Origin of the sequence: Chryseobacterium sp. MDT2-18 (assembly GCF_030815285.1) — a bacterium.
GTDB classification, from domain to species: domain Bacteria; phylum Bacteroidota; class Bacteroidia; order Flavobacteriales; family Weeksellaceae; genus Kaistella; species Kaistella salivictor.
Genome location: NZ_JAUSWQ010000006.1, coordinates 115343 through 173013 on the forward strand (window position 1 = coordinate 115343; position 57671 = coordinate 173013).

Below are 57671 nucleotides of genomic sequence, written 5' to 3' on the forward strand. Positions count from 1 at the left end.
CCGGTGGGTAATCAAATCTTTGATGGTAACTTCCTGTGAAACATACGCATCATTCATTTGAAATTCGGGAATATATTTAGAAACTTTATCGTCAAAGTTTAATTTACCTTCATCTGCCAACATTGCCAGAGCGGTTGCGGTAAAACCTTTGGAGTTGGAAGCGATTCCGACCAGAGTTTCATCGGTCATTCGTTGATTCGTTGTTAAAGATCTTACACCAAAACCTTTTGAATAAATCACTTTCCCATCTTTAATAATCCCTACGGAAATTCCAGGAACATCGAAAGTTTTTAACGTATTCTGAATGAGTTCATCGAGTTTTTTTTCTTCGGTTTGAGCAAATGCAAAAAAGGAAATAAGAATGAGGAGAAATGATAATCTGGTCTTCATTAGTAATGGTTTTGGGATTAAATATTAAATGCTTTTACTTGATGTTCAGCAGGGTTGGTTACAAGCCATTTTTAATCTTAAATGGCACTCTATCTACTGTTGGTTCAAAGATAGAATTTTTTTCAGCAATATTTTATGGATTGTTCTTTTCTCTACTGAAGTTGGCAGATAATGACCGGACCCAACTTCGGAGGCAGTTCCGGGGCAGGAAAAATAACCCTCCTATTTTTTCACCACGGCCTTCATTAATCCACCGGCTACTTTATAATCACTGATGCCATTGATTTTCACATTTTCAAACACCAAATTGGACGCGTTTTTTCTTATCACTCCGTATTTGCTGTTAACAGTGATGTTTTTGAAATAAAGATCTTCAATGAATTTTTGATTAACCGTCTTTTTTATTGAAATCCTTTTTTTATTTATAGGCACATCAGACAACTTTTAATCCCTCATATTTGTTTTTTAGAAGGTCGGTTTCCGATGAAGTGAGGGTTTTGCCCTATTTTAAATTAAAAAAAGATTCAGCAGCATAAAATTATTGTTTTTTTTGATAGACGGGCTCAAAATATCATCGTTAATAAATGCAGTACCTGATAAATTCACCATAAAAGCAAAACCGCTTTCAGCGAAATTATTATCTTTGAACTCATGAATTTCCACGATCTCTTCCTGCAGCCTTATGAATCATACGACACCTTTCAAATTGTGCTCGAAGCGATCGCCACCATTTTCGGGGTTTTGAGTGTGTATTTTTCCATTAAAAAAAACATTTGGGTGTACCCTACGGGGATAATTTCTACCGCACTTTACGTTTACATTCTTTTCAATTTCGGACTGCTCGGCGATACGATGATTAATTTCTACTATACCGTAATGAGCGTTTACGGCTGGATTTTATGGGCAAAAAGTTCCGAAGACCACGTGCACGTTGCCGTTTCATGGGCGCATAAAAAAGAATGGATTTTTTCCGGAATTTTATTTTTCGTCAGTTTGATTTTGGTCACCACCGTATATTATTACAAACCGTACATTGACAATCATTTTTCAATGGAAAATGTACAGTTGGGATTATATCATCTGGACTGGGCAAACTGGCTGGACATTTTCACAACCGCGATTTTCCTGGTCGGAATGTGGTTAATGGCAAAACGCAAAATTGAAAACTGGATCTTCTGGATTGTCGGTGATCTTATTTGCATTCCGATGATGATTTACAAAGGTTTGGGAATCACTTCCATTCAATATTTGGTATTTACTGCCATGGCCGTTATCGGATACACCGAATGGAAAAAGCACCACCAGTCCAATCACAGCAACTGATTTTAACGATGACGTTCCCGGTTCAATGATAAAGTTTTGAGTATCTTTGATGTCCCAAAAACAGGAGGCTAAAAAAACTTTTAATTTTATGCAAAATACCATTGAATTTTATAAATATCAGGGAACAGGCAACGATTTCGTAATGATCGACAATCGCGATTTACAGTTTCCTAAAGAGAAAGAAATCATCGAAAAGCTCTGCGACCGCCGATTTGGCATCGGTGGCGACGGACTGATTTTGTTGGAAAATGATGAAAAAGCCGATTTCAAAATGGTCTATTATAATTCCGACGGAAACGAAAGCACGATGTGCGGAAATGGCGGAAGATGTCTTGTTGCTTTTGCTCATTTTCTGGATGTTTTTGAGGATTTCACCACCTTCAGCGCCATTGACGGTTTACATGAAGCCGAAATCAACAGCGGCATCATTAAACTTAAAATGATCGACGTGGATGCCATAAAAAATATCGACGGAAATTTCGAGTTGAATACGGGTTCTCCGCATTTTGTAACGTTTGTTGAAAAGTTAAAGAATTATAAAGTTTTCGAAAATGGTAACAAAATCAGAAATTCTGCGTCTTATTGTCAGGAAGGAATCAATGTGAACTTCGTGGAAGAAATTTCTGAGGACGAAATTTTCATAAGAACCTATGAAAGAGGTGTCGAAGACGAGACCTTCAGCTGCGGAACAGGAGCAACAGCGGCGGCACTTGTTTTTCTGCAGGGTAAAAACAAACCTTCCGTAAAAGTGAAAGTATTGGGTGGAAACCTGAAAGTTTATGCAGAGCAGGCTGGATCATCTTTCAAAAACATTTGGTTAGAAGGACCCGCAAAACAGGTTTTCAAAGGAAAAATAAATTTATAAAATAGATCATTTCAGATTTATGAAAAAAAGCAAGGGAATAATTTCCGTCATCATATTCATCATTTTCTTAATTGCTGGCTATTTCGGTATTCAGTATTATAAGAAATTTTACGGAAATAATGTAAGCAAAGAAGGCTATGTTTTGATTCCTCATTCGGCCAATTTCAACTCTATTTTAGATTCCATTGCCCCTTATTTGAAAAACAAAGAACAGTTTGCAGAAGTTGCCAAAACCAAAGGCATGAACCGTTTTTTCCAGGCCGGGCGGTACCGGATAAAATCCGGCGCCAATAACACTGATTTGGTCAATATGATTAAAGCCGGCAACCAAACCGAAAATACCTTCCGGATCGGAGATTTTTATACGGTCTATCAAATGGTCGGGAAAGTCGCAAAAAAGACAGAACTCGATTCTTTACGGTTTGCAGATGATTTAAATAAAATTGCGGTCCAAAAAGGATTTAATAATGCCGAAGATTTAAAAAAATATTTCTTCATCGACTCCTATAACTTTTTCTGGACGGTAACACCCGAAGAATTTTTTAAAAAATTCGAAAAAGATTACAACCGTTTTTGGACTGCCGAAAGAAAAGCGAAAGAACAGAAATCAGGATTAAGCCGTAATCAAATTTACGCATTGGCTTCTTTAGTGTATAAAGAAACCGGCGGCAAACCGGACGAAATGAAAACCGTGGCCGGTTTGTACCTGAACAGATACCACAAAGGCATGAAATTACAGAGCGATCCTACCGTAATTTACGCCGTAAGTAAAGCCAATAATTTTCAGGGCGAAACACTAAAAAGAGTTTTCTACAAACATTTGCGGGAACCCTCTCCTTATAACACTTATTTCTCGGCAGGAATCCCTCCTGGACCGATTTGTATGGTCGATAAAAATTCCGTGGATGCGGTTTTAAATGCCGGGCACAATGATTTTATTTATATGTGTGCAGATCCAGACCGGTTCGGCTTTCATAAATTTACAGCAAGCGCAGCCGAGCACGCCGTGAATGCGAAAAAATACCAGGACTGGCTGAATTCTAAAAACATTCAATAAAGTAAGGCTTTACCAAAATCCCAAATGAAAAGTCTGGGATTTCTTAAAATTAAAAAATAAAACAAACATTTAATTTAACTTTAGTTAAAAAAAGTAATCAGTATAGTTTAAACTAAAAATATGACGAACAAAATTGAGATTTCATCAATTATCAAAAAACGAACATTAGGACTGTCGTTCGTTTTGGGTGCAGCGAGTTTGGCGTTTGCACAGCAGAAAGTAAATGTAAGCGGAAAAATTGTTGACCAACAAAACAACGCCGTTCCTTACGCTTCGGTAACCTTCAGCAACAAAGCCAACAAACTTTTCAGTGACGCAGCGTTAACCGATGAAAAAGGAGCTTATCAACTTCAGCTGTCTCCCGGAAACTACGACATCAGCATCGAAGCAATTGACTTTAAAAAAAGCATGTTGAATAAGCAAATTTCTGCTGCCGGTAATCTTGGAAATTTCACCGTTATATCTGAAAGCTCTTCAACCAATGGGAAAACCCAGGATATTGAAGGAGTAACTATTACCGCAGCTTCTACGAAACCTTACCGGGTAGAACTCGACAAAAAAGTATATGACCCGTCTACAGACATCATCAGTAAAGGAGGAAACTTACAGGATGTTTTAACCAACGTTCCTTCCGTAAGCGTAGATACCGACGGTACCGTTTCTATGCGCGGAAACTCTAACGTAAAATTCCTTATCAACGGAAAACCATCTGCTTTACTTGGAATCGACAGCGGCGCGAATGCACTGCAATCTATTCCGGCAGATCAAATCGAAAGAATTGAAGTCATTACCAACCCTTCTTCAAAATTTGAAGCGAGCGGAACTGCAGGTATTTTAAATATCATTTTAAAGAAATCCAAAGGGATGGGCTTCAACGGAAGTGTGGTCGGAAGTTTAGGTTATTTACCAACGACCAGTTTAAATACCAACCTCAGCTGGAAAAAAGGCGACTGGACCTGGTTCCTTAATGGTGGCGGCGGTTACCGGAAAGGAGAAGGTAAAAGCGATAGCGACACCCGGTTCTTTGACCCTCTTACCCTGGCAACGACAAGATATTTTGAACAGAATTCCCGTAACAAAAGCGAAAGCAATAATTACAATGCGACTGCAGGTTTTAATGTTGATTTAACAGAAAAAACGTCATTCAATCTGTCGGGAATGATTCGTAATTTCTCTAGCAACAGCGATAATAAAGTTGATAACATCAATTATGATGCGGCAAGAGTTTTAAACAGCTATTCGCAAACCACAGCTCTGGGAAACAGTTCGAATCTTTCTTTGCAGGGAGATGTTGGCTTGGATCATAAATTTAATGACAAGGGACATAACATTTCTCTTTCCTTAAGTTTACAGAATAGTAATAATAAATCTACCGAAGATTCTAAAGAATATAATCAGTCGGTTTTTGAATACGGAACTTTAGGAAATAACAATACGGTTAATAAATCAGTAATCGGTAAAGTGGATTACGAATTGCCACTTGGTGAAAAATCAAAATTAGAAGCAGGTTATAGAATTGACAAAAATACGAATGATTACGATTTCCTGAACAGCGAAACCGATCTCAGTTTAAAATACGGGATTGTAGATGCGTATAGTGGCAACACGGTTTATGATGAAACAATCAATGCTGGTTATGCTCAGTTCAAAAGTAAATTTGATAAGTTAGGTTACCAGTTAGGTTTAAGAGCGGAAAATTCAAACATCAATATTGAATATCAAAGTTTAAGCGGAAATACGTCTAACAAAAAGAAAGATTATACCGGCTTTTTCCCGAGCGTATTTTTGAGTTACGATTTAGAAGGAGACCGCAATGATCAGTTGCTTTTAAATTACTCCAGAAGAATCAACAGACCGCGTTCCTGGTTTTTGATTCCTTACCCAACATCTTTGGCAAACCGCCAGAATTTATTCCGTGGTAATGAAGACTTAAATCCGTCATACGTAGACTCTTTTGAATTGGGTTATGCGGTTCAGAAGAAAAAATTCACCATCAATCCAACTTTGTATTACAGAAAGACAACGGATGATGTGAAATTTGTTTTGCTAAGTCAATCTATTGGTTCTGATGTTTTGGTGACAAGTCCTTATAATGTAGGCAATCAGGCGAACTATGGTTTAGATTTAAATTTAACTGCCGATCTTTTCCCTTGGTATAAAATTATGGCAAGTGCTGATCTTTACGGATACAAATCAGAAGGTTCCTATTTCGACCCATCGAGAATGCAGACTCCTCTTTCTTTTGATGGCTCAGGTTTTTCTACAAGAATCAGATTAACCAACAGTTTCAAAATCGACAAAACACTGAACATGCAGCTGCAAGGTTTCTACCGGGGTGGAGAAAAAACCGCTTCCAGCACAAGTAAAGACATGTATGTTTTAAATTTCGGTGCCAACAAAACCATCTGGAAAAACAATGGAACAATCGCGTTTAACATTCAGGATATCTTAGGAACCCGAGGTAGAAACACCACCAGTTTGGGTCCTGGATACGAAAGAGATTCTTATATGCGCTGGAGTCCGAGAACCTTCAATATCTCTTTGACTTACCGGTTCAAACAAGGTGAAAAAATTGACGCACCTAAAAAGAAAAAAGACATCAATGCCAACAGCCAGGGTGCTGATGACCAAGGTCCACCAATGTAAATTTTAACGGTACAACGTAAAAATGTACGGTGTAAAAAGCATAAAAAAAGAAAATCCTGAAATTAATTTTTCAGGATTTTTTTTGATCTGAACTTTTCTGATGGATGAAATTTTACAACAGAAAAATCCGGTAAATCAGTGAGCTTTTTATAATTCCCTACTCACAAGATAATTCTGCCATTCCCAAGTGGTTCTTAAAGCTTCTTCTAAAGAAGTATCAGCCTTCCAGCCGAGTTCTCTTTCAGCTTTATCAGCGTTGGCATAAGCAATCGTAATATCACCCGCTCTTCTTTCACAAATCTGATAAGGAACTTTCACATCGTTCGCTGTTTCAAAAGCTTCCACGACTTCTAAAACTGAAGATCCTTTTCCTGTACCTAAATTGTAAATATCGATTACGGTTTCTTCAGTTTCTGCCATTAATTTCTGCAAAGCTTTCACGTGCGCCTTTGCGAGATCGACCACATAAATATAATCCCGAACCGCCGTTCCGTCTTCTGTATCATAATCATTTCCCCAGATTGATAATTTCTCACGAATTCCCGACGCAGTTTGTGTGACATAAGGAACTAAATTATTGGGAATACCAATCGGCAATTCTCCTAACATTGCAGAGGGATGAGAACCGATCGGATTAAAATACCGAAGCAGAGAAACCTTTTTTTGGTAAGCCGTTGCGAAATCTTTCAGAATTTCCTCGCCCATTTGTTTGGTCTTTCCATAAGATGATTCCGGCATTTTGAGCGGCGTATTCTCGTCAATCGGCTGTTCGTCGGCCTGTCCGTAAACTGTACAGGAAGAACTGAAAATAAAGTTGGAAATATTTCTTTTTTTAAATTCCTGAAGGATATTTATTAAAGAAAACAGATTGTTTTCATAATAATCCAGCGGTTTTTCCTGGCTCTCTCCTACTGCTTTAAACGCAGCAAAATTAATACAGCCATCAATTTCGTAAGCATCGAAAACCTGAGAAAGCAATTCTTTTCTTTTAAGGTCGAACGGAAAGAAAACGGGTCTTTTTCCGGCAACCTTCTCAATATTATCGAGAATAAACTTTTCTGAATTCGACAAATCATCGACAATAATGACTTGAAAATTATTTTGTAAAAGTTCTACAACGGTGTGAGAACCTATGTAGCCTAGTCCGCCTGTTACGAGTATGGTCATGATGGATGATGGATGTTTGATGATGGGTGTAAGATTATCGATGAATATTTGAGCCGGATTTATTTCATAAACTCCAAAACCGCATCTGTAATATATTTCAACTGCTCTTCTTCCAGTTCGGTATGCATTGGCAAAGAAATCACTTGCTCGAGCAGTTGATCGGTATTCACAAAATCCGCATCATTACTTTCCTGAAAATAGGCTTTTTGTTTTCTTAAAGCTACCGGATAGTAAATCATTGCCGGAACTTCTCTTTCTGCTAAAAATTGCTGCAGTTCATTTCTTTTTCCGTTCAGAATTCTTAACGTATACTGGTGAAAAACGTGGGTAGAATTTTCTGCTCTTTTCGGTGTTAAAATATTTTCGTTTCCGGCAAAAGCTTCGTCATAATAATCAGCAGCCTTTCTGCGGGCCTCGTTATAATTATCCAGTAAAGTGAGTTTTTTTCTTAAAACCGTCGCCTGAATACTGTCCAAACGGGAATTCACACCCACTTCATCATGGTAATATCTTTCGTACATTCCATGATTCACGATTCCTCGGAGTTTGTGTGCGAGTTCATCATCATTGGTGAAAATCGCGCCGCCGTCGCCATAACAACCTAAGTTTTTGGAAGGAAAGAAAGAAGTTGTCCCCATAATTCCCATGGTTCCTGATTTCTTCACCGTTCCATCTGAAAAGGTAAACTCAGAACCGATCGCCTGTGCATTATCTTCTATTACAGCAAGATGGTGTTCTTTTGCAATCTTTAAAATCTCTTCCATATTGGAACACTGTCCAAACAAATGAACCGGAATAACCGCTTTCGTTTTGGATGTAATTGCTGCTTTCAATTTTTCAGAATCCATGGTGAAAGTATCGTAATCTACATCGACTAAAACCGCTTTTAACTTCAGCAGATGAATTACTTCCACGGTCGCCGCAAAAGTGAAATCCGCAGTAATCACCTCATCGCCTTCCTGTAAATTAAGCGCCATCAAAGCGATCTGCAAAGCATCAGTTCCGTTCGCACACGGAATCACGTGTTTTACATCAAGATAAGTTTCTAATTCGGACTGGAAAGATTTCACTTCAGGTCCATTAATAAATGCTGCGGTATTTAAAACATTGAGAATTGCATTATCTACATCTGATTTTATCTTATAATATTGACTTTGCAGGTCAACCATCTGAATCTTTTTCATAAAAAATATTTGCTCAAATTTACTAAAATTAAGTTTTTTAAAAAACTAAATCTCTTTAATGTTTTTTAATTTACTACAAAAACAGCTAATGTTCTGATTAATAAATACTTATTCAATAATTTGAGATAAATTTTTAATCTTTAACGTAAATAAAATGATCATGAAAACAACAAAATTGTTCCTTATATTGCTTTACTAAATGCATTCGGAACCGCCGATTTTTTGTACAAACTCTGGACACAACCACGCCAACAACCAAAACAAAAAGAAAATACAAAAAAAAAAGATGCACCTTCTGCTCCGTATAACCCTGGAAATGGAAGGAACTTATAACGGACATCAGGTTCTCACAGGATCAAGAGGCGGAAAATGCAACATTAATAAAAACGGAAACAAAACCGATATTAAATAAGACTATTAAAATATATTCAAAGAAAACGCTGAAAATATTCAGCATTTTTCTATTTTTGTTTCAATTTAACAATGAAACAAAATGAGAAAACTGATATCCTTTTTTATTCTTTTATTCTTTGTTTTTACGCACGCGCAGACGCAGCTTGTTTTTGTATTCTTTAAAGACAAACCGAATAAAGCGGCCTTTTATGCAAATCCGCTTACCGAATTAACTCAGAAATCGCTCGACAGAAGAACGAAATACGGAATCGCGCTGAATGACCAGGATGCTCCGATTGAGCCCACCTATATTCAGAATATTGCAAATCTGGGTTTTACGGTAAAAGACTATTCCAAATGGATGAACGGTGTGGCCGTGAATGCAACCGCCGCGCAGATTGCGGACCTGCAAACCGAACCGTATGTGCTTTCGGTAGAGCAATTTATCAAACATCCGAACGGCGGAAAAGCACAAACAAAAAAAGTTAATAAATTCGATGAGTTTAATAATTCTTTAGGAAAAACCACTTTTAACTATGGATTAGGCTTATCACAGATCAATCAGGTGAATCTCCGTCCGCTGCATATCGCAGGTTTTACGGGAACTGGAGTTACGATTGCAGTGATTGACACCGGATTCCCGACCGTAAATACGGGTTCCGTTTATGCCAGAATGAGAGATAACGGCCAGATTAAAGGTGGCTACAACTTCGTCAATAAAAGCAGTGACATTTATAATACTTCACTCAATAATCACGGTTCCTACTGTCTGGGAGTGATTGCGGGCTACGTTGAAAACAGTTTTGTAGGCACTGCACCGGATGCCGATTTCTATTTATATGCAACTGAAGATGCTAACAATGAAATTCCCGAAGAACAGCTTTACTGGACTGAAGCGGCAGAAGAAGCGGACCGGAAAGGAGTGGATTTAATTACCACATCACTGGGCTACTACGATTTCGATGATCCCCGTTATAATTTATTGTATTCGGATATGAACGGAACCACTTCATTCATCGCAAGAACAGCAAAAATCGCCACCGAGAAAGGAATTTTTGTTCTGGCCGCTGCCGGAAACGAAGCCCAGAAACCTTGGAAATACATCATCACTCCAGCAGATAATGAAAAAGTATTTACGATTGGAGCCGTGACTTCTACAGGAGGAAGTTCTTCTTTTTCTTCTTTTGGCCCGAATGCTTTAGGACAAATAAAACCGGACGCCAGCGCAAGAGGAACATCCACGTACATGGGCTATAATAATTCTGTCACCACAAGCAACGGAACTTCATTTGCCACCCCATTAGCTGCGGGCGGTGTTGCCTGCCTGATAGAAGCGTTGCCAAATAAAAAGGTCGATGAAATAAGCAATCTTCTCCGTCAAAATTCATCTCTTTATCCGGGCAGCGATGCTCAGAAAGGATATGGAATTTTGGACTTTGGAAAAACATGGAATAATGCAGCTTTAGCAGTGGTAGAAAACGGAAGAAAATCAAACCTGGAAATTTATCCAAATCCAGTTGCTAAATCTTTTACCATTAAAACTGAGGAAAAAATTATTTCAGTAGAGCTTTATGATACTTTAGGCAGAAAAATTCAGACATTGAAAAATGAGAAAACGAATACTGTCGAGCATTTAGCCAGCGGAGTGTACTTCCTGAAAGTACAGACAGAAACAAACGAATATATCAAGAAAATTATTAAGAAATAATACATAAAAAGACCTTCTGTTAAAAGGTTTTTTTATGTACAAGGATTCATTTCAACAAAAAATAATAAATAGCAGCCCAAATAACAATAAACAGTACACCCGGAAAATATACAGACTTCAATTGTTCTTTATCTTTTTTAATAAAAATGAGATAAAGCACATATACGATAAATACTACGGTCAGCAGGACTGGAAGAATCAGATAAGCCATCGTTTTTTGTTTTATGTTTTTGTACTTATATTTTTTTGTAATAAAAGGTTACAATAATATAAAGATAATAAAAATCTCTGTTACGAAAAAAATTAAATATTTCCCAAATCTTGAATTTGAATATCGATCCGCTGCTGGAATATTTTATTTTCTGTACCTGTTCTCACTTCTTTTAAATTAATTTTACACGTTCTTAATAAAGCATTAAAATTTAATGAATTTATTTTTTTGAGATTTAAGAATATATTACTTCTTATCATTTGGCTGCTAACCGACCGTCTTTTCCTTACGCCGAATTCCTGCTGGCATTGATATTCCCAAAAAGCGACCGCATCACGAGTTTTTCATAAGCATCCCGGTTGCCTTCTTCTTTCTGAATTTTAATTAAAGCATATTGCTGAATGCTCAAAAGCGGAAGTACAATTTTTTCCCGGATTTTTACCGACATTTGAGAAAGCGGCTCTTCTTCCATTAATTCCTGAAAACCGGTCAGTTCGAGCATCAAAGATTTTGACAGGTTATATTCATCAAAAAGAATGGTCCAGAATTCCCCGAACTTTTCGTTTTTCCTCATGTAAGAGGTTAAGGGGAAATAAGATTTATTCATGCTCATCATCGAATTCAAAACCAATGTTTTAAAGAAATCAGAACCTTTATACAAACTCTTGACTTCATCAAACCGGCCTTGATTTTTTAATTCCTGCATCGCAAATCCAAACCCGAAAAATCCGGGAACATTTTGTTTCAGCTGACTCCAGGAACCCACAAAAGGAATCGCCCGAAGATCTTCAAATTTCAGTTCACCACCCGCTCCTCTTTTCGTAGGGCGGCTTCCAATATTCGTTCTGCCATAATATTCCAGCGTACTCATTTCCTGCAGATAAGAAACAAACCGTGGATGCGCTTTTAAATCCGAATATTTTTTATAACTGATTTCTGCCAGTTCTTCGAGAAGCGTTCTCTCTTTTTCCGATAAATCTTTTTTGGCATTTTTAAAGACATCGTTTTCTATACCGGCGGTTAACAACTGTTCAAAATTATATTTCGCCTGATCTTTATTTCCGAAAACACTGGTGATTGTCTGTCCCTGAACGGTTAACTCAATCTGATGATTAGCAATTGTTTTCCCCTGAGAGGCGTAAAAGTCGTGGGTTTTTCCACCACCTCTCGCGGGCGGGCCGCCTCTGCCGTCGAAGAAAATTACTTTAATCCCGTACCGGTCAGAAATTTTGGTGAGCTGTTCTTTGGTTTCATAAATCTCCCAGTTGGCTTTCAGATAACCGCCGTCTTTGGTTCCATCAGAAAAACCAAGCATGATGGTTTGTGCATTTCCACGTCTTTCCAGATGTTTTTTATACACCGGAAGTTCATATAACTGTTTCATCACCTGTTCACCGGCATCCAAACCTTCCATGGTCTCAAAAAGCGGCACTATATCCATATTGATTTCCTCTTCCCGGTAACCGCAAAACCGGAATAAGGCAAAAACATTCAGCACATCCTTGATATGATCAGAATTAGAAATGATGTACCGATTCATTCCTCTCTGTCCGTTTTTTTTCTGAATGTCTTTAATGTGATACACATTTTGCAAAGTGTCTTTGGTGATACCTTCGAAATCATTGGGATCCAAACTAACGTTTGTATTCAAAATCCAGTCGAGTTTTTCTTCAACAGAAATTTCGTCAAGATTTAATCCGGATTTTTTTTCAATAATTTCGTCGATTACCTGTTGATGAACGCGGCTGTCCTGCCGGATATCCAGTGTTGCAAAATGCGTCCCGAAAATATTCACGCGGTCTTTGAAATCTTCCAACAGATTATAGAAAAGTCCGTTATGCTGTTCGATCAGAATTTTTTCAGCTTCTTCGATTTTCGATAAAATATCTCCGGCAGAAATCGCTGCTTCTTCTTTAAAAATAGCATCATACAAATCATCACTTAATCCATCTAAAACTTCGGAAACTCCTCGGAAACTCAATCTCCTTCTCACTTTTTTCAGATGCGCGTAATAGGATTTCAAAATAGAAAGCCGAAGTTCCCGGGCAACCTGTTTCGTGATTTCTGCGGTAACGAAAGGATTTCCATCGCGATCGCCGCCGGGCCAAAATCCCATCTGAATCACATCCTGATCAGGTGTAAAATTACTGGTGCTGAAGGTGCTTTTTAATTTTTTATACAATTCGCCGATCGTGTCATAATACACATAACGCAGATAAAAAATAATACTCAAAGCTTCATCTAAAGGACTTGGTTTTTGTTGATTAAGAAAAGGTGTTTTCCCTAATTGCTGCAGAAGCATATCAATAGCAGTCACCGAATCATTGGTAATTGCAGTCCGCAAATCATGTAAAATCCGCTGAACAGCATTGGGATAAAACTGGGTCGGATGTGCTGTGAATACTACTTTTATCGCAAAATCTTTGAGCTTTTTCCGCGTCGCTTCCAACTGATGCTCCTGCAACGCCCGCTCATGAAGCTGAAGAACCGTTCCTGCATCCCGGTCAGAGTGAAGTTCCGGAAATGCTGCATCCTCAATACTGTCGTACAGGACGACTTGTCTTTCAATATATTGAATGATTTTAAAAAGCAGTTCGGTTTTCTGTTCTTCAGTTTTCAGTTCGGTGTGTTTGCTGAAAAACTCTTCCACTATTTCTTCCGGACTTTTTCCGGCTTCATATCCCGCTTTACTTTCCTCATAAAGAAAAGGCAGCAGCATACCGATATTAGACATTTTATCGTACGGCAAACTCATAAAGAGGGAGTTATAAATTTGGAATTTATTCTCGACCAACTGATGGAATTTCTCCTTTTTTTCTTCGTGTAGCATCTAACAAATTTAGTGCATTATAATTTCTTAGTAAAAACTTTTACCCTCAAAATAATTATCATTTTCACAATAAATTTGTATCTTCATTAGATGAAACTTCTACAAATAATCCTAATTTTCATTTTTACATTTTCTTTTGCACAAAAGGGATTCAAAATTCTTCACCAAAAAAAAACGGTGATCCCTTTTAAACTGATTAATAATTTAATTTTCATTCCAATCAATATTAATGGGGTAGATTTAACCTTTCTGCTGGATTCCGGAGTAAATGAAACGATCCTCTTTAGTTTAGATAAAAAAGAAGTCAACTTTAAGGATGTTGAAAAAATAAAATTTTCCGGTTTAGGGGAAAGTATGGATATTGAAGGTTTGAAATCGGAAAACAACACAGTCAGTATCGGGAAAGATTACAAAGATGCTAAACATACCGTTTTTATTATTTTAGATGAAGGCATTAATTTCTCATCGCATGTAGGCATCCCGGTCAATGGAATCATCGGTTATCAGTTTTTTAAAGACCATCCGGTTGAAATTAATTTTACTTCAAAAAAAATTACCGTTTTCAACGATGAAAACAGCTTGATTAAACGCCAGAAAAGATTTACCGAATTCCCGATCACCATCGAAAATAATAAACCATATATTATGGTCGATGTTGAAATGACCGACAAGAAAGTCCAGTCAAAAATGCTGATCGATTTGGGAAACAGCGATGCAATCTGGCTTTTCCCCAAACTCATCGAAAACTTCGAATACAACCGTCCCAATATTGATGATTATCTGGGGCGTGGTTTCAATGGTGATATTTTCGGGAAAAGAAGCCGTATCCACAATTTATATTTGGGGAAATTCAATTTTGCAGAACCGCTTACCGCGATGCCTGATGAATATTCGATTCAAAATTTAAAATTAGTTCCCGGTCGGAAAGGCTCGGTTGGCAATGATATCTTAAGACGTTTTACGGTGATTTTCGATTATCAGGGTCAAAGGATTTTGCTTAAAAGAAATAAAAATTACAATGATCCTTTTTTATTCAACAGCAGTGGTCTGGATATTCAGCAGAACGGTATGACCTGGGAAAAAGATCTTGTAGAAGTTGAAACAAAAAAAAATATAAAAGCTGCCGACGGCATAGAAGTTATAGATCAAACACAGAAATTTCAGTATAATTTTGTTCTGAAACCAAAATTTTCTGTAGCCGGATGCCGTAAAGATTCACCCTGTTTCGTGGCAGGAATCCGTAAAAATGATCAACTCATCAGCATCGACAAAAAGCCCGTGAACAATATGACTATGGAGAAAATTAATAATTATTTTAAAGAAGGAAACGGTAAAAAAATCGATCTGAAAATAGAAAGAGGCAATCAGGTTCTCAACTTTACCATTACTTTAGAAGACCCAATCCCTTATCAAAAATGAAAATTGAAGAAACTGTCCTCGACCAAATCCGCTCCAGACCGAGATTTAAAATAATCACCGAAATCTCCAGGGAAGAATACACGGCTTATTTGAAACGCTTTCTGCAGGAACATGCTGACGAATTTCAAGGAAACGTAAATAAAGAAATTTCTATAATCACCGTTCGAACTGAACAAAATAACTACTGGAATCCTTGTCTGTCCCTTCGCACAGAAACCGATCCTGATGAAAACAAAACGGTGATCCGCGGTGTTTTCGGGCCGACTTCTGCCGTGTGGACTTTTTTTATGTTTCTCAACTTTATTTTCGGAATCATGTGGATGGTTTCCATCACCATCTGGCTGGTAGAAAAACAGATTAAAAGTCATGATTTCCCGTGGGCCTTCAGTTTTTCAATAGCGATGGTGGTTTGCCTGGGTTTAACTTTTGCGGCAGCGCGAATCGGAAAATGGCAGGGTAAAAAGCAAATGCAAAAACTTCGGGAATTCGCAGAAGAATCAATCCGAAGTTTTGAAAAAAATTAAGCAGCGACTTTTTCTCCGGCTTTTGCAGCGGTTATTCCGCCACGAACCTCATCGGTTCTCTTTTGCTCCTCCAAAATTTTCGAAAGATTGGGTTTTATAATTTCAGTCAAATCTTCTACCGAAATATCATCAGCTTTGGGATCCTGAATTAAATTTTTCCATGGTTTTTTCTTGCCCCATTTGTAATCCCCAAAAACAATGACGGGAGTTCCGTTTGCTCTTACCGTTGCTCCGCCTTTGTTCAAAATCCACTGATCTGCCCAATTGTACAAAAACTTCGCATCGTTCCTCAACAATCTCAAACAGGAATGCGAGGCCGGATAGCCGGGCAGATCGTATTGATGCCAGCCAATTCCTAAAGTATTGTGAATATTAAAGTTATACGGTAATTTCCATTCGCTGGAAACAGTAGAAATTGACAGTTCTTTTTTCCAGTTCGCAAATGTTAATCCCCGTTTGGTCTGGGCGGCTTTTGAACCCATACTTGTAGGTCCCCATTTTAGAAGATTTCCGTTTTCATAAACGGCAAAAGCCTGAATCGGGTAAGAAAAGAAAACTATTTTATGAACGTCTTTCAGAATTTCCAATTGATGCGGAAATGGCGAATAAGCCATCAAAGTAGAATCTATTTTATCGGGAACAGCAAGCGTATCAGCACGCCATTTATTTTTTAAATCAAGACGGTTTAAAGCTAAAATCACATATTGATCTTCTTTTGAAAACTCTTTATTAAAAGCCGCCATCGCTGAATCTTTTTTCTTTGCAGGAAAAATAAAGGCACGGTAAGCAACGGTATTCTTTTGAATAGAATCCTGAATTAAAGAATCCTTTTTTGCTTTTGCAGCGGAATCCAGTTTTTTCAGTTCGATTTCCCGGGAAGCAGTTTCCTGTCCCTTTTCACATTGTAAAGCAAATGAAATAACCGAGGTCAAAAGAATCAGATTGAAAAGTTTTTTTTGAGAAAGTCTAAGCATAGTTTATTTTAAATAAACATTTACTTTGCAATAACAGTACCACTAACAAAGGAAATGAGACTCTTTTTCAAAAAAAATATAATTTACAGTTGAAATCATTTTTCAGTATTTAATTGAAATCATTAATCAATTAAAATGCATATCCTTTTTTAATCAGCATGCAAAATCTTAATGGAAAGTCCCCAGATTTTAAAGTTCTTCCGGATTTCGGATATTCCTTACATTAATGATCTACTTTCAGATAATTGGGCTGTAATTCCTTTTTTTTGGAAGGCAAATTCATCAACACGATCGCAAAAAGTATTAAAAGAATCCCCATCCATTGGATTAAAATAACTTTTTCACCCAATAATACAAATGCCATCGTAACGGAAACCGGCAGCTCCAGAGACGAAACAATACTTCCCAATCCTAAACCTGTTTTTGGAAACCCGAGATTAAACAAAGTCGGCGGAATAATCGTTCCGAACAAAGCCAGAATGAAACCGTAAGTATAGAATATCGAAAAATCAAAAGCCCTGATATGGTCTGTATTATCTATAAAATTCAAATAAAATGTTTTCAACACCTCAAAATGCAGAGGACCGATCTGTGCAAAAAAGAGAAACAGAAATACAATGACAGCGCCTCCGGAAAGCATAATCATACTTTTCCTCAACACCGGAATATGGGTTGCTATTTTATTGGAAGTGAACATCGTCATGCTGAATGACGCTGCCGCCATCAGTCCCCAAAAAACACCGTGCAAATCCAATTTAACGTCCAGATTAATCATATTGGTTGCGAAGAATGTTCCGATCAGAACGATTACAGTTGCGACCACCTTTTTGGCATTAGGAAATTTTTTCGATATTACACTTTCTATAACAACGCTGAACCAGACCGACTGCATCAACAATACGATTGCGATAGATACATTGATATACTGAACGCAGATATAGTAAAATAGACTGGTGCAGCCTAAAGATGTTCCTGCCAGCATCAACATTTTAATCTCTTTGGGCGTTGGCTGGGCAAGTGGTTTTTTTGAAGTTTTTTTCTGTATCAGATTTAAAATAAATAAACCTGTCAATCCCAGAACGAATTGTGCCGTGGTAACTTCGGAGGTCGTATATCCGTCTTGATAAGACAATTTAACAAACGTGGCCAACATGCCGAAAATACTTGCTCCCAGCGCAACATACAAAACCCCTTTTAACATATTTTTCTTTTCCATAATTTTTTTCAGCCTGCAAACTTACGGTTTTATAAATTTGTGAGCCAATTATGTCGAAAATTAAAAAGTCATCAGTGGAAAAAACTCCTTGATTTTTGAAAAAAGCACATTGATTTTCGGAATAAATTTAAGAATATCAGCTTTAGTTGATGATTAATGGCGAACTATGATCGAAGCTGAAAAATTCAGTTACTTTTCATAAAGCTCCAGGTATTTCTCGGCAGATTTTTCCCAGGAGAAATCAAAATTCATATTCGATTGCACCAACTGTTTCATCAAACCCTCTTTATGAAAAATATGCAAAGCGCGATGGATTGCATGAACAGCGGCATTTGCACTTGCTTCACCGAAATTGAGTCCGCTTCCGCCTGTTGAGATATCTTCTACTGTATCCCGTAAACCACCGGTATATCTGACGATCGGAACGGTTCCGTACCGCATGGCGTACATTTGGTTGAGTCCGCAGGGTTCCACTCTGGAAGGCATTAATAAAAAATCGGAAGAAGCATAAATTTTATGGGATAAATATTCTTTGTACCCAAGATCCAGAGCGAAATTTGAAAAAGAATGAGACAATTCCGACAATTGATTTTCGATATTTTTATCACCTGAACCTAAAATAATGATATTCAAAGCGCCGTAGGTTTCCCGGATACTTTTCCAGACGATTTCCGGTAAAAAATCGGCTCCTTTTTCGCCCGCAAATCTACCGATGAAACTGAACAGCGGCAAATTGGGATTCAGACCATATTCTTCGCAAATCTCTTTTTTATTTTTCCACTTACCGGAGTCAGCATCTTTTTTTCCATAATTAAAAGCGAGGAACGGATCGACTTTAGGATCCCATATTTCGGTATCTATGCCGTTGATAATACCGTTTGCTTTTGCATATTCCTGTCTGACTAAAGTTTCCAGACCGCGGAAATTTTCAAACAGTTCATCCATATAACCGCCAGAAACAGCATTGAAAGAATGGCAACATTTTATCATCGCAGCCAATGGATTGATGTAGCCGTCCCAATCCAGCAAACCCCATTTCGCGCCATCAAACCAGGGAAAATAATTAATCATTTCCCAACTCATCTGCCCTTGATATTCGCCGTTATGAATGGTACCGATTGTTTTTACGCCCTTTAGAAAACTAAACTCGGGACAATTTTCTACCATAAAAGGAACCAGACCGGTATGATAATCATGGCAGTGCAAAACGTCGGGGCGAATCTCCATGGCGGTCAGCCAATGCAGTACTCCATGTTGAAAAGCCAGAAACTGCTGACTTTCATCCCAGTATCCGTAAGGATTATCCCGGTCCAAAAGACCCGGAATTTTCACCAAATACAAATCAAAACCTAAAACTTTGGAACGTTCTTTCATGACCTGAACTTGAAAACTTTGCCGGTGCTGATGAATCCAACCGTCAAAAACCAGCTCGAAACTGTGGTCGTGAACGAACGGTTTATTGTACCAGGGCATAATTACGCTGGCTTCCACCCCATCGATTTTATTGAGATATTTAGGCAATGCTCCTACCACATCGGCAAGTCCGCCAACTTTGGCGACAGGATAACATTCGATAGAAAGGTTAAATATTCTCATTTTACGTTCATGTATTCTATTTGGCATCTACTATTTCTCAGTTTTTTACACTCTTCTCCTTTTCAACCACAGCTGTCTGTAATTTTTTCTGTTTTAAAATAACGCCGGCAAGCGGTGGTAATTTTAAGACAATTGCATTGGGCCTGTACATCCATTCATCGTCTTCTTCATCCTCCACTTCTGCCTTCACACCACTTCCCGCAAATTGCGTGTCATCCGAATTCAGAATCACTTCCCAACTCGTCCCCTCATCAATACCGATTTTATAATCAAGAACTCTTGGTGTTAAATTTAAAACCACCATTAAAACATCGTCCTCTTTTTTTCCTTTCCTTAAATAAATGTAAATGGAATTATCGGCATCATTCGCGTCCACCCAATCCATTCCCTGGGGTGAAAAATTATTTTCGTACAGGGCGGTTTCATTTCTGTATAAATGATTCAATCTTTTTACAAATTCCTGCATTCCTTTGTGAAAAGGAAATTGGAGCAAATGCCAATCGAGACTTTGGGTAAAATTCCACTCGCGGGTTTGCGCGAATTCATTACCCATAAACAGCAGTTTTGCGCCGGGATGGGTAAACATATAAAGATATAAAGCACGAAGATTGGCGAATTTCTGCCATTCATCGCCCGGCATCTTATAAATTAAACTGGCTTTCCCATGGACGACTTCGTCATGAGAAAGCGGCATCATATAATTTTCATTATAAACGTAAACAGAGCCAAACGTCAATTTATTATGGTGGTATTTTCTATCAATTGGATCTACTTTAAAATATTTCAAAGTATCGTGCATCCAGCCCATCATCCACTTCATACCAAAACCGATACCGCCGTCGTGTACTGGTTTTGTGAGCATGGGAAAGTCTGAACTTTCTTCGGCTATCGTTATCACATCCGGAAATTCTTTATAGACTGCTTTATTGAAATCCTGTAAGAATTTCCTGGCTTCCAGATTCACATTTCCACCATCAATATTCGGTTCCCATTCGCCTTCATTTCTGGAATAATCCAGGTGCAGCATTGAGGTTACGGCATCTACCCGAAGTCCGTCGGCATGATAACGGTCGAGCCAAAATATAGCATTACTGATTAAAAACGATTTCACTTCCGGTCTTCCATAATTGAAAATATAGGATTTCCAGTCAGGATGAAAACCTTTTCGGGGATCTTCATGTTCATATAAAAAAGTACCGTCGAAGAAATGCAGTCCATTGGCGTCACCCGGAAAATGAGAAGGAACCCAGTCTAAAATAACGCCGATTTCGTTTCGGTGCAATTCATTAATTAGAAACATTAAATCCTGCGGCGAACCAAAACGGGAGGTGGCAGCAAAAAATCCTGTCACCTGATAGCCCCAGCTTGGATCATACGGATATTCCATAATGGGCATGAATTCTACGTGCGTAAACTCCATTTCCTTCATATAAGGAACAAGCCGTTCTGCAATTTCTCTATAACTGAAGAAACGGTGTGGATCATCTGTGCCGCGCATCCAGGATCCCAGATGCATTTCGTAAACCGACATTGGCGCTTTGATGGAATTCTTGTTTGAACGGTCCTTCATCCAATTTTTATCCGTCCATTCAAACCAGGTGGTTGAAACGAGTGAACCAGCCTGTAGGTTCTGTTCCCAACTTAAAGCAAAAGGATCTCCTTTTTCGAGTAAAACTCCTTTATTGGTTCGGATTCCGTATTTGTAAACATCTCCCCATTTTAAGCCTGCGATAAATCCTTCCCAAATTCCGGATTCGTCCCATCTTGGCAGTAATTTGTGGGCTTCAGAATGCCATCCGTTAAAATCACCAATAACAGAAACCTCTTTAGCAAATGGTGCCCAAATGGCGAAATAAACGCCTTCGACCCCATCAATTTTAATAGAATGAGCGCCAAATTTTTCATACAACTTATAATGATTTCCTTCTTTAAAAAGATAAATATCATGGTCGCTAAACAAAGAATGAGGAATTATATTTCGCATGATTTCGGGGTTTTCAGGTTTGTTTTTTTAGAATAAAATACGGAATCGCATTTGTCCATCAAATATATTTAAAATAAAGATAAAATACCGAACATCTCCTTTAAAAAAAAGAATATTTGATGAATGCTTAACACTTATAATCATTAAGTTAAGAATAAAACCGAACAAAGATCATTTCTGCAAAATCGGCTTTTGAATAAATGCCGCCCTTTAACATTTGAAAATACCGTGAAACATCATTCTGTTTATTTGAAAAACGATCAATAATCACGACGGAAAACATCATTAACTTTTTATTCTCGGGTATTTCAGTCTGTGATTGATCGGTTATTTCAATACCCCAAATAATGGAAAAGATTGGTCAACTCATTTTAAGCCCCATAATACTGCTTCATCAATAAAAATTTTCTTATTTTTAGGCCAAATTTTAAAAATGAATAGAAAGAATATATTGCTGGCAGCAATACTTTTGCCGGCAGTGATGGCATTTGCCCAGCAGTACGGCGGAATGTGGATTCCTACAGAACTCAACGAAAAGGAAATGAAAGATTTGGGAATGAAAATTTCTGCGAAACAGATTTTCGATCCTTCAAAACCGAGTATTAAAGATGCGGTCGTACAATTTAACGGAGGTTGTACCGCAGAAATAATTTCACCACAAGGTTTACTGCTGACCAATCACCACTGTGGTTACGGTCAAATTCAGAAACACTCATCAGTGGAACATGATTATTTGAGTGATGGCTTCTGGGCAAAAGACATGAATGGAGAATTACCAAATCCGGGCGTGACCGTAGATTTTATCGCAGATATTAAAGAAGTGACGGGGTCTGTTTTGGCGGGAACACAAAATTTAGATTCTAAAGCGGCGGAAGCGCTGATTGCCAAAAATCTTGAAACGGTTAAAGCCGGTTTTAAATTAGAACCTTGGCAGAAAGTAATCATTAAACCCGTTTATTACGGTAATAAATATTACGCCTACATTATTGAAACTTACAAAGATATCCGTTTGGTTGGTGCACCGCCAAGTTCAATCGGTAAATTCGGATCTGATACCGACAACTGGGTTTGGCCAAGACATACCGGCGATTTTTCGATGTTCCGGATTTATGCTGACAAAAACAATAAACCAGCGGAATATTCAAAAGACAATATCCCTTACAAACCGAAATATTTCTTACCGGTTTCCATTAAAGACAAACAGGAAAATGATTTCACATTTGTTTTTGGATTCCCCGGCAGAACAACCGAGTATTTACCTGCCATCGCTGTAGAAAAGGTAATGACAGAAACCGATCCTGCCATGATCGCCGTAAGAGAAGTCGCGTTGAAAACCTTAAACGAAAAAATGCGTACCGATGCGGAAACAAGAATTAAATATGCGTCAAAATACGCTGGTGTAGCCAATTACTGGAAAAAATGGATCGGCGAAGTTGAAGGTTTGAAAAAATCTGACGCCGTTGGAAAAAAGAAAAAATACGAGCAGACTTTAATTGCAAAAAATCCGCAAATTAAACCGACGATTGATCAGCTGAACAATTTGTACAACGAGCAGTCTCCTTACTCGCTAAACCGTTCTTATTATTCAGAAGTGACCAGAAATGCCGAAACTTTGTCACTGGCCAATCAGTACATCAATTTTATGCAAAGTTATGAAGCTGGAAAAATGACCGACCAGACACTGACAGGTTTCAAAAACAGACTTGCTTCATTTTACAAAGATTATGATGCTGAACTGGATGCTAAAGTAACAGCACAGCTGCTCGCTTTGTATGCAGAAAAAACACCTGCCAAATTTTTGCCTGCAAATTTCGCTCAGTTTAAAGAGGTTAATAAAAATTCAGCAACCATTGAAAACTGGTCTAAAAATTCAGTGATTACCGGACGCGGAACTTTCAACAGCGCAACGGCGTCAGCGAATATCGACAAGGTATTTGCCAATCCGGCGGAGTTGATTAAAAACCTTAAAAACGATCCCATTATTCAGCTGGCTTCTTCAATGAAAGATAGCTACATGAAAACTACTGAAGGGAAATATGCAGAACTTCAGGATCAGATCGATGTGCTTCAAAAGAAATTCATGGCGCAGCAAATGGAAACCGATAAAGACCGTAAATTCTTCCCGGATGCAAACTCTACGCTTCGTGTCGCTTATGGCCAGGTGAAAGGTTCTAACCCCAGAGACGCGGTTTACTACGGTTACCAAACGCATCTGGAAGGGGTGATGGAAAAATATGTTCCCGGTGATTATGAATTCGATGTTCCTAAAAAACTGGTCAACATTTACAATACGAAAGATTACGGAATCTACAAAGACAAAACCGGCGATGTTCCCGTAAACTTTACCGCAACCAATCACACAACCGGCGGTAACTCCGGAAGTCCTGCTTTGGATGCACACGGAAATTTAATCGGACTGAATTTCGACAGACAGTGGGAAGGAACGATGAGTGACATCAATTTCGATCCCCGTTTCAGTAGAAATATCATGGTGGACACCAAATATATTCTTTTCATTGTTGATAAATATGCCGATGCAAAATGGCTGTTGAATGAAATGAAAATTGTGAAATAAATATTTTTTAAATATTACATTTGTAAGAACGTGCCTTTTTGGTGCGTTCTTTCGTTTAAATATACCCGGTAACTGTTTTAGATATTGCAAAGCCTAGGTATATATTTCATGCAACCATTCTCACCAACTTTAAAATAATCCAAAAAAAATTCCGGAAATTCCGGAATCTTTGCTTTCACAGCTATTAGTTTAGTTTTATAATTTGTAAGGTTTTTAAAGATAATTAATAGGATTCTCTTCGACTGCTTGCTGTGCAACTTCCGTAACCGATAAAACCTATTTACCCGAACTGCCGCGGATCTTCTTACCCGATAATGGACCGCCCAATGCGGCGCTGATATAGCAGATATCAAATGCTCCGGCACTTAAGGGGAAAATACTCCAAACCATTGAAAGTATACCAAGTGGGCGATCGCGAAACTGGTATCCTACCAGCAGAAATGCGGTGCCTGCTGCCAAACGGAATATGCGACCTGCCGGACTGTTGACGGATTTTGAGAAACCCGATCTGTTGAAAGATTCATGCAAACTCATAAAATTTTTTTTTAAAAATTTTCATCATTGTACTGACTTTTTCTGTTGAACAACGGACAATGAAATGTTGCGCTGTAATTTCTACATTGTTACGTCGAATTTTATCGTTCTGTGGATCACGAAAAAATTCGTTTATAGGTATTGCATTGCAAATGTGAACCTATTTATTTTACTATAAAAGAGTCAAATCACCCTATTTAATTGATCTCAATTTCATTTGTAAATATTTTTTTGATTTTATTATTAAACATAAAAAAAAGTGAAACCGAAATTTCACTTTTTTTTAACCATATCTTCAAAAATTAATATCCAAATATTTCTTCTAAAGAAACTTCCTGGAATATGCCCATTTTATTTATGGCATCCATGTCAAGATTTTCTTTTTTACCGATAATCGCGGTATTGTATTTCATTGGTTTCATCTGCGAATCATAGAAACCCGTAAGATCTGCCAAAGACAATTTTTCGATTTCTTTGTAAATATCCTTTCTTAAATCGTAGTCAACTCCTAATTTTTTAAGACTTAACTGATTGAAATAAATATTGGTTCTGTTGATTCTGCCGGAAGCAATTTGTTTCAACGCTGCATTTTTAGCATTTTCAAACTGTGCCGGGATTTGCGGAAGATTTTCCATCAATTCATCCATCGCAGTAACTGCCTGCGGAAGTTTATTCGCCTGAGTTCCGATATAAGTCGTCACGTAATCAGGACGGTTGAGCTCGCCGCTTGACGCATAAGAAACATAAGCAGAATACGCTAAACTCTTGCTCTCACGGATTTCCTGGAAAACGATTGAAGATAATCCCCGTCCAAAATACTCATTGAAAACACTGATTTTCCCAAGGTTCGCTAAATTAACATTTGGTCCTTTTGCCACTTTACTCATTTCAGTTTGTACCATATCGTAATTGGTAAAATATACATTGCCGTTGGTTGCAGGTTCAGGATAGTCGTTTTTTGCAGGAACTTTCAAGGTTTCCTTTTCTACGAAAGGTTTTGCATATTTTTTGAAAGCATTGAAATTCTGTCCGTAAAAGAAAATCTCGTAAGGCATTTTCAGCAAATTCTGAATTTTATTCGTCATATCAACCGAATTGATCGCCTCTAACTGTGATTTGGAAAGCACATCTGAAAAGCGCGAAACCTTGCCATACTTAGCGTAATTAGACAGAGCGGCCATAATTCTTGCTTTGTCTTTTTTGGCAACTTCCCGGCCTTCCAAAATGGTTTTCACATTTTCTTCGTATACCTTCTGATCGGGTTTTGCATTCTGCATCCAGTTTTTCAACAGCTCGATTGCTTTTGGCATATTTTCTTCTAAACCGCTTAACGAGATTCTCAACTGGTCCTGTGAAGTTCTGAAATCATTAGAAATACCCAACTTAAAGAATTCCTTTTTAAGGTCTTCTGCAGATAATTTATTGGTTCCTAAATATTGCAATACCTGAGTTGCCAGACCTAATTCTTTGTCATGGTCGCTTCCGAAAGGGAAAACAAAATGAGCCTGGGCAATATCATTGTATTTATTATGTACGAAACTCACTTTTTTATCACCGATTTTATCCGTTTTGATCACTTTTGCGTAATCGATAAATTCAGGTTTAATTTCAGAAGATTTTTCTGCTAAAATTCCCTTTAAAAACGGAGACTGCGCATCCCTGTTTAGTTTAATCGGAGTAATTCCCGGATTTTCTACGCGGACTAATTTATCATTGACGCCTTTTTCTTTTTTAATGATGACATAATTATCTTTAAAGAAATCGTTGGCAAATTTCACCACGTCGGCTTTCGTAATCTTTTCGTATTCATTGATCTCATTCAGTTCCTGCTCCCAGGTTCTGTCGTTGATGTAACTTCCGTACAATGAAGTAGCCAATCCGTCAGCGGTTTCATACGTTTTCATGCGCTGGATTTTCATATCATTAATGATGGCCGGAATCAACCAGTCCTGGAATTCTCCTTTTTTCACCAGTTCAATTTGATCCAACATTAATTTTTTCGCTTCATCAAAAGTCTGGTCATTTTTCGGAACGATAATTAATGAAAAACTTCCGTAATTTTTAAACGCAGACTCGTAAGCCATTGCTCTCAGCGCTTTCTGTTTTTGATTAATGTTTAAATCAATCAAACCGGAATCTCCCGAGTTCGTCAGAATATTTCCGACGATGTCTGCAAGTCTCGCATTTTGAGTTCCATAAGAATCAGATCTCCAGGAGAGTTGTAACCTCGGTGTAGAAGGACTTTTTACCGTTCTTTCTACAATTTTGGTCATTGGCTCTTCGGTGATCGTTTGTTTTTTCGGTAATTCTTTGTATTCAAAACTTCCGAAATACTGATCTACCAGTTTAATGGTTTTGTCGTAATCTAAATCTCCCACCAAAACCATGGCGTAATTATTCGGCACATAATATTCATCAAAATATTTGTGAATCGCCAGCATGGATGGATTTTTCAAATGCTCTGATTTTCCGATCGTCGTTTGCTGACCATTTGGATGAGTTGGGAAAAGGGCATCCATTAATTCATAATTCACCAAACGTCCGTCGTTATCCTGAGCACGGTTGTATTCTTCATAAACCGCTTCCAGCTCAGTATGGAATAATCTCAAAGTTAATTCAGAGAATCTTTCCTTCTCCACTTTCAACCATTTTTCGAGTTCGTTGTTTGGAATATTATTTTTATAAACGGTTTCATCCAACCACGTATGAGCATTGGTTCCCGACGCTCCCAGTGAAGAAATCGCTTTGTCATATTCGTTGGCGATTGCAAATTTACTTGCCTCCTGTGAAACTTCATCTATTTTTTTATAGAGTGCTTTCTTTTTTTCCGGATCCTGTTCTGCTTTATGCTGTTCATACAGTTTAGAAATTTCCTCTAAAAGCGGTTTTTCTTTTGCCCAGTCTGCACTTGCAAGATTAGAGGTTCCTTTGAACATCATGTGTTCCAGATAATGCGCTAATCCCGTATTATCAGCCGGATCATTATTACTTCCTGTTCTTACGGGAATATAGGTTTGGATTTTCGGTGCGTCATCGTTTTTCGCAAGGAATACTTTTAATCCATTTTTTAAAGTATAAACTCTTACCCCTGTTTTATCATTAATAACGGTTTCATATTGGTAACCGCTTTTGTCTGTTGTTTTCGTAGTTTCAAATTTCTGTGCGTTGCTCATTGTGAGTGCTCCAATAATTGTTATTGTTGTTAATATTTTCTTCATAGTTTAATTATCCGATGGTTATAATCCTTAGTTTTATTTAAAAAATTACATTGGTTGATGAGGCTTCAGCATATTTGCAGGATCCAGAATTTCATTTAATCTTTCTTCAGATAAAATCCGGCGCTCCAATACCAAATCATAAACGCTTCTGCCTGTTTCCAACGCTTCTTTGGCAATTTCTGTAGAATTTTTATAACCGATATAAGGATTTAAAGCGGTTACAATACCGATACTGTTTCTCACCATATTCAAACAGGCCTCTTTGTTGGCCGTAATGCCTACGATACATTTTTCTCTTAAAGTATCCATTGCATTTCCTAAGAAAATCATGCTTTCCATAATTGAATGTGAAAGAACGGGTTCCATTACATTTAATTGCAATTGTCCTGCTTCTGCCGCAAAAGTTACCGTTAAATCATTTCCGATGACTTTAAAACAAACCTGATTGACCACTTCCGGAATTACAGGATTTACTTTTCCCGGCATGATTGAAGATCCAGGCTGCATTGGCGGAAGATTGATTTCAAAAAAGCCCGCTCTTGGACCTGAAGAAAGCAAACGCAAATCATTACAGATTTTAGACAGCTTCACCGCTAATCTTTTTAAGGCCGAAGAATAAATGACATAAGCACCCGTGTCTGGAGTTGCTTCTACCAAATTGGGTGCAGAAATAACAGAAAACCCAGTCAATTGAGCGAGGTTTTTAGCACATAAATTCGCATAACCAACGGGAGCATTTAATCCAGTTCCGATGGCGGTTGCCCCCATATTCACCTCCACAAAAAGGTTGGCATTCGCGTTTAATTTAGAAATATCTTCTTCCAGAGTTGCCGCATAAGCTTCGAACTCCTGACCCATACTCATAGGAACGGCATCCTGCAGCTGTGTTCTTCCCATTTTGATAACGGGTGCGAACTCTTTTCCCTTCTCACGAAATGCTTCAACTATTTTCCTGAGTTTTTCTACCAACTCCAAATTCATCGACAGCAAAGCCATTTTTAATGAAGTTGGATAAGCATCATTCGTCGATTGCGAAAGGTTGATATGATCGTTGGGCGAACAATACTGATAATCTCCTTTTTCTTTTCCTAATTTCTCTAAAACCCTGTTTGCAATAACTTCATTAGCGTTCATATTCACAGAAGTTCCTGCTCCACCCTGAATCATATCGATCGGGAATTGCTCATGCAGATTTCCGTCGATAAGCTCCTCACAGGTTTCGGCAATCATTTTATAAAGATTCTCATCAAGCAATCCCAATTCATAATTGGTTTTTGCAGCTGCTTTTTTCACTACAGCCAACGCTTTTATAAATTGCGGATAAGAAGAAAGAGTTTGTCCTGAAATTTTAAAATTATCAATAGCACGTTGGGTTTGAACTCCATAATATGCATTTTGGGGCACTTGTAAAGTCCCTAATAAATCGCTTTCATTTCTGAAATGTTCCATAAAATAATTTGTTGAAGAGTTAAGATTATTTACTGTATTTATTAAATTGATTTAAAGTTAAGTCTAAAAAAAGAGGCGATAATGTATCGCCCGGTTTGAGAATTGTAAAGATATTTATTTATTTGGATACTTCAAGTTTAATGCCTGCAAAATTGCCCAAGTTTCCGCATCCATCATCCCCGAGTAATTTTCCGGCCGGAAATGATACTGAAAAGTTTCGATCGTTTTCTTCGTCGCATCATCATATAATCCATTCGGATTAATATCATAGCCAAAATCACGCAAGGCAGTTTGAATTTTAAACAGAAATGATGGAACGGTCATCTGCAAGTTATAATCTTCCAAAACAGCGGTCATATAGAAATTGTCTTTCACACTTTCGTCATACCACATCCCAACCTGGTAGTCAGTGTATAACTTCTTCCACGGAAATTTTGGCCCTGGATCTTGCTTTCTGGTTGGTGCAATATCAGAATGTCCTAAAACATTGGTCGGCGGAATCATATACCGGTTCGCAAGGTCTTTTACCAATGCAGCCACTTTCTTGACCTGTGCTTCAGAATATTCAGGGAAAACTTTCATTCCACCGGCATCGGTTTTATAACCTGCATTTACGATCTCAATCCCAATAGAAGTATCATTGAGCATTTTGTCTTTTCGCCAGGCACTGATTCCGGCGTGATAAGCCCTTTTATTTTCATCAACCAACTGATAAATTTCATTATCTCCTAAATCATTGACCAAATAATGGGAGCTCACCGATTGCTGAGTCAGCACATTTACCGACTTATCATCATCCAAAGCCGTATAATGTAAAATAATATACCGCTGTCGGAAATTTTGCCCTACTGCCGGAAAGAAAGTTTTCACTACTTTATATCCAGCAGGATTCGCAGAAACAATCGATCCATAACTGGCCGTATTGTCATTTTTAGTAATATCACCGATGTTTTCTTTAAAAAACTCGACTCCACCTTCATGTCGAATTCTCGGTTTATGAAGGGGAACTTCAGGTTTCACAAGTGAAACTTGGGGCAATGTAGGTTTTACAACTGCAGTGTGTGATTTTTTTTGCGTTCCGCAAGAAATAATCAGAAGACCTAAGGATATGACAGATAATGAATTACGCATTCGTTTTTTAATATTTTAAATTTAGAGTCAAAAATACGAATATTTTTTAGGAATTTCTTTTGGTTTATAACGAAAACTCTTTTATATTTGCACTCGCAATTACAGAACAGAAGCTCTTACAAATATTGCAATGGAGAGTTGCCTGAGTGGCCGAAAGGACTTGTTTGCTAAACAAGCGTATGGGAAACTGTACCAAGGGTTCGAATCCCTTACTCTCCGCAACTTCCACAAAAAATTATTCGGGGCGTAGCGTAGTCCGGTCATCGCGCCTGGTTTGGGACCAGGAGGTCGCAGGTTCGAATCCTGCCGCCCCGACTTTATAAAAAAATTCTCTTTACCCAATGAGATTTTTTTTAAAATGGAAATGTTTTAATAATTTTCTCAAAATTATAAATGGGTGCGTAGCTCAGCTGGATAGAGCATCTGCCTTCTAAGCAGACGGTCACAGGTTCGAATCCTGTCGCGCTCACTGAAAAAGATCGAGAATTTTCTCTATCTTTTTTTTGTTTAATTGGAGAGGAGAGTTGCCTGAGTGGCCGAAAGGACTTGTTTGCTAAACAAGCGTATGGGAAACTGTACCAAGGGTTCGAATCCCTTACTCTCCGCAGCAATCGCAAAAATCACTCGGGGCGTAGCGTAGTCCGGTCATCGCGCCTGGTTTGGGACCAGGAGGTCGCAGGTTCGAATCCTGCCGCCCCGACTTTATAAGGAAGCTCTTTCGAGAGTTTTCTTTTTTTTTAAAAAAGCTTTATCTTCTCAACGATGAGTTTGAAAAATTCTAATATTTGGGTGCGTAGCTCAGCTGGATAGAGCATCTGCCTTCTAAGCAGACGGTCACAGGTTCGAATCCTGTCGCGCTCACTAAAAAGACTGAGAATATTTCTCGGTCTTTTTTTGTTTAAATGATTCTTCCTAATTAGATTACACTCCTATTCAATTTCCTAAATTTGCACTTCATTAAATAAAATTTATGTCTTTACAAATCATCAACCTGACCAAAAAATTTGGCGATCAAACCGCTTTAAATAATATCAATATTGAAATCGACAGTAATGAGATTATTGGTCTTCTCGGGCCGAATGGTGCGGGAAAATCTACGTTGATGAAATCGATTGTCGGGGCGCTGAAAATTGATGAAGGACAAATGATCTTTAAAGGAAAAGATATTCGTGAAAATGAGATTGAAGCAAAGAAAAATATGGGATTTCTACCGGAAAACAATCCTCTTTACAGCGAAATGTATGTGAAAGAATATTTAAATTTCGTAGCTAATCTTCATCAAATCCCAAAAGAAAGAATTGACGAAGTGATCGAACTGGTGGGCATCACCCCTGAAAAATCGAAAAAAATTTCGCAGCTTTCAAAAGGATATCAACAAAGAGTTGGTCTTGCCCAAGCTATATTGCATTCGCCTGATTTGCTGATTTTAGATGAACCGACAAACGGTCTGGATCCGAACCAGATCATCGAAATTAGAAATGTGATTAAAGAAATTGGGAAAGAAAAAACAGTAATTCTGTCCACTCACATTATGCAGGAAGTAGAAGCACTGTGTTCCCGGGTAATTTTGATTCATCAGGGAAATATTATCCAGGATTGCAACATCGAAGAATTTAAAGGCAAATACGGCAGTTTGGAAGAAGCTTTTGCAAGCTACACTCATTAAATAAAAAAGCCCTGAATTCAACATTCAGGGCTTTTCAATAGATTTGATTTCTTAAATTTTTTCGATATTATCGGTCAAAGCGTCGATAAAGTTTTTCAAAGGTTTCTCGACCATCATTTTGATAAACGGATTAAATTTACCTTCAAAAAGCAACTGGACTTCAGTTTGATTTTCATTAACCGGATTCATCACCCCTTTTAATGAAAAATCCAGACTCGAGCTTGCCGATTTCAAAACCACTTGATTTTCTGTCACTTCATCAATTACCAAAGCAATTTCAGGCATTCCTTTTAAACTGAATTTAAAACCTTGGTCACGAACTTCAAAACTCTGTAAAGAATCCGGCATCAGATCTCTGTACCCTTCTGGAGTGTTTAACATAGAAACCAACTCAGCTCCCGATTTATTTACGATAATTTTGCGTCCTTCTAAATTCATTTTTATATTTTTGTATTAAATAAAGCGTTGCAAATGTATAAAGTTTTTGTGAATGAAAAAAAATTATCTATTAGTAAATATCCGCAAGATGTAGAAAAGAAACTTCGGTATGAAGGATTTTCGACTTTAGAAATTGCAATCGATCTTTTGGAAAACACTTCCTGTCCGGAACTTAACATTTACGGTGATGATCTTGAAGATATTTGGGAAGATTTCACCAAGATGTTTAAAGTAATTGAGGCCGCAGGCGGGGTTGTAAGTAATCAAAAAGAAGAAATTCTGTTTATCCGCCGTTTAGGGAAATGGGATTTAGCAAAAGGGAAAATAGAAAAAGGAGAATCTCTGGAACAGGCAGCATTGCGGGAAATAGAGGAAGAAACCGGACTTAAGGAGCTTATTTTAGAAGATTATTTAAACACGACTTTTCACATTTACACTGAAAGAAATGGCAAGAAAATACTGAAAACAACTTACTGGTTCAGTGTCAGTTATATCGGAACTTCGGATCCTGTACCACAAACAGAGGAAGGAATTTCTGAAGTTTCCTGGAAAAACGAAAAACAAATTATTGCAGAAGTTTTTCCAATGACCTTTGAAAACATCAAATTAATCCTCAATGATTTTTGGAATAAAGACTAACCGATGAATTCTAAAATTTGTTCTAAAGCAATCCCGCGGGAAGCTTTTAACAAAATATTTTTTGATTCAATGGTATTACTTTGTAAATAATCCGAAAGTTCTTTCGCATTCTGATAGGATTTCGAAAAATGATTTACATTTTTAAATTCATTTCCCACCGTAATAATTTCATCAAAATCAAGAGACCCGGCAAGGTCGAGAATCGCCTGGTGTTCTGTTTCGGATTCTTCACCCAACTCTAACATATCACCGATGATAATGGTTTTGGTACCATTAAAATTATTAAAGTTTTTTAAAGACTCGCTCATCGAGCTGGGATTGGCATTATACGTATCGAGTACAAAGGTTTTCCCGTTCTTTTCTACAACCTGCGACCGCATATTGGTGGGCAAATAGTTTTCAATGGCATTTTTAATCTGATCAAAATGTAAATCAAAATGTAAACCCAAACTTGCCGCCGCACAAAGATTGGTAAAATTATAATTTCCCGTAAGCTTCGATATCGCCTGATTTCCCCCATAAATCAATCCTACTGAATTGTCTTTTGAAACCTGTTGAAATTGATAATCAGAAGTTTCTGCACCAAAAGTAATTTTTGGCTGGTACCCTTCTGTTTTTTCAAGTTGAATAGGATCATTTTCATTAACCAGAATAGTTTGCGACTGATTTTCCAAATAATCATATAATTCAGATTTGCCTTTAATAACTCCTTCGAAACCACCGAAACCCTCAAGATGTGCTTTGCCGAAATTGGTAATATAGCCATAGTTAGGCTGCGCAAGATCACAAAGCAGCTCTATTTCTTTCTGGTGATTCGCACCCATTTCAATCACCGCGATCTCATGTTCTGGTTTTATCGAAAGTAAGGTCAGCGGAACACCGATATGATTATTAAGGTTTCCAAAAGTATACTGCACGTTATATTTCTGCGAAAGCACCGCATGAATGATTTCTTTGGTCGTTGTTTTACCATTACTCCCGGTGAGGCCGATAACGGGAATTTCGAGTTGGTTTCTATGATGTTTTGCAAGATCCTGCAGAAATTTGAGAGTTGACGGAACATAGAAAATATTTCTCTTTTCATTTTCAAATTCTTTCTGTTCCACAATAACCGCCATCGCACCTTTGTCAATGGCGTTTTCAGCTAATTTTGCGGCATTAAATGTGGAGCCCGAAAAGGCAAAGAAAACATCGTTTTGTTCAATATTTCTGGTATCGATTGTTACTTTCGCGCATTTTAAAAAAACAGGATAAAAGGAAATTGCATTCATAGGTCAAAAATAAAAAATCCTTCTGCATAAACAGAAGGATTTTTAAATATTTATTAAATTTTATCTTTTGGTTCTTCCTTTTCCGTTTGACTTCGCATCCTGTGCAACACGGAATCCGACCCAACCGTAAGCTTTTCCTTCATCACGGAATCTTCTTTGTCCCGGATCAAGCCAGTAAGCTCCATCTAACCACGAACCTCCTTTAATTACTCTAACTTCATTAGATAATGCGGTTGTTCTGGAAGTTTTGTCTTTTTGAAGAACTATTCTACCTCTGCCGTCTACAATAAATCTTTTTTGCTTAGAATTGTACATGTTATAGCCCAGAGTCGAACTGTCTTCTGCTTTCCCATAACCTGCATCCAGAGACGACTGAAAATCACCGTCACGGAAGTTTCTGTTATCTGCAACAACCTCTCGTTCATACTGACCTGGCAATCCTCTATAAACCAATCGGCCATCAGCTAACGTATCATATTTCACTGCGTCAACTTTTTTGAAAGTCCCATCTGCATTTTTTACGATTTCTTTTGCTATGTTTCCTCTGTAATAATTAAAGTCGCTTGCTTCTTCATCAATGATTGGCCTGTAAACATCAGCAGTCCATTCAGACACGTTACCATACATTCCAAAGATTCCCAAATTATTTGAAGGATATCTTTTTACGTCTGCAGTAGTCGGTGAACCGTCATTTTTCCAACCTGCAACTCCGGAATAATCACCTCTTCCCTGTTTAAAGTTTTCAAGATACATTCCCCGGTTTTTACCTTTTTTACCTTTCAGTTGTTCGATTTCCGGTTTTTTACTGGTGTAGAGATTATATTCTCTTTCTTTTTGCATTCCAAGGGCCGCAAATTCCCATTCTACCTCAGTTGGCAAGCGGAACTTTTCTACAACACCGGAAGTTGCATTACGGTTTGCTGCAATGATTCTTGCATTTTGGGTCTTAATCCCACTTTTTTGCTGCAAACGCTGCTTGTTGATATATGCATCCATTTCTGGATCATTCCCTTTGAATTTATCTAAATTAAAGGCACTTGCTCCTTGATTGTTTGAATCGTTGGTATATAAATCTTTAGAAATTACACCCTGTTCCATCAAAGCTTTTTCATTTGCACGATCGGTTAACCAATCACAGTATCTGGAAGCCTGCAGCCAGGAAACACCTACTACAGGATAGTAATCATATTCTGGCGAACGGAAATAGGTTTCTGCAAAATCGTTTCGGGACAGCTTGTTGTTCCAAACCAAAGTATCTGGAAGTGCTCCTGTATAAATCTCTTTAAAACTAGGGTCAGAAGGAGGGAAAACATATTTCAGCCACGTTACATATTCTCTGTATTCGTAATTCGTAATCTCTGTTTCGCCGACAAAGAAAGAACTCACCTGCATTCTTTTTGGGGTATTATTCCAATCATGCATCACGTCATCTTTCACCAATCCCATGGTAAATGTTCCGCCTTCCACGTACACCATTCCTGGCCAGCCTTTCTGTTTCTGTTGTTTTCCGGTAAAGAACCAACCTTTTTGGTCGTTGGGTTTCCAACCAGTTTTACTTGTAAAACGTTTTGTACCACCACCTTTCTTGCTGTTGCCACCACTGCCGCAACTCATCAGGATAAGTGTTGCACTTAACGCCATTATTGTAAACAACTTTAGTCTATTCATAGTAAATTTAGAATTTATCAAGGTACAAAGAAAAAATAAATTATTTAATAAATCAAATTAAAGATTGATTTTTTGCAGAACGTTAACAATTTAATTTTATTGTATCATATTATTATTTAATAATTTTCGTTTAATTTGTAAATGGCAAATTAACCAGCAGATGAAGCGCAATTTAACACTCTTTTTAGTATTTTTATTCAGTTCTTTTTCTTTTTCGCAAACCACTAAAATAAATTGGGAAGGAAGCACCGTGATTGATTACGGAAGTAGCAAAGTTACTGTTCCTTTCTTTAAGAACGAAAGTTTTGTATATGAAGATGGCGGGGTTTATATCAGGATAGTAGAAAAATACGGTGGTACCGGCAGAAAAGTCACCAATTTGGTTTGGGAAAAAATATCAGCAAAGGATCTTTTCGACATCAATGATTATAATCTTCCAGCCGAAGATCAATATGAAGTGAGTGATTATACGAATCCTTACACACAGGAAAAAAGCAATAATATTCGGGTTGCCGCCTTAAAATTTGAAAAAGGAACCATTTACCGGCTCAGTTCTTTTACGGTAATCAATGATGAAAGGAAAATGCTGGGTAAAAATCTGGCAAGTAAAATCGGAACTGCTGAAAATCCATTGAGACAGGGAAACTTTTATAAAATTAAAGTTGACAAATCAGGCGTTTTTAAAATCACTGCAAAATTCCTGCGGGAAAACGGAATAAATCCCGCCAACATCAATCCTAAAAATTTTAGAATTTATGGAAATGGTGGCTTGATGTTGCCTGAACATAATCAGGATTACCGTTTCGATGCTCTGCAGGAAAATGCAATACAGGTTTTCGGTGAAGATGACGGGGTTTGGAATGAAGATGATTATGCTCTTTTCTACGCTCAAGGTCCTAATGGTTATAATCTGCACAAAAGCGGGAATGGCAACGGCAACAGAAGAATAGAAACGCGGACGGATAAATCCAGTAACTTTATCAACATCTACGAAGACTTCGCTTACTATTTCATCAATTTCGATAACGGACCCGGCAAAAGAATTCAAGCAAGTGATGTCCCGACTAATTCAAATATCATTTCCCGCTATGATGAATACCAATACATCAATGAAGAGAAATTCAATTTAATGAAAATTGGCAGAATCTGGACCGGCGATGCTTTTAATACTAATAAGACTGTCACTTTTACAACAAAATCGCCGATTCAGCCGGCTGATGTTATTGCATACCGCTCAAGATATATTGCTTACTTATCGCAAGGCAATACAATCACGGTGAACATTAACAATGCAAATCCGGCCAGTACTTCGGTTTCGCCAAATGATAAAAGAGAATATCTACCGATAGTTTATAACGGGACGGTTACTAATTTACAGGGCAATCAACTTTCCTTCAATTATGCACCGAACTCTGCCAGTAATCCTAATGGTAAATTTTATTTTGATTATGCTGAAGTTCAGTATAAAGAAGATTTAAAGTTCAATAATGACCAGATGAATTTTAGAAGTTATGGCATTGTGGAGCAAAGCGGTAATACGTACACTTTTAATATGTCCGATGCCTCTGCGGCGGATCAGGTTTGGCAAGTTTCTGACATCACCAATGTGACCAGAAAAGTGAATAAATCAGGCGACTCCTCTAATTTCAGTTTTGGTTATATCGCAAATAGCAACACCTTCGTGAATGAGTTTGTCGCTTTTAAAAACAATGCAGCATTTTCTCCTGCGTTTGTCGGAAAAATCGATAATCAGGATTTAGCTGGTTTACAAAACATCGATTATTTGATGATTACGGTTCCCGAGATGATGGGACAGGCACAGCGTCTCGCCAATTTTTACCAGGGAAAATATAATGTCGCGGTCGTCGACGTTAATAAAATCTATAATGAATTCAGCAGTGGGAGCAGAGACATCACCGCAATCAGAGACTTTACAACCCGACTGAATACGCCGTCCGGAAAATTGAAATATCTTTTCATTTTAGGAGACACTTCATATGATTTCAAAGGAAAAACGCATCCCGGTTCTTCAGTGGTCCCAAGCTATCAAAGTGAAGAAAGTGGCAATTACTCTGATTCATTTGTAACCGACGATTATTTTGTAATGACCAGTCCACAAAGCATTGGAGCAGTAAGTGTTTCTGCAACATTACCGAACTTGCCGGTGGGCAGATTGCCGGCTGCCAATATTTCTGAAGCCAAACTTTTAATCGATAAAGCTTTAGCTTATAACAATGCAAATCCCGGTCAGTCGACTCCGTTTGGCGAATGGCGCATGAAACTGGATTTCGTAGTAGATGATGATGCTGATAACCAATTCCCTTTCCACAATACCATGAACGCCTCTCTGGCCAATGTATTCGAAACAGGAACATTGAGAAAAGAATACAATATCCGAAAACTTTATTTAGATGCCTTCCCTGCACAGACATCGGCTGGCGGCCAAAGATACCCGCAGGTCAACCAGGCGATCTCCAATGATGTCGGTAACAGTCTTTACCTGTTCTATTTCGGTCATGGTGGGATTAATGGTTGGGCGCAGGAAAGAGTTTTAACAATCGATCAGATTCAGAATTTTAATAATTTCAATAATGTTTATTCGCGTTTCCCTTTGGTTTCTACGATTACGTGTGAATTTACCCTTTGGGATGATCCGGGAACTTTTTCTGCCGGCGAGCAGGTCATCAAATCAAAAACCGGAGGAGCATCAACCATGGTTACTTCCAGCCGTGCGATTGGAGTTGGTTATGGCGAAGATTTCACGACTATTTTCACCAAACATATTTTTGATTTGGAAAATGACGATTTTTTAAATCTAGGTGATGCCCTATTAAAAGCAAAAATTCAAAAAGGTCCATCGAATGACCATTTGAAAGTCAACTTTCTGGGAGATCCGGCGACTAAATTAAGCCGCCCAAAACGATTAATAACCATCGATGAAATCGACTCTCCGGTTCCGGGGCAGTTTCGTGCATTGGATTTTGTGAAAATAAAAGGCCATATTACAAAAGCTGACGGAAGCATAGATGAAAGCTTTAATGGAAGAGTGGCGGTAAATATTTTTGATAAACGGCTGACCAAAAAAACACTCAATAATGATGGAATGCCGAAAATGAATCCGGTATTAACGTACACTGAAGAAGGCAGCCCAATTGTGAAATCCTCGGGAGTGGCAACCAGTGGTGTTTTCTCTGTTGAATTCTATGTTCCAAAAGATATTAATTATGAATCCGGCCAAGGAAGAATTTTAGTTTACGCTGACAACAAAGTGTTCGATGTTTTTAATAATCAAACACACACCATTGGAGGAATTAATCCAGAAGGAATCAATGATACAGAAGCTCCAAAAGTAAAATTATACATGAACAACACCAATTTTGCAGATGGGGGCATCACTGATCAGAATCCCCTACTCCTTGCCTGTGTAACCGATGATAAAGGAATCAACTCCACCGGTTCCGGTATTGGGCACGATGTCACCGTAGTTCTCGACGGTAAAATTATCGACACCGTAGTTCTGAATGATTTCTATTTTTCAGGAGATGGAAATGGATGTACCAATCCTTCCCTATTAGATTATCAGAAAGGAAACGTAACTTACCCCTTCAGAAATTTAACACCTGGCGAGCATCAGTTAACATTTAAAGTTTGGGACATTAACAATAATTCAACGACTGCTACGTTAAACTTTATAGTTAAGGACGAAAGCAATCAAAATTTAATCGTTAAAAAATTGTTAAATTGGCCAAATCCTTTTACCAACAAAACCTACGTTCAGTTTGAACACAATTGCGATGATGTGTTAGACGTAAATGTTCAGATTTATACCATTACCGGTAAATTGGTAAGAACCCTCAGCACCACGGTGACGGCAGAACCTTTCCTTCAGGGATTCAGAACACCGAGAACAGCGATCGAATGGGACGGAAATGATGATTTCGGAGATGCAGTTGGTAAAGGAACTTATATATTTAAAATTTTCGCACGCAGCCAAAATCAGGACAAATGCAAAGGAAGTGCAACTGCGGTCGAAAAAATGGTTTTATTAAAATAATTAAAAAAAATTTATAACGACAAAAATTGACTTTATGACATTGACTAAAAAACTATTTTTAGGATTAGGATTTGGGATGAGTATTGCGGCCTATTCGCAGACTCAAACTGTCTTAACCGGTGCACCGTTCCTAAGAATATCGCCCGATGCAAGAGCAGGAGGAATGGGTGATCAGGGGGTTGCAACAACTACCGACGCTTTTTCCCAATTCTGGAATGCAGCGAAATATCCGTTCAGCAAAACAACTTCTGCTGTTGGGATCAACTATACGCCCTACATGAGCAAATTAACCAATGATGTTTTCTTGCTTTATGGCGCTTATCATCAGTTTTTGGGAGATGAAGAACGAGCTACCCTTTCCGCAAGTATTTACTATTTTAATATGGGTGAGGTAGAGCTCACCAAATTGGCGGTAGGCGGACAAGGTTTTGAGAAAGGAGGATTTGCAAAACCCAACGAATTTTCAATTGATGTTGCTTACGCTCTAAAACTTTCAGATTACTATTCAATGGCGGTTACGGGTCGATTTATCCGTTCTGATTTATCGGGAGGATTCAACTCTGACAACACTTTAAAACCAGCAAACTCTTTTGCAGTTGATGTTTCAGGATATTTTCAATCGGAAAAACACAGCAGCATCAACGATTTTGAAGGTCGCGTAAAAGGAGGTTTTGCCGTTCAAAATTTAGGTCCGAGATTAGACTATACCGGTGATGAAGAATCCAGATCTTATCTTCCGACCATGGCGAGAGTAGGTGCAGGTTATGATTTATTTCTGGATGATTTAAACAGAGTTGGACTTAATTTTGAAGCATCAAAACTTTTGGTGCCGGGTCCTGATCAAACCGGTAATGTTCCGAATGTTGGGGTAATCGATGGAATCGGAAAATCTTTCAGCAATCCAAAAAGCATGATGTTCAGCGGCGCGGTTGAATATGAATATGACAATGCATTTGCCGTGCGGGGTGGTTATTTCCACGAAAGCGTAGAACAGGGTGGCAGACAATATGCAACAGTAGGCGTTGGTTTGAAATACCAGTCTTTCGGATTAGATATGTCTTATTTAATCAATACCTCAAAAACAAATTCAGCTTTAGATAATACGCTTCGGTTCGGATTAACCTGGAATATCGGTGAAGAATCTTCGAATGCTCAGGATTATTAATAAAACTTAATTCACAAATAAAAAGTCTCAAAGTATTTTGAGGCTTTTTTTTGACCTTAAAAGTTTAAATTTGTAAAATGAACTATGCAACCGAATTAAAAAAATTTGCAACCAGCCAGGCGATTTCCTCAGCGGTTCGTATTTCGTTGGCCATTGTTTTGCCCAGTGTAATTCTGGCTCATTTTGGTTTGCTCAAGGAATTTTTCCTCTTTCCTCTTGCCACCAGTTTTGTAGGACTTACAGATCAGCCCGGACCTTTTATCCGGAGAAGAAATGCTTTAATTCTGGCGATTGCTTCTTTTTTCCTGGTCTCCATCGTGGCCAGTGTTATCAAAAATTTCCCGATTCTAATTTATCCGGAAATTATTATTTTCAGCATTTTCTTTACCATGATCGGCGTTTTTGGCCAGCGACTGGCTGCGGTGGGTTCTTTGTCTTTAGTGGTTTTGGCCATTTTTATAGACGGCCATTTAACCGGAGGTCATATTATTAAAAGTTCCCTGATTTTTCTCGCCGGTTCTATCTGCTACTTTATTATTTTTCTGATTGTTTCCAAAATGCAGCCTTACAAGCTGGCAGGACAGATGATTGGTGAAAATTATCTGGAACTTGCAAAATACCTTTCCCTGAAATCAAAATTTTATTTAAAGGATCCTAATTTTGACAGTCTCTATTCTCAGATTATTACCAAGCAGATTTCAATCAAAAATCTTCAGGAAGAAACCCGGGAAACCGTTTTTAAAACCCGGAAAATCGTCAACGAATCCACAACTACCAGCCGGTTGTTGATGCTGATGTTCCTTAATTCCATTGATCTGCACGAAAAACTGATGACTTCTGAAAGTGATTACCGCAAGGTTCAGGAAAACTTCGGTGCAACAGAATTTTTAAACGCTCTGGGAAATTATCTGCAGATGCTTTCAGAAGAAATGAGCAATATCGGGATTGCACTGCAAAGCGGCTCCAAAGCAAAACCTATCCGCAATATCGACGAATCACTGGAAAACATATATAACGATTATTTTGATTTACGAAACAGCAAATTAACGCCCGAAACGCTGGAAGATTTTATGACGCTTCGTTTAATCCTGAATAGAATCACAGTGATCTCAGATGAAATAAAAACGATTTACAAAGTTTTCAGCCAAAATCTAAAAATGGCAAAAAGTCTTTCTACAGGTCTTGATGTAGAAAAATTTGTGACCGCAGAGGAGAAACTTAACAGCAAAATATTTCTTGCCAATTTTTCTTTGCAGTCAACGCACTTCCGCCATGCCATTCGGATTACAGTTGCTTTAGTGGTAGGTTACTTTATTTCTCAGCTCAAGTTTTTAGGAATCGGTCATTCTTACTGGATCTTTATCACCATTGTAGCGATTTTGAAACCCGCTTATGCCACGACCAAACACCGGAATCTTTTACGGTTATACGGAACGGTGGCCGGGGCTTTGGTGGCTTACGCAATTCTGTATTTCATTCCTTTTCAGAATGTGCTCTTTGTCCTTTTCATATCTGCTATGGTGCTGTGTTTTGCTTTTCTGAAAACCAATTATTCAGTGGCCGTCTTTTTCATGACCATCTATATTTTTCTTGCCTTTAATATTTTAAATCCGGGAAACTTAAACACGATTTTTAAAGACCGGATTCTGGATACCGTCATTGCGGGCGCCGTGGCTTTTGTGGTGTCCTATTTTGTTTTACCGGTTTGGGAACATACCCAAAATCTGGATCTCATGAAGAAATCTGCCGAGAGCAATTTCAAATATTTCTCTGCCGCAATGGCTTTTTTTAAAGATGAAAATATTGGAATTGAAGATTACAAACTCAAAAGAAAAGCCGCTGTCATCGATCTGGCCAATCTTTCTGATAATTTTCAAAGGATGATTTCCGATCCGAAAAACCAACAGAAAAAATTAGAACATCTGCATCAGTTTGTCATTACTTCCCATTTAATTACGGCGTATATCGCTTCCTTTTCTCAATATTCAGAAACCGACAAACATTATCCGGAAATCGATTTTAACGGTTGGGATCTAAAGATTTCAGCAGAATTAGTGAGAACGAAATTAATTTTAAATCAAAAAAACCTTCATCAAAATATTTTGCAGGAAAGCAAACTCGAGCCGGAAGATTCTGTAGAAACGCTGCTCGAAAAGCGGAAAAAAGAGCTGCAGGAAAACGAATTCTTTGACCGCCGCGATCCGGGCAGAATCACCCATTTAACGGAACTGAAAAATTTAAAGGAAATTCTGGAATTGATTTATGATGTAGCAAGAGAGCAACGAAAAGTCGTCGAAAATTTAGAACCGGAGCTTCAGTCCACGATCGTGAAACAGTAATTTTCGAAAAACTCGACGCGCGCTCTGTACAGATCCGAAACGTGCTCATCGTGCACCCGGCACCTGATATTAAAAGGAAAATCCAAGCTGAAAGGTTTTACTTCATAATGTTTTTTCAACGACCAATAGTTCGAATGATGAATTTTGTACAGACTTTCCTTCAGCGACCAAATAACGGTGAGATAGGCAACTTCTTTATCTTTTTCGATAAAACCGCTTTCCTCATCCTGCAAAAATTTGTGCTGAATCCTGGTAATTTTCTGATTAAAAGGTTCTACATCAATTCCAACTTTATTTTTCGAAATCGCCAGAGCGGCAAAGGGAAAAGAATGCGTTACCGAGATTTCATAATCATTCGGCGACAAATATGGTTGTCTGCCTTCGTACAGAATTTTATGATTAGGCAAAACTGATTTTAAGATTTTCCTCACCAAAAGGGTTTCCTTCAATTTAGTAGGATGATAGTCTTTTATTTTATCAAAATTCTCTTCTTCTAAAAGAAACTCTACATCCAAATCCTCTTCTTCACCATACTTCCAAAGAAGAATGGTGGCCTGATCATCTGAAAAATCCCGGTAAAGTGGCATTGAAAATTTATTAGACGGTAAAATTACACAATTCTTTAAATACGTACTTGCAAAATTTTTTGCATCTGCCAGCACATTTTGTTATCCATATTTCGTTTGAGCAATAGATTAAAAGCATAACCGGTATTTTGTAATTGAACTAAATTTAAAGAAAGACATTTCGTATCTTTGCATCAAATTTATTTTATCAGATGGATACTACAACCCAATACATTCCTTATAAAGTTAAGGATATCTCACTAGCCGATTACGGGAGAAAAGAAATTAATTTAGCCGAAGCAGAAATGCCGGGATTAATGGCGATTCGTGAAGAATACGGCCCGTCTCAACCATTGAAAGGGGCAAGAATCGCAGGTTGCCTTCACATGACGATTCAAACTGCTGTTTTAATTGAAACTTTAGTAGCTTTGGGCGCAGATGTTACCTGGTCGTCCTGTAATATTTTCTCTACCCAAGACCACGCTGCTGCTGCAATTGCCGCTGCCGGAATCCCGGTTTACGCCTGGAAAGGAATGACTGAGGAAGAATTCGAATGGTGTATCGAGCAGACTGTATTTTTCGGTGAAGACAGAAAACCATTAAACCTTATTTTAGATGACGGTGGCGATTTAACCAACCTGGTTTTCGATAAATATCCTGAATTAACAGCGGAAATCAAAGGACTTTCTGAAGAAACGACTACAGGAGTTCACAGATTATACGAAAGAATGCAGAACGGAACTTTGGTAATGCCTGCAATCAACGTGAATGATTCGGTAACAAAATCAAAATTCGACAATAAATACGGTTGTAGAGAATCTGCAGTTGATGCCGTAAGAAGAGCAACTGATGTAATGTTGGCGGGTAAAAGAGTGGTAGTTTGTGGCTACGGTGATGTTGGTAAAGGAACTGCGGCTTCTTTCAAAGGTGCCGGCTCTATCGTAACGGTAACCGAAGTTGATCCAATCTGTGCTTTACAGGCGGCAATGGAAGGTTTCGAAGTTAAAAAACTGAGTTCTGTCGTTGAAAATGCAGATATCATTATTACCACTACCGGTAACTTTAACATTGTTAAAGGAGAGGATTTCAAAAGAATGAAAGACAAAACCATCGTTTGTAATATCGGTCACTTCGATAATGAAATCGATATGGCTTGGCTGAACAAAAACTACGGCGACACCAAATATGAAGTTAAACCGCAGGTTGATGTGTACAATATCGACGGAAAAGAAATCATCATTTTGGCAGAAGGCCGTTTGGTAAATCTTGGCTGTGCAACAGGACACCCAAGCTTTGTAATGAGCAACTCATTTACAAACCAGACTTTGGCTCAAATTGAATTGTGGACCAACTCTTCCGCTTATGGAAATGAAGTTTATACTTTGCCAAAACATCTGGATGAAAAAGTAGCAGCTTTGCACCTTGCAAAATTAGGCGTAGAACTGGAAACTTTAACCGAAGCTCAGGCAAAATATATCGGTGTTGATGTAAAAGGTCCATTCAAACCGGAATATTACAGATACTAAGATTACGAATATTTAAAATATTTTATATTAAAAGGAACTCTCTGAAAATTTCAGAGAGTTCCTTTATTTTTCGCAGACTCTGCAACCTGTCGGCAAATGATTGACGAAAGCATTTAATTAAAAAAATAATCTTTATTCGTAATTAAGATATTTTTATTCTGGACCTTTGATAAGCACCTTAAAAAAGTGAGAAAAAAACAGCATATTTGCAAATGAAATCTTTGTCTCGTTCACGGCGAGATTAAAAATATTTACTATAATTAAAGCAGGATATTCATATTTAAAATAAAAAGCTATGAAAAGACATGAAGCCTTAGTACAACTCAGTCGTGACCATCATTTCGGACTTTTGCTCTGCTGGAAATTAAAGGAGGGTTTAAAGAAAGAAATCGCCGTTGACCGAATGTCAAAATATATCGATTTATTTTATCTTCAAAATCTAAAACCTCATTTTGCGGAAGAAGAGGAAACCATATTTAAAGTTTTAGGCGAGGAGCATCCTTTAATTAAAGAAGCGATTTCTCAGCACAGAATCATGCGCAAGATGATTGAAGATGGTTTAAAAAACCCAGAACAAATCGAAAATTTCCGTGCTTTACTTGAACTTCACATCCGAACAGAGGAACGGCAGATTTTCCCGGAAATAGAAAAACAGGCAACCGAAGAACAATTGCAGGCCATCTTAAAACTGGATCATCCTGAATTAAAAGAGCCGGAATATGATGACATCTTTTGGAAGTAAAAGTTTCCTAAACCAATAACTTTCAGTTACTATGTATTACTAAAAACAAAGACAACCAGTTCTGTTGAACTGGTTGTCTTTATTTTAAACTTATATTTTGATGATTGATTATCTATCATCAACATTCGTGAATTCGTGGCTGTATAAAAGTTAAATCCGTTCGATATCAGCACCAATCGCTTTCAATCTTCCGTCGATATTTTCGTAACCACGGTCGATCTGTTCAATATTATGAATAACCGAAGTACCTTCAGCCGAAAGCGCCGCAATTAACAGGGCATTCCCTGCTCTGATATCAGGTGAAACCATGGTAGTACCTCTTAACGGATATTCGTGATTTAAACCGACAACTGTTGCTCTGTGCGGATCACACAGAATAATCTGCGCTCCCATATCTATTAATTTATCCACGAAGAACAAACGGGATTCAAACATTTTCTGGTGAACGAGCACTGTACCTTTTGCCTGGGTAGCCACCACCAAAATGATAGAAAGTAAATCCGGCGTAAATCCAGGCCACGGCGCATCTGAAACCGTCAGAATAGAGCCGTCAATGAATTTCTGAATTTTGTAATTTTCCTGAGCCGGAATGAAAATATCATCGTCTCTCTTTTCTAAATCAATTCCTAATTTCTTGAACGTATTTGGAATCACTCCAAGCTCTTTCCAGTTTACATTTTTAATGGTAATTTCAGATTTCGTCATTGCAGCCAGACCGATCCACGAACCGATTTCCACCATATCGGGCAACATCGTATGTTCTGTTCCGTGCAGATGAGCCACGCCTTCGATGGTCAATAAATTGGAACCGATACCCGAAATATCAGCGCCCATTCTGTTCAGCATTTTACACAATTGCTGCAGGTAAGGTTCGCAAGCGGCGTTGTATATTCTGGTTTTTCCTTTGGCTAAAACGGCAGCCATTACAATATTGGCAGTTCCCGTTACCGAAGCTTCTTCCAGCAAAATAAATTTACCGTGAAGTTCTTTCGCCTTTAACGTATAAAAAGATTCTTTTTCGTCATAATGAAAATCCGCACCCAACTCTACCAATCCCTGGAAATGTGTATCCAATCGTCGTCTGCCGATTTTATCACCACCCGGAGTCGGCATATAAGCTTCGCCAAATCTTGCCAGCATCGGACCGAGCAGCATTACCGATCCACGAAGTTTTGCACCGTCTTGCTTGAAATCCTGCGATTTCACATAATCAAAATTGACCGCATCTGCCTGAAATGTATAATCGCCGTGTCCGTTTTTAGTTATTTTCACGCCGAAATCCTGCAAAATCTCAATCAACCGGTTCACATCATGGATGTCGGGGATATTTTTTACGCGCACTTCTTCATCCGTCAGCAATACTGCACACAAAATTTGAAGCGCCTCATTTTTAGCACCTTGCGGCGTAATTTCGCCATGCAGTTTTTTTCCTCCTCTAATTTGAAAACTTCCGCTCATTCTTATTTCCGGTTTTTATTGTTTTGAATATTTTTTCTGTTATTTTGGTTCTTTGGATTATTTCGCGGATACGATTTATTGGTTCGGTTCGTTGCGTAATAAATTTTACTTTTTTCTAGTGAATCCAAAACGGTTAAATCCAAACGGTTTTTCGAAAGGTCTTTTAAATGACGGAAAATCACCTCATCCTGTACGTGTTCTTTGTTATAAACATTATACGATTTTTTCATATTGTTGGCAATCACCTGAATCAAAGCGTCTTTTTCGTCGCCTGCTTCTAACTCAATTGCTTTATCGATCAACTGCAAAATACTTTTCCCGTAAAATTTAAAATCACCCTGAAGTTTCGGGTATTCCATTCTTTTAGGTTTCACCTTCATTTCTTCCTGGGTTAGGATATGATAAGGTGAATCTACGTCTAAATCATATTTTGCTAAAATGAAAAGATGATCCCACAATTTATGTTTATAATTTTCTTCATCACGGAGCTGAGGATTTCTCTGACCCATAAAATCTACAATCGCCACCGCCATTTCATTACGTTCGTCTCTGTTTTCAATCTCCTTGCAACGTTCTACCAGTTGCTGTATAATTCGGCCGTATTCCGGCATTTGGAGATGCGTTTTGCTTGTATTGTATTCCATAGGTGCAAATATAAGAATTTGTTGAGGTTAATGGTTTTAGTTTGCTGTAATTTTTTGGGCGTGCCCCTTCATTGCCGTTGCTGAGCGCTGTTAGGGCTTGTAGCCCTAACAACGCTTTCCCCTCCATTTGGGTCGGTCTTCGGCTCCAATCTTTTTTTTAGAAAGAATTTGTTCAAAAAGAAGACTTAGAAAAAAAAGGATTTCCACCTGCGTCCTCACGCAGACCCGTTCATGACTTCAATTCCCGAATTAAAATCGGGATTTAGAATTTTTTTTTTAAAAGATTAAAGCAATTTTATAATTATCAAAATAAGTTTCGGTTATAACCTTTGGGAAATATTAATGGATAAACGGGCTAAAGCGCGTTCCTGTTGATACCGAAACTGATATTTCAAAAAAGTATCACCCTTTCTTTTTTTAACTTTCAGAGAAAGGATATAATGTGCAAAAAGGAATCTCCCGTCTGTCATCTCTTATCTTCTGCGAAGCACTATATCATCTACTCCACAAACTTTTTCCGCTCTTCTGCAGTAGGAATTTCGCAGGCTCCAGAATTGAGTTTTTTCCTGTTTGCCGCTACGCTGTTGTAAAAGAAATCAGTCAGCGAAGTTGGCAAAAACCGCAAATAAGATAATAGTTGATACGATCCTCCGATGAGTTCACAAACCTTGAAAACAGCCTGTGATTTCTGTAAATAATATTTTTCAGGTTTCCAAAGGTAAAGAGTGCTGAGGTTTTTTACTTCCAAATTCCTTTCGCTTAAAAACTGCTGACCAAAATTCGATTGCAAAGCAGCAAACAGAAAATTATTCTTCGAATCTTTTTTTAAGATCCAGTGCACCCAGAAATTACAGAAGCCGCATTCCCCATCATAGAGAACGTAATATTTGGAAGGATCAATTTTTGTCATTATTTAACTTTAAAATCAGATTTTTCAACTGAAGTCGGTAAATCATTTAAAATACGCGTGTCGTTCTCCATAAATTTGAAATAATCGATCACTTGCTTTTTATCCGCCGCATTTAATTTAGCTTCGGGATGAAGGATTACATAAGAATCCAGCGGCATTTCATTTTCCTCCATCATTTCAACAGCTTCTTTCAATTTCTTGATCTGCCGTTTCGTCTCGTAAGTTGCAAAAGTCGAGAAGTTCAGCTCTTTTCTGCCTTCTTTAATATGGCTTTCCAGAAACCAACCAAATGGCTGCGTATTCGCATACCACGGATATTTTGTTTCATTGCTGTGACAGTCGTAACAGGCATTTCGAATTAAATTAGCCGTTTTCTCCGGGGTGTTTTTAATTTTTAAGAAATCCATTTGCGGTGTGGCAACGGGATTATTCTTATCAATCGGAAAAAACTGTATCAGTATAAAAGCCACGATGATAATTATCAGTACTTTTTTCATTTTAAAAATTTTGTTGTGTGAATTTATAACTTTAATTTTAAATGAGAAAAAACTTTCAACGTTATAGATTTTATAAATCGAAAATCATTTTTTGATTGATGAGAAATTTGTACTTTTGCATCAGAAATTTTAAAACAACAATATTATGTCATTAGTAGGAAAAAAATTCCCAAACATCTCCATCGATGCAATGTCTGAAATGGGTGATGATTTAAAAATCAACATTTTTGAAGAAGCAACCAAGAACGAACAAAAGGTTCTTTTATTCTGGTACCCAAAAGATTTCACTTTTGTTTGCCCGACAGAACTTCACGCTTTTCAGGAGGCTTTAGGTGAATTTGAAAAAAGAAATACCAAAGTAATCGGTGCTTCCTGTGACACCAATGAAGTACACTTTGCCTGGTTAAACACCCCAAAAGACAACGGTGGAATCGAAGGAGTTACTTACCCGATCCTGGCAGATACGCACAGACAGTTAGCAAACCTTTTAGGAATTGTAGATCAGGATTTTGATTATGATGAAGAAGGAAACGAATCTTTCACAGGATCAAATGTAACGTATAGAGCTACTTATTTGGTAGACGAAACTGGAAAAATCTTCCATGAAGCGGTGAACGATATGCCGTTAGGAAGAAACGTGAAAGAATTTTTAAGATTAATCGACGCTTACACTCACGTACAAAAACACGGTGAAGTTTGTCCTGCAAACTGGGAAGAAGGAAAAGATGCAATGAAAGCAAACAGAACTTCTACCGCAGAATATTTAGCGTCTCACAAAAACTAAAAAAAAAGAATTATGTATACAGAATTAGCAGATGACACTTTGCAGCAAATCGTAGCAGACAACGATAAAGTTGTGGTGCAATACGGCGCGACATGGTGTGGAAACTGCCGGATTATGAAACCTAAATTCAAAAAATTGGCGGCAGAAAATGAAGACATTCCTTTTCTATACGTCGATGCAGAAAAATTACCTGAAAGCAGAAAATTAGCAAAAGTAGATAATTTACCAACGTTTGCTATTTTCAGTAAAGGAGAGCTGGTGAATCAGGTTCAATCGAATCAGGCAGAAAGTCTTATTAATCTTTTTAAAGAACTTAATTAATGAAATTACCTGTAATCAGACAGTTTTACCAAACGCAGTCTGTAGAAAATCTAGAGAAAACTTTAGAAGTCATCGAAGCATTTACGGAATTCAGAGGAACAACTGAAGAAGATCTTAACGTTGCCGGAGAATTGATTACCAATATCTGCGGCGCACTCGAAGTTCATGCAAATGTTGCGACCGGAATGGCGGAAAGAGACGCGCTGAACTCTTTTGCTCAAAAGGTTTTAGGATCGATCGACAAGTAGTTTTCAAGTAAAAATGAAAGAAAAAAGGTGGGAAATTATTTTCCCACCTTTTTATTTTAATCGTCTTTACGGTCTTTGCGATTTTTGTTGTATTTCTTATTGTGGTCTTTGCCCTTTTTGTAATCCTTATAATTCCGATCTCTGTAGTCGTCATCACGAGATTTTTCCCACTGATTATTTCTTTTTTTCTGTTGCCCTTTCGCGTAATCAGTTGCTTTACCACCGTAGATTTTTTTCGCCTGTCCTGGTGGAAGGTTTTTTCGGTTTTGATTAGGATAATACACGGTTTGGTTTCCGTTTCTTCCTAAAACACCGGGTTGTCCGTACACGTCTCCTGTTCGGATTACCGTTCCGTTTTGATACACATTTCCGTTTCGGTCGCGATAGACTTCACCGCGGCGGTAAACCTGTCCGTCTCCGGCTCTGTAAACCGTACCATTATTTACTCCATCATTGGGGTAACTGTTTCCGTACGGATTCTGGGTCGCACCGCAAGAAGTAAGCGTAACCGCCAAACCTGCTCCTAATAGTATTTTGAATAGATTTTTCATTATTGAAATTTTAAAGATTTAACTTTAGACCTTTCAATGATGATGCCAACTCATAAATAAGTTCGATTTTTTACTTTATTAAAATGGAAACTTCTATAACCTACTGATTATCTCTATGAAAACGACATCAAATTTGTCCTGTTAATTCGTTTTTATGACTTCAAATTTTCACTAAAAAAACTTTCGAAATTTTAATCAATATCTATTTTAAATTTAAACTTTCCGCCACTTTCAAAGCACATTTTTCCCCATCAATTGCAGCAGAAATAATTCCACCCGCATAACCTGCTCCTTCGCCACACGGATACAAACCTTTGATCTGAAGATGTTCCAAAGAAAAGGAATCTCTCGGAATCCGAACCGGAGACGAAGTTCTGCTTTCCGGTGCGTGCAAAATCGCTTCATTCGTCATGTATCCTTTCATGGATTTTCCAAATTCTACAAATCCCTGCCGCATAATCTGACTTAAAAATCCCGGGAAAACTTCTCCCATTTCAATCGATGTCGTTCCGGGAACATAAGAGGTTTTGGGAATATTTTGCGAAATTTTATTTTGGGTAAAATCGACCATTCTCTGCGCAGGAACTTTTTGAGTTTCGCCCGCCAAATGCCAGGCTTTCTGCTCGATTGCTTTCTGAAACTCCATCCCTGCTAAAGGTCCGAATTTTTGATAAGGTTTGAAATCCTCTAATTTCAACTCGACCACAATTCCTGAATTTGCGGTGGGCTGATCTCTTTTGGAAGGCGACCAACCATTCGTAACCACTTCGCCAGGACTCGTCGCACACGGCGCAATGACACCGCCCGGACACATACAAAATGAGTACATTCCGCGGCCGTTGACCTGTTTCACCACAGAATACGGTGCAGGTGGCAAAAACTCACCACGATAATCGCAGGAATACTGAATCCGGTCAATTAATTCCTGGGGATGTTCTGCTCGTACGCCCAAAGCAAAAGGTTTGGCTTCAATATAAATATTTTTCTTATGCAGCAATTCGAAAATATCCCGTGCGGAATGTCCCGTTGCTAAAATAACTTTATTGACTGAAATGATGTTTCCATTCTGCAGAACAACACCCTGCATTTCGCTGTTTTTCACCACAAAATCGGTGACGCGGGTTTCAAATAAAACTTCTCCGCCACAAGCGATAATTTGTTCACGGATATCCTGAATAATTTGGGGCAGTTTATTGGTTCCGATATGGGGATGGGCATCGACCATGATATCTGGAGTAGCTCCAAAACCAACAAAAAGTGCTAAAATACGATCGATATCGCCGCGCTTTTTTGAACGGGTATATAATTTTCCGTCAGAGTAAGTTCCTGCTCCACCTTCGCCAAAGCAATAATTAGAATCTTCATTTACAATTCCGTCAACATTAATGGCTTTCAAATCACGGCGACGGCCCCGCACCTCTTTTCCGCGCTCTAAAACAATCGGTTTCAGTCCCAGTTCTATCAGTTGTAAAGCAGCAAACAATCCGGCAGGACCAGCGCCCACCACAATTACTTCCTGCCTGTTCGCGACATTTGGATAGTCCGGTAATTCAATTTTAGCGGGAGTATAATCTTCACCAATTAAATAAACAATTCCTTTAATATTTACTTTCACCGCCTTTTGCCGGGCATCGAAAGAGCGTTTCAAAACCACTGCTTTAAGAATTTCTTCCGGACTTATTTTACAGAATTTTGCGACCTGTTGTGCTAATAAATCTTCGCTGGCAGCAACTTGGGGCGATACTTGAAATTGAAATTCTTTTGGCATTGAATAGAGTTAAGAGTAAAGTTTTTAAAAGGTTTTCATCGGATCAATCATTCCTGCTGCAAATTTCTGCTTTTTATTCAATACAAATAATATAAAATAAAAATTTATCATCTAAATTCCCACTACCCTGCTTCTTCTTTCGAGTAACACAACATTTCGCCACTTTCCGTTCATTTCGCCAATTCTTTCTCTTGTGCCGATCATCGTAAAACCATGCTTTTCATGAATTTTCACGCTCACTGTATTCTCGGGGAATATTGCGGCCTGTAAAGTCCAGAAGCCGTTTTCTTCACTATCGAGAATCAGTTTTTTCATCATCACGGTTCCCAGTCCTTTTCCCTGAACTGAAGTGTCTAAATAAATGCTGACTTCGGCAACACCTTTAAAACAATCGCGATTGCTGACAGGTTGCAGGGCGCACCAACCCACCACTTCATCCGTTTCATTTTCTAAGACGAAACGGCACACATTAAAATGTTTGGTATCCCAGGCTTCCCAGGCAGGTGCAACTTTATCGAATGTCGCATTTCCACCGTTAATTCCCTGTTGAAAAATTTCTAAAACTTTATCGCCATCTTCGGGACGCATTGGTCGTATTTCGTAATTCATTGTTTTCTAAATTATAATTTCTGATAAGAGCCTATTTATTTTTTTTGCCGCCAAAGAATCAAAAGAGCAATTCGAAAAATCAGTCATACAAAAGTTGAATTGATTCCTGCATTCCCATTTTGCATTTTTATGGAAATCCTGTTCTCCACTTTTATTCTTTGTCACTTTATGGTTTAAAGATTTATATTTTCAAACAGTTCCTTAAAACTTATGGCTTTTTCTGGGGAATTTTCGACGGCGGCGTGAAAATTTGGTAGAGCCGGTTTCCTTATCAATAGAAATAACACTGATGTTACCGTCAACTTCCAAAACTGCCAGTTTCACATCGATGATTTTTTCGATCCCGTGTTCCCGGACAGCTTCTTCCAACTCATCAAAACTAACTTCCTGTTCCTTCATTTTTAAATTATCCACGACGCCGTCTTTGATTAAAATGATCGGATCAGATTCTACCAGACTTTTAATCTTTGGATTTTTGAAAATTATTTTTTTAACGATAAAATTGGCTATAAATAAAACCAGTGCCGCGACCAAACCTCCTTCTAAACTTACATTAGAACCCACCATTGCATTCTGAACGGCATTTGAAATCAAAAGAAGCAACACAATATCACCTGCATTTAACTGCGAAAGTTGATTCTTTCCAAAAACCCGGATTGCGGCAAACATAAAAAGATAGACTGCGAGACTCCGTAAAGCGACATCAACAAATGGATCCATTATTTACTTTTTTATAATACAAAGTAAAAGAAAATAAAAAAACCGAACATCACATTCGGTTTTTGATTTTTTAAATAATTACTTTAACTGTTTAATTCTCTTTTCAAGAATTTTGCAGTTAAAGATTTTTTTGATTTGGCGACTTCTTCGGGCGTTCCTTTGGCAATGATTTCTCCACCGCGGTAACCACCTTCCGGACCGATGTCGATGATATGATCTGCCAATTTAATTACATCTAAATTATGTTCAATGATAATAAACGAATTCCCCAGTTCGACCAATTTATTGATGGCGTCCATCAACACTTTTACATCTTCAAAATGCAATCCGGTCGTTGGTTCATCCAAAATATACAAAGTATTTCCGGTTTGTCTTTTCGATAATTCTGTGGCGAGTTTAATCCGTTGCGCTTCTCCTCCACTCAAAGTTGTAGATTGCTGACCAAGCGTGATATATCCCAAACCGACATCCTGCATGGTTTTTACTTTGGAAAAGATCTTAGGAATCGGCTGGAAAAATTCGGTGGCTTCATCAATCGTCATTTCCAAAACATCAGAAATGGATTTTCCCTTATAACGGACTTCTAAAGTTTCACGGTTAAAACGTTTGCCATTACAGGTTTCGCAATGAACGTACACATCAGGCAGGAAATTCATTTCAATCACTTTCAAACCTCCGCCCTGGCAGGTTTCGCAACGTCCGCCTTTTACATTAAAGGAAAACCGTCCCGCTTTGTAACCCCGGATTTTAGACTCGGGAAGTTCAGCAAAAAGATTCCTGATATCGGTAAACATTCCGGTATAAGTTGCGGGATTCGAACGCGGTGTTCTGCCAATCGGCGTTTGATCCACATCAACTATTTTGTCGATGTTATCAATTCCTTCAAATTTTTTGTAGGGTAAAGGTTCTTTTACGGCTCTATAAAAATGCTGATTTAAAATTGGATACAAAGTTCCATTAATCAAAGAAGATTTTCCACTTCCTGAAATTCCTGTCACAACAACCAGTTTTCCAAGCGGAATTTCTAAATTGACATTCTTCAGATTATTTCCGGTCGCACCTTTTAGAATTAGTGTTTTTCCATTTCCTTCTCTGCGAACTTCGGGAACTTCTATTTTGCGTTTTCCGGTCAGATAATCTGCGGTGATGGTATCGGCATTTAATAAATCTTTCGGTTTTCCCTGCCAAAGAACTTCACCACCGAATTTCCCTGCACGCGGACCGATATCCAAGACCTCATCGGCTTCCATAATCATATCTTTGTCATGTTCTACAACGATTACAGAATTTCCGATATCGCGTAAGTTTTTCAAAGATGCAATAAGTCTTTCATTATCTCTTTGGTGCAAACCAATCGACGGTTCATCTAAAATATAAAGCACATTCACCAGTTGTGAACCGATTTGTGTTGCCAAACGAATCCTTTGAGATTCCCCGCCGGAAAGCGTTCGTGAACTTCTGCTCAAACTCAGATAATCCAAACCGACATCGAGCAGAAACTGCAGTCTGGTTTTGATTTCTTTTAGAATTTCGTGAGCGATGATTTTATTGTTTTTGCTGAATTTATCTTCAACCTGAATCAACCATTCTTTTAAATCAAGAAGCGATAAAGCATTAATTTCTGCGATATTTTTGCCATCGATTTTAAAACTTAAACTGGACGCCTGCAAACGCGCTCCGTTACAGTCCGGACAAACCTCTTCTGTGGTGAAATGGCGTTCTAACAAAGTAGCATCGTAACTTTCTTTGTCATCAATCATTTCATTAATCAAGGAAACTAAACCATCGAAATTGACTTTGATTTTCTTATTAATTCCTGCCAGTTTTAAATCTTTATTGATTTCTTTGTGGCAACCGTGGTAGATGTAATCCAGGGCTTCTTTCGGAATATCCTTAATCGGCGTTGCCATAGAAAGACCAAAAATCTCCAAGATATTTTTAATCTGACCCAGAATCCATTTGTTAGATTTAATGTCTTCTAACGGCAGCAAACCACCCTGATTGATAGAAAGTTTCGGGTTTTCTACAAAATAGTCGGTATTCACTTTTTTCACCATGCCCAAACCTTTGCAATACGGGCAACTTCCTTTCGGAGAGTTAAACGAAAAAGTATTCGGTTCCGGCAAAGACAATGAATGTCCGGTGTCGGCATCCATTAAATTTTTAGAGAAATACTCTATATTTTCACTTGCTAATTTTTGAATTCCAATCACTCCTTCGCCCATGTGCAACGCAGTTTTTAAGGATTGTTCCATTCTGGCTTCAGATGCGTTTTCGCCGATAATCCACCGGTCGATCACGATATCGATGTCGTGGGTTTTGTAACGGTCGAGTTTTAGATCATATTCAATATCCAGAATCTCGCCATCAATTCTTGCCTGACCATATCCTTTCTTAGCCATCTGCACAAAAAGTTCGTGGTAATGCCCTTTTCGGGAACGAACTGCCGGAGCAAGCAACATTACTTTCTCTCCTTTATAATTATTTTTAATGGCCTCTAAAATCTGTTCTTCGGTGTAACTTACCAGTCTTTGCCCAGTCGTTAAAGAGTATGCATCTGAAACTCTGGCAAAAAGCAGACGTAAAAAGTCATACAGTTCGGTGACTGTTCCTACGGTAGAACGTGGATTTTTATTCGTCGTTTTCTGTTCAATCGCAATCACGGGAGAAAGTCCGTCGATTTTATCAACATC

The 57671-nt window shown here is 38.1% G+C and carries 45 protein-coding genes and 6 tRNA genes (2 of these 51 running past the window's edge); 25 read left to right on the forward strand and 26 right to left on the reverse strand.

What is annotated here, in order from left to right; genetic code table 11:
• On the reverse strand, positions 1-390 hold the start of the coding sequence (locus tag QF004_RS08160; RefSeq protein ID WP_133440134.1) for a serine hydrolase. 1161 nt of this gene lie to the left of the window's left edge; 390 of the gene's 1551 nt are visible here — the first part of the coding sequence; its start codon is at positions 388-390; its stop codon lies off the left edge, out of view.
• A 222-nt stretch (positions 391-612) separates the two neighbouring features.
• On the reverse strand, positions 613-822 hold the full coding sequence (locus QF004_RS08165; protein ID WP_282905092.1) for a hypothetical protein: 210 nt from the start codon (positions 820-822) through the stop codon (positions 613-615).
• A gap of 219 nt (positions 823-1041) precedes the next feature.
• On the opposite strand from QF004_RS08165, the gene pnuC reads away from it, so the two are divergent.
• The 4 genes from pnuC (at position 1042) to QF004_RS08185 (ending at position 6281) form a co-directional block, all read left to right on the forward strand.
• Complete coding sequence (gene pnuC / locus QF004_RS08170) at positions 1042-1713, forward strand: nicotinamide riboside transporter PnuC (RefSeq protein ID WP_133440132.1); 672 nt, start codon at positions 1042-1044, stop codon at positions 1711-1713.
• An 88-nt stretch (positions 1714-1801) separates the two neighbouring features.
• The gene (gene dapF, locus QF004_RS08175; RefSeq protein WP_133440131.1) at positions 1802-2578 is read left to right on the forward strand and encodes a diaminopimelate epimerase; all 777 of its coding nucleotides are present in this window, start codon (positions 1802-1804) and stop codon (positions 2576-2578) included.
• A 19-nt stretch (positions 2579-2597) separates the two neighbouring features.
• Positions 2598-3635, forward strand: a complete 1038-nt coding sequence (mltG, locus tag QF004_RS08180) for an endolytic transglycosylase MltG (protein WP_307424887.1) — start codon at positions 2598-2600, stop codon at positions 3633-3635.
• Positions 3636-3755: 120 nt separating this feature from the next.
• The gene (locus QF004_RS08185) at positions 3756-6281 is read left to right on the forward strand and encodes a TonB-dependent receptor domain-containing protein (RefSeq protein ID WP_307424890.1); all 2526 of its coding nucleotides are present in this window, start codon (positions 3756-3758) and stop codon (positions 6279-6281) included.
• Positions 6282-6428: 147 nt separating this feature from the next.
• Here the strand turns inward: QF004_RS08185 and galE are convergent, their stop codons facing one another.
• Entirely contained in the window at positions 6429-7448 is a 1020-nt protein-coding gene (gene galE, locus QF004_RS08190; RefSeq protein WP_307424893.1) for a UDP-glucose 4-epimerase GalE, read from the reverse strand.
• A gap of 59 nt (positions 7449-7507) precedes the next feature.
• Positions 7508-8632 (reverse strand): DegT/DnrJ/EryC1/StrS aminotransferase family protein, encoded by a 1125-nt coding sequence (locus tag QF004_RS08195; RefSeq protein ID WP_282905087.1) that lies wholly within the window; start codon positions 8630-8632, stop codon positions 7508-7510.
• A gap of 286 nt (positions 8633-8918) precedes the next feature.
• On the opposite strand from QF004_RS08195, the gene QF004_RS08200 reads away from it, so the two are divergent.
• Positions 8919-9044, forward strand: coding sequence for a hypothetical protein (locus QF004_RS08200; protein ID WP_307424896.1), 126 nt, complete (start codon positions 8919-8921; stop codon positions 9042-9044).
• An 81-nt stretch (positions 9045-9125) separates the two neighbouring features.
• Complete coding sequence (locus tag QF004_RS08205; protein ID WP_307424899.1) at positions 9126-10733, forward strand: S8 family peptidase; 1608 nt, start codon at positions 9126-9128, stop codon at positions 10731-10733.
• A gap of 497 nt (positions 10734-11230) precedes the next feature.
• Here QF004_RS08205 and QF004_RS08210 read toward each other — a convergent pair whose 3' ends face one another.
• On the reverse strand, positions 11231-13774 hold the full coding sequence (locus tag QF004_RS08210) for a phosphoenolpyruvate carboxylase (protein ID WP_307424902.1): 2544 nt from the start codon (positions 13772-13774) through the stop codon (positions 11231-11233).
• A gap of 177 nt (positions 13775-13951) precedes the next feature.
• Between QF004_RS08210 and QF004_RS08215 the strand changes: the two genes are divergently transcribed.
• Entirely contained in the window at positions 13952-15193 is a 1242-nt protein-coding gene (locus QF004_RS08215) for an aspartyl protease family protein (protein ID WP_307424905.1), read from the forward strand.
• Complete coding sequence (locus QF004_RS08220) at positions 15190-15717, forward strand: hypothetical protein (RefSeq protein ID WP_307424908.1); 528 nt, start codon at positions 15190-15192, stop codon at positions 15715-15717. The genes QF004_RS08215 and QF004_RS08220 overlap by 4 nt, the downstream gene beginning before the upstream one ends.
• Here QF004_RS08220 and QF004_RS08225 read toward each other — a convergent pair.
• The 4 genes from QF004_RS08225 to glgB all read right to left on the reverse strand — a co-directional run bounded on the left by QF004_RS08225 (position 15714) and on the right by glgB (position 21487).
• Positions 15714-16691, reverse strand: coding sequence for a L,D-transpeptidase (locus tag QF004_RS08225; RefSeq protein ID WP_133440122.1), 978 nt, complete (start codon positions 16689-16691; stop codon positions 15714-15716). The genes QF004_RS08220 and QF004_RS08225 overlap by 4 nt on opposite strands.
• A 223-nt stretch (positions 16692-16914) precedes the next feature.
• Positions 16915-17907: a DMT family transporter gene (locus tag QF004_RS08230; protein WP_307424913.1), complete on the reverse strand. Its 993-nt coding sequence runs from the start codon at positions 17905-17907 to the stop codon at positions 16915-16917.
• A 189-nt stretch (positions 17908-18096) separates the two neighbouring features.
• A complete protein-coding gene (locus QF004_RS08235; RefSeq protein WP_307424916.1) occupies positions 18097-19503 on the reverse strand; it encodes a glycogen synthase in 1407 nt (468 codons plus the stop codon).
• A gap of 37 nt (positions 19504-19540) precedes the next feature.
• The gene (gene glgB / locus QF004_RS08240) at positions 19541-21487 is read right to left on the reverse strand and encodes a 1,4-alpha-glucan branching protein GlgB (protein WP_307424919.1); all 1947 of its coding nucleotides are present in this window, start codon (positions 21485-21487) and stop codon (positions 19541-19543) included.
• A 433-nt stretch (positions 21488-21920) separates the two neighbouring features.
• On the opposite strand from glgB, the gene QF004_RS08245 reads away from it, so the two are divergent.
• Complete coding sequence (locus tag QF004_RS08245) at positions 21921-24062, forward strand: S46 family peptidase (protein ID WP_282905079.1); 2142 nt, start codon at positions 21921-21923, stop codon at positions 24060-24062.
• Between the two features lie 276 nt (positions 24063-24338).
• On the opposite strand, the gene QF004_RS08250 is transcribed toward QF004_RS08245, so the two are convergent.
• From QF004_RS08250 to QF004_RS08265, 4 genes are all read right to left on the reverse strand, one after another.
• The gene (locus tag QF004_RS08250) at positions 24339-24596 is read right to left on the reverse strand and encodes a DUF2892 domain-containing protein (RefSeq protein WP_133440117.1); all 258 of its coding nucleotides are present in this window, start codon (positions 24594-24596) and stop codon (positions 24339-24341) included.
• Between the two features lie 302 nt (positions 24597-24898).
• A complete protein-coding gene (locus tag QF004_RS08255) occupies positions 24899-27814 on the reverse strand; it encodes a pitrilysin family protein (protein ID WP_307424924.1) in 2916 nt (971 codons plus the stop codon).
• Positions 27815-27859: 45 nt separating this feature from the next.
• On the reverse strand, positions 27860-29263 hold the full coding sequence (gene aspA / locus QF004_RS08260) for an aspartate ammonia-lyase (protein ID WP_133440115.1): 1404 nt from the start codon (positions 29261-29263) through the stop codon (positions 27860-27862).
• 114 nt (positions 29264-29377) lie between these two features.
• Positions 29378-30394, reverse strand: a complete 1017-nt coding sequence (locus QF004_RS08265; protein ID WP_307424929.1) for an N-acetylmuramoyl-L-alanine amidase — start codon at positions 30392-30394, stop codon at positions 29378-29380.
• Between the two features lie 132 nt (positions 30395-30526).
• Between QF004_RS08265 and QF004_RS08270 the strand changes: the two genes are divergently transcribed.
• From QF004_RS08270 to QF004_RS08300, 7 genes are all read left to right on the forward strand, one after another.
• A tRNA-Ser gene (locus tag QF004_RS08270) sits at positions 30527-30613 on the forward strand.
• Between the two features lie 21 nt (positions 30614-30634).
• A tRNA-Pro gene (locus QF004_RS08275) sits at positions 30635-30709 on the forward strand.
• Between the two features lie 80 nt (positions 30710-30789).
• Positions 30790-30863, forward strand: a tRNA-Arg gene (locus QF004_RS08280).
• Positions 30864-30912: 49 nt separating this feature from the next.
• Positions 30913-30999: transfer RNA gene (locus tag QF004_RS08285), tRNA-Ser, on the forward strand.
• A gap of 20 nt (positions 31000-31019) precedes the next feature.
• A tRNA-Pro gene (locus QF004_RS08290) sits at positions 31020-31094 on the forward strand.
• Positions 31095-31181: 87 nt separating this feature from the next.
• A tRNA-Arg gene (locus tag QF004_RS08295) sits at positions 31182-31255 on the forward strand.
• Positions 31256-31364: 109 nt separating this feature from the next.
• Positions 31365-32060 (forward strand): ABC transporter ATP-binding protein, encoded by a 696-nt coding sequence (locus QF004_RS08300; RefSeq protein ID WP_133440113.1) that lies wholly within the window; start codon positions 31365-31367, stop codon positions 32058-32060.
• 51 nt (positions 32061-32111) lie between these two features.
• On the opposite strand, the gene QF004_RS08305 is transcribed toward QF004_RS08300, so the two are convergent.
• Complete coding sequence (locus QF004_RS08305; RefSeq protein WP_133440112.1) at positions 32112-32498, reverse strand: SRPBCC family protein; 387 nt, start codon at positions 32496-32498, stop codon at positions 32112-32114.
• 33 nt (positions 32499-32531) lie between these two features.
• Here QF004_RS08305 and QF004_RS08310 point away from each other — a divergent pair, with 33 nt between their 5' ends.
• Positions 32532-33137: an NUDIX hydrolase gene (locus QF004_RS08310; RefSeq protein ID WP_307424934.1), complete on the forward strand. Its 606-nt coding sequence runs from the start codon at positions 32532-32534 to the stop codon at positions 33135-33137.
• Here QF004_RS08310 and murF read toward each other — a convergent pair.
• A complete protein-coding gene (murF, locus tag QF004_RS08315; protein WP_307424937.1) occupies positions 33134-34408 on the reverse strand; it encodes a UDP-N-acetylmuramoyl-tripeptide--D-alanyl-D-alanine ligase in 1275 nt (424 codons plus the stop codon). The genes QF004_RS08310 and murF overlap by 4 nt on opposite strands.
• 60 nt (positions 34409-34468) lie before the next feature.
• A complete protein-coding gene (gene gldJ, locus QF004_RS08320; protein WP_307424940.1) occupies positions 34469-36076 on the reverse strand; it encodes a gliding motility lipoprotein GldJ in 1608 nt (535 codons plus the stop codon).
• Positions 36077-36236: 160 nt separating this feature from the next.
• On the opposite strand from gldJ, the gene porU reads away from it, so the two are divergent.
• The 3 genes from porU (at position 36237) to QF004_RS08335 (ending at position 43634) form a co-directional block, all read left to right on the forward strand.
• On the forward strand, positions 36237-40130 hold the full coding sequence (gene porU, locus QF004_RS08325) for a type IX secretion system sortase PorU (protein WP_307424943.1): 3894 nt from the start codon (positions 36237-36239) through the stop codon (positions 40128-40130).
• A 34-nt stretch (positions 40131-40164) separates the two neighbouring features.
• Positions 40165-41295, forward strand: coding sequence for a type IX secretion system outer membrane channel protein PorV (gene porV, locus QF004_RS08330; protein WP_307424946.1), 1131 nt, complete (start codon positions 40165-40167; stop codon positions 41293-41295).
• Between the two features lie 77 nt (positions 41296-41372).
• Entirely contained in the window at positions 41373-43634 is a 2262-nt protein-coding gene (locus tag QF004_RS08335) for an FUSC family membrane protein (protein ID WP_307424949.1), read from the forward strand.
• Here QF004_RS08335 and QF004_RS08340 read toward each other — a convergent pair.
• Positions 43610-44221 (reverse strand): 4'-phosphopantetheinyl transferase superfamily protein, encoded by a 612-nt coding sequence (locus QF004_RS08340; protein WP_307424951.1) that lies wholly within the window; start codon positions 44219-44221, stop codon positions 43610-43612. The two genes, QF004_RS08335 and QF004_RS08340, sit on opposite strands and share 25 nt — an antisense overlap.
• A 191-nt stretch (positions 44222-44412) precedes the next feature.
• Here QF004_RS08340 and ahcY point away from each other — a divergent pair, with 191 nt between their 5' ends.
• A complete protein-coding gene (gene ahcY, locus QF004_RS08345) occupies positions 44413-45726 on the forward strand; it encodes an adenosylhomocysteinase (protein ID WP_307424954.1) in 1314 nt (437 codons plus the stop codon).
• Positions 45727-46021: 295 nt separating this feature from the next.
• Positions 46022-46468, forward strand: coding sequence for a hemerythrin domain-containing protein (locus QF004_RS08350; RefSeq protein WP_307424957.1), 447 nt, complete (start codon positions 46022-46024; stop codon positions 46466-46468).
• Between the two features lie 150 nt (positions 46469-46618).
• On the opposite strand, the gene murA is transcribed toward QF004_RS08350, so the two are convergent.
• The 4 genes from murA to QF004_RS08370 form a co-directional block, all read right to left on the reverse strand.
• Complete coding sequence (gene murA, locus QF004_RS08355) at positions 46619-47926, reverse strand: UDP-N-acetylglucosamine 1-carboxyvinyltransferase (protein WP_307424960.1); 1308 nt, start codon at positions 47924-47926, stop codon at positions 46619-46621.
• A gap of 2 nt (positions 47927-47928) precedes the next feature.
• On the reverse strand, positions 47929-48570 hold the full coding sequence (locus QF004_RS08360) for a DUF4290 domain-containing protein (RefSeq protein WP_133440102.1): 642 nt from the start codon (positions 48568-48570) through the stop codon (positions 47929-47931).
• A 499-nt stretch (positions 48571-49069) separates the two neighbouring features.
• On the reverse strand, positions 49070-49480 hold the full coding sequence (locus QF004_RS08365) for a thiol-disulfide oxidoreductase DCC family protein (RefSeq protein WP_133440101.1): 411 nt from the start codon (positions 49478-49480) through the stop codon (positions 49070-49072).
• Complete coding sequence (locus tag QF004_RS08370) at positions 49480-49977, reverse strand: heme-binding domain-containing protein (RefSeq protein WP_307424966.1); 498 nt, start codon at positions 49975-49977, stop codon at positions 49480-49482. Before QF004_RS08370 ends, QF004_RS08365 begins: the two co-directional genes overlap by 1 nt.
• A gap of 145 nt (positions 49978-50122) precedes the next feature.
• Here QF004_RS08370 and QF004_RS08375 point away from each other — a divergent pair, with 145 nt between their 5' ends.
• The 3 genes from QF004_RS08375 to QF004_RS08385 are packed head-to-tail and all read left to right on the forward strand — an operon-like array spanning position 50123 to position 51330.
• Complete coding sequence (locus QF004_RS08375) at positions 50123-50761, forward strand: peroxiredoxin (protein WP_133440099.1); 639 nt, start codon at positions 50123-50125, stop codon at positions 50759-50761.
• 12 nt (positions 50762-50773) lie between these two features.
• A complete protein-coding gene (locus QF004_RS08380; RefSeq protein WP_133440098.1) occupies positions 50774-51082 on the forward strand; it encodes a co-chaperone YbbN in 309 nt (102 codons plus the stop codon).
• Positions 51082-51330 carry a hypothetical protein gene (locus QF004_RS08385; RefSeq protein WP_133440097.1) on the forward strand — a complete coding sequence of 83 codons (249 nt, stop codon included), beginning with the start codon at positions 51082-51084 and terminating at the stop codon, positions 51328-51330. Before QF004_RS08380 ends, QF004_RS08385 begins: the two co-directional genes overlap by 1 nt.
• Positions 51331-51386: 56 nt before the next feature.
• Here QF004_RS08385 and QF004_RS08390 read toward each other — a convergent pair whose 3' ends face one another.
• The 5 genes from QF004_RS08390 to uvrA form a co-directional block, all read right to left on the reverse strand.
• Entirely contained in the window at positions 51387-51881 is a 495-nt protein-coding gene (locus tag QF004_RS08390) for a hypothetical protein (RefSeq protein WP_307424972.1), read from the reverse strand.
• Positions 51882-52083: 202 nt separating this feature from the next.
• Positions 52084-53649: an NAD(P)/FAD-dependent oxidoreductase gene (locus QF004_RS08395; protein WP_307424975.1), complete on the reverse strand. Its 1566-nt coding sequence runs from the start codon at positions 53647-53649 to the stop codon at positions 52084-52086.
• 111 nt (positions 53650-53760) lie between these two features.
• Positions 53761-54258 (reverse strand): GNAT family N-acetyltransferase, encoded by a 498-nt coding sequence (locus tag QF004_RS08400; RefSeq protein WP_133440095.1) that lies wholly within the window; start codon positions 54256-54258, stop codon positions 53761-53763.
• Between the two features lie 201 nt (positions 54259-54459).
• Positions 54460-54978 (reverse strand): DUF421 domain-containing protein, encoded by a 519-nt coding sequence (locus tag QF004_RS08405; protein ID WP_307424980.1) that lies wholly within the window; start codon positions 54976-54978, stop codon positions 54460-54462.
• Positions 54979-55061: 83 nt separating this feature from the next.
• Positions 55062-57671, reverse strand: partial view of an excinuclease ABC subunit UvrA gene (uvrA, locus tag QF004_RS08410; protein ID WP_307424983.1) — the 3' portion only. It continues 225 nt past the right edge of the window; only the last 2610 of its 2835 coding nucleotides appear in the window; its start codon lies beyond the right edge, outside the window; the stop codon is at positions 55062-55064.

Excerpts from the sequence above, each read along its gene's own strand:
- gldJ (WP_307424940.1), bottom strand. The coding sequence starts at position 36,076 with ATGAATAGACTAAAGTTGTTTACAATAATGGCGTTAAGTGCAACACTT.
- QF004_RS08200 (WP_307424896.1), top strand. The coding sequence starts at position 8,919 with ATGCACCTTCTGCTCCGTATAACCCTGGAAATGGAAGGAACTTATAAC.
- porU (WP_307424943.1), top strand. The coding sequence starts at position 36,237 with ATGAAGCGCAATTTAACACTCTTTTTAGTATTTTTATTCAGTTCTTTT.
- galE (WP_307424893.1), bottom strand. The coding sequence starts at position 7,448 with ATGACCATACTCGTAACAGGCGGACTAGGCTACATAGGTTCTCACACC.
- QF004_RS08400 (WP_133440095.1), bottom strand. The coding sequence starts at position 54,258 with ATGAATTACGAAATACGACCAATGCGTCCCGAAGATGGCGATAAAGTT.
- porV (WP_307424946.1), top strand. The coding sequence starts at position 40,165 with ATGACATTGACTAAAAAACTATTTTTAGGATTAGGATTTGGGATGAGT.
- glgB (WP_307424919.1), bottom strand. The coding sequence starts at position 21,487 with ATGCGAAATATAATTCCTCATTCTTTGTTTAGCGACCATGATATTTAT.
- QF004_RS08385 (WP_133440097.1), top strand. The coding sequence starts at position 51,082 with ATGAAATTACCTGTAATCAGACAGTTTTACCAAACGCAGTCTGTAGAA.
- QF004_RS08225 (WP_133440122.1), bottom strand. The coding sequence starts at position 16,691 with ATGCTTAGACTTTCTCAAAAAAAACTTTTCAATCTGATTCTTTTGACC.
- QF004_RS08375 (WP_133440099.1), top strand. The coding sequence starts at position 50,123 with ATGTCATTAGTAGGAAAAAAATTCCCAAACATCTCCATCGATGCAATG.
- murF (WP_307424937.1), bottom strand. The coding sequence starts at position 34,408 with ATGAATGCAATTTCCTTTTATCCTGTTTTTTTAAAATGCGCGAAAGTA.
- QF004_RS08340 (WP_307424951.1), bottom strand. The coding sequence starts at position 44,221 with ATGCCACTTTACCGGGATTTTTCAGATGATCAGGCCACCATTCTTCTT.
- QF004_RS08380 (WP_133440098.1), top strand. The coding sequence starts at position 50,774 with ATGTATACAGAATTAGCAGATGACACTTTGCAGCAAATCGTAGCAGAC.
- QF004_RS08335 (WP_307424949.1), top strand. The coding sequence starts at position 41,373 with ATGAACTATGCAACCGAATTAAAAAAATTTGCAACCAGCCAGGCGATT.
- QF004_RS08305 (WP_133440112.1), bottom strand. The coding sequence starts at position 32,498 with ATGAATTTAGAAGGACGCAAAATTATCGTAAATAAATCGGGAGCTGAG.
- QF004_RS08365 (WP_133440101.1), bottom strand. The coding sequence starts at position 49,480 with ATGACAAAAATTGATCCTTCCAAATATTACGTTCTCTATGATGGGGAA.
- QF004_RS08405 (WP_307424980.1), bottom strand. The coding sequence starts at position 54,978 with ATGGATCCATTTGTTGATGTCGCTTTACGGAGTCTCGCAGTCTATCTT.
- murA (WP_307424960.1), bottom strand. The coding sequence starts at position 47,926 with ATGAGCGGAAGTTTTCAAATTAGAGGAGGAAAAAAACTGCATGGCGAA.
- QF004_RS08390 (WP_307424972.1), bottom strand. The coding sequence starts at position 51,881 with ATGAAAAATCTATTCAAAATACTATTAGGAGCAGGTTTGGCGGTTACG.
- QF004_RS08205 (WP_307424899.1), top strand. The coding sequence starts at position 9,126 with ATGAGAAAACTGATATCCTTTTTTATTCTTTTATTCTTTGTTTTTACG.
- QF004_RS08185 (WP_307424890.1), top strand. The coding sequence starts at position 3,756 with ATGACGAACAAAATTGAGATTTCATCAATTATCAAAAAACGAACATTA.
- QF004_RS08230 (WP_307424913.1), bottom strand. The coding sequence starts at position 17,907 with ATGGAAAAGAAAAATATGTTAAAAGGGGTTTTGTATGTTGCGCTGGGA.
- QF004_RS08220 (WP_307424908.1), top strand. The coding sequence starts at position 15,190 with ATGAAAATTGAAGAAACTGTCCTCGACCAAATCCGCTCCAGACCGAGA.
- QF004_RS08265 (WP_307424929.1), bottom strand. The coding sequence starts at position 30,394 with ATGCGTAATTCATTATCTGTCATATCCTTAGGTCTTCTGATTATTTCT.
- mltG (WP_307424887.1), top strand. The coding sequence starts at position 2,598 with ATGAAAAAAAGCAAGGGAATAATTTCCGTCATCATATTCATCATTTTC.
- QF004_RS08395 (WP_307424975.1), bottom strand. The coding sequence starts at position 53,649 with ATGCCAAAAGAATTTCAATTTCAAGTATCGCCCCAAGTTGCTGCCAGC.
- QF004_RS08210 (WP_307424902.1), bottom strand. The coding sequence starts at position 13,774 with ATGCTACACGAAGAAAAAAAGGAGAAATTCCATCAGTTGGTCGAGAAT.
- QF004_RS08235 (WP_307424916.1), bottom strand. The coding sequence starts at position 19,503 with ATGAGAATATTTAACCTTTCTATCGAATGTTATCCTGTCGCCAAAGTT.
- QF004_RS08300 (WP_133440113.1), top strand. The coding sequence starts at position 31,365 with ATGTCTTTACAAATCATCAACCTGACCAAAAAATTTGGCGATCAAACC.
- QF004_RS08350 (WP_307424957.1), top strand. The coding sequence starts at position 46,022 with ATGAAAAGACATGAAGCCTTAGTACAACTCAGTCGTGACCATCATTTC.
- ahcY (WP_307424954.1), top strand. The coding sequence starts at position 44,413 with ATGGATACTACAACCCAATACATTCCTTATAAAGTTAAGGATATCTCA.
- QF004_RS08245 (WP_282905079.1), top strand. The coding sequence starts at position 21,921 with ATGAATAGAAAGAATATATTGCTGGCAGCAATACTTTTGCCGGCAGTG.
- QF004_RS08250 (WP_133440117.1), bottom strand. The coding sequence starts at position 24,596 with ATGAGTTTGCATGAATCTTTCAACAGATCGGGTTTCTCAAAATCCGTC.
- QF004_RS08360 (WP_133440102.1), bottom strand. The coding sequence starts at position 48,570 with ATGGAATACAATACAAGCAAAACGCATCTCCAAATGCCGGAATACGGC.
- aspA (WP_133440115.1), bottom strand. The coding sequence starts at position 29,263 with ATGGAACATTTCAGAAATGAAAGCGATTTATTAGGGACTTTACAAGTG.
- QF004_RS08370 (WP_307424966.1), bottom strand. The coding sequence starts at position 49,977 with ATGAAAAAAGTACTGATAATTATCATCGTGGCTTTTATACTGATACAG.
- QF004_RS08310 (WP_307424934.1), top strand. The coding sequence starts at position 32,532 with ATGTATAAAGTTTTTGTGAATGAAAAAAAATTATCTATTAGTAAATAT.
- QF004_RS08195 (WP_282905087.1), bottom strand. The coding sequence starts at position 8,632 with ATGAAAAAGATTCAGATGGTTGACCTGCAAAGTCAATATTATAAGATA.
- dapF (WP_133440131.1), top strand. The coding sequence starts at position 1,802 with ATGCAAAATACCATTGAATTTTATAAATATCAGGGAACAGGCAACGAT.
- pnuC (WP_133440132.1), top strand. The coding sequence starts at position 1,042 with ATGAATTTCCACGATCTCTTCCTGCAGCCTTATGAATCATACGACACC.
- QF004_RS08255 (WP_307424924.1), bottom strand. The coding sequence starts at position 27,814 with ATGAAGAAAATATTAACAACAATAACAATTATTGGAGCACTCACAATG.